Below are 55,227 nucleotides of genomic sequence, written 5' to 3' on the forward strand. Positions count from 1 at the left end.
CCCCTCGCGCTCGACACTGCGGATCAGGTTGGGCAGGTGGTCGCCGACCTTGTCCGCACCCATGCGCACGATCAGGTTGAGGCGACCCGGGTCGTTGGCCGGGTTGAGGATGTCGATCAGGCGAATCAGGTCCTCGGTGTTCATGCTCGGGCCGACCTTGACCCCTATCGGGTTGTTCACCCCGCGCAGGAACTCGACATGGGCGCCGTCCAGCTGACGGGTGCGATCACCGATCCAGAGCATGTGCGCCGAACAGTCGAACCAGTCGCCGGTGAGGCTGTCCTGGCGCACGAAGGCTTCCTCGTAGTTGAGCAGCAGGGCTTCGTGGGCGGTGAAGAAGCTGGTCTCGCGCAGTTGCGGCGCGGTATCCAGGCCGCAGGCACGCATGAAGGCCAGGGTTTCGTCGATGCGGTCGGCCAGTTGGCTGTATTTTTCGGCCAGGGCCGAGTTGGCGATAAAGTCCAGGTTCCACTTGTGCACCTGGTGCAGATCGGCGAAACCGCCCTGGGCGAAGGCGCGCAGCAGGTTGAGGGTGGCGGTGGCCTGGTGGTAGGACTGCAGCAGGCGCTCCGGGTCTGGCACCCGGCTCTTCTCGTCGAAGCCGATGCCATTGACGATATCGCCGCGGTAGGCGGGCAGGGTCACGCCGCCGATGGTTTCGTCACCGGACGAGCGCGGTTTGGCGAACTGGCCGGCCATGCGCCCGACCTTCACCACTGGGCAGCCGGCGGCGAATGTCATGACAATGGCCATCTGCAACAGGACCTTGAAGGTGTCGCGGATCTTCGCCGCGGAGAACTCGGCGAAGCTTTCCGCGCAATCGCCGCCCTGCAGGAGAAATGCACGGCCCTGGGTCACTTCGGCGAACTGCCGACGCAGCTCGCGGGCCTCGCCGGCGAAGACCAGCGGTGGATAACTGGCGAGGGTCTGTTCGACCTTCAGCAGGTGTGCGGCGTCGGGGTAGATCGGCTGTTGCTGGATCGGCAGGGCGCGCCAGCTAGCGGGACTCCAGGGTTGGCTCATTGTGGACTCGACAGGTCTGATTAGGACGAAAAGGCATGTCCGCCATGCTATCACCAGCCACATGCCTTGTTGCACTGCGCGCATTGACGGACAATGCCGCCTTTTGCTTGGGCAGAGAGGGTTATGACAGAGCGGGAAGAGCGGCTGCTGGCGCAGGTGCACGACCAGTTCGGCACGATCAGCGTGTACGAGGTCGAGGACTATCGCTTTCTCGAATTCGGTGAAGCGATCGAGCAGAGCTGCGTGTTCACCGCCGACCCGAGCTGGCTGGAGTACGACTACACCCGCGCCATGCTGGTCGGCGCGCTGTGCCACGAGCAGCCGGAGAGCGCGCTGTTCCTCGGCCTTGGTGCCGGTACCCTGACCCAGGCCTGCCTGAAGTTCCTGCCGCTGGAGGATGTCGAGGCTATCGAGCTGCGTCCGGACGTGCCGCGCCTGGCCATCGAGTACCTCGGCCTGGACGACGACCCGCGCCTGTATATTCGCGTCGGTGATGCCCTGGAACTGCTGCCCACGGCAGAGCCGGCGGACCTGATCTTCGTCGACCTGTACACCGATCATGGCCCTGGTGTCGGCCACCTGGCCTGGGGATTCCTGGAAAATTGCCAGAAGCGCCTCAATCCTGGCGGCTGGCTGGTGATCAACCAATGGGCCGGCGATGATGGCCGCCCCCTCGGTGCCGCGCTGTTGCGCGGGCTGTATTCGCGGCATTACTGGGAGCTGCCGGTGAAGGAGGGCAACGTCATCCTGCTGGTGCCCGCCGACCTCGACCAGACCCTCGACGAAGCCGGGCTGCGCGCCCGCGCCGAGGCTCTGGCGCCGCGCCTAGGCTACTCCCTGAACCCCTTGATCGAGGTGATCCGCCCGGCGTCCTGAGTAAATCGTTTCAGCCAGTCAGCCCCCGTGTCAGGCATCACAGGGGCCTTGGAGATCGACAAGGCTTGTCGTTCCAAGGCTTGCGGTCGTCGTTTTCCGAAAAAAAGCTCTCACCGGAACCGCGAATTCAGGTATGATGCGCGCCGGTCTTTTAACGGACCTCGTTTAGGTAGTGCAATTCCCCGAAGCCAGCTTCGGCTGCGCGTCCGCATCGCGGACTCTTCTTAGACGTTCTTTTTTATCTTCAATCGTTTTCGCAAATCCCCGCCGACAAAGCTGCCAGGGTGACCTTCGGGTCTTACAAGGCATGCGCAGCTTTGGAGCATGGGTCTTTGCGGATGCACTTAGAGGCAGACCCATGACCCAGGAAACCGGCGGCTTCGCCGCTCTCGATCTTCATCCAAGTATTGTTGCTGCCGTACTGGCTACTGGCTACGAAGAGCCATCCGCCATTCAACAACAATCGATTCCGATCATTCTCGCCGGTCATGACATGATCGGTCAGGCGCAGACCGGTACCGGTAAAACCGCCGCCTTCGCCCTGCCCATCCTGAATCGCATCGACCCGAGCAAGCGCGAGCCGCAAGCCCTGATCCTGGCGCCAACCCGTGAGTTGGCGCTGCAAGTAGCTACCGCATTCGAAACCTACGCCAAGCAGATGCCGGGCGTGACCGTGGTAGCCGTATACGGTGGTGCCCCGATGGGCCCACAACTGAAAGCCATCCGCAACGGCGCGCAAATCGTCGTCGCTACCCCTGGCCGTCTGTGCGACCACCTGCGTCGCGACGAGAAAGTCCTGGCTACCGTCAACCACCTGGTGCTCGACGAAGCCGACGAGATGCTCAAGCTGGGCTTCATGGATGACCTCGAAGTGATCTTCAAGGCCATGCCGGAAAGCCGTCAGACCGTACTGTTCTCGGCCACCCTGCCTGCATCGATCCGTGCCATCGCCGAGCGCCACCTGCGCGAGCCGAAGCATGTCAAGATCCAGAGCAAGACCCAGACCGTGACCGCCATCGAGCAGGCGCACCTGATGGTCCACGCCGACCAGAAGGTTTCCGCTGTCCTGCGTCTGCTGGAAGTCGAGGAATTCGACGCGCTGATCGCCTTCGTGCGTACCAAGCAGGCCACCCTGGACCTGGCCAGCGCCCTGGAAGCCAAAGGCTACAAGGCTGCTGCGCTGAACGGTGACATCGCCCAGAACCAGCGTGAGCGCGTGATCGACTCGCTCAAGGACGGTCGCCTGGATATCGTCGTCGCTACCGACGTCGCTGCCCGTGGTCTGGACGTGCCGCGCATCACCCACGTGTTCAACGTCGACATGCCGTACGATCCGGAGTCCTACGTCCACCGTATCGGCCGTACCGGCCGTGCCGGTCGCGAAGGCCGTGCGCTGCTGCTGGTCACTCCGCGCGAGCGCCGCATGCTGCAGGTGATCGAGCGTGTGACCGGTCAGAAAGTCGCCGAAGTCCGCCTGCCGAACGCCCAGGCTGTTCTCGATGCCCGCATCAAGAAGCTGACCAACAGCCTTGCGCCGCTGGTTGCCGACGCCGAAGCGAGCCACGGCGACCTGCTGGACCGCCTGACCGCCGACATCGGTTGCAGCCCGCGTGCCCTGGCCGCGGCCCTGCTGCGCAAAGCTACCAACGGTCAGGCTCTGACCCTGGAAGCCGTCGAAAAAGAACAGCCGCTGGTTCCGACCTACACCCCGCGCGAGCGTACCGGTGAGCGTTCCGAGCGCAGTGGTGGCGAGCGTGAGCGTCGTGCGCCGCTGCCGCTGGCCGAAGGTCGTGCCCGTTGCCGTACCGCGCTGGGCGCGCGTGACGGTATCGCGGCGAAGAACCTGCTGGGTGCCATCCTCAACGAAGGCGGCCTGGCCCGCGAAGCCATCGGCCGTATCCAGGTCCGTGACAGCTTCAGCCTGGTCGAGCTGCCGGAAGAAGGTCTGGAGCGCCTGCTGGCCAAGCTCAAGGACACCCGCGTTGCCGGCAAGCAGCTGAAGCTGCGTCGTTATCGCGAGGACTGATCCTCGAGCAATGAAAAATCCCCGACTGGTTCGGGGATTTTTTTTGCCTGTTCTACAGCCATGGCATGCACTGCGAACCTTGTGGGAGCGGGCGTTGCCCGCGATGAGTCCCTCAGGGGCTGCCTCAATCGAAGCGATAGATATCCATCCCCAAGGCCCCGAGGGTAAACCCCTGGTGCTCGATGCCGAACCGCTCCCCGGCACCCCGGGCGAAATACAGCGGCAACAGATGCTCATCACTCGGATGGTTGCGCACCGCGAACGGCGCCTCCCGACGATAGTCGAGCAGTGCGGCGCTGTCGTTGGCCGCCAGCTTCTCCACCACCCAGTCACGGAACGCCAGGGCCCAAGGTGCGGCGTCGTCGCCTTTTGCCCGCCAGTCCAGCTCGCCGAGGTTGTGGGTGATACTACCCGAGCCGATCAGCAGGATGCCTTCCCCGCGCAGCGCCGCCAGTGCCCTTCCGACCCGTTCCTGGAATGCAGGCCCGAGCAGGCTGGGCAGGGAAACCTGCACCACAGGGATATCCGCCTGTGGATACATCAGTGACAGCGGCACCCAGGCGCCATGGTCGAACGGTCGTTTCGGGTCCAGGCCGGTGCGCATACCCGCGTCGTTGAGCATGCCGGCGATCCGCTCGGCCAGCTCCGGCTCTCCGGGCGCCGGGTATTGCACGGCGAACAGTGCAGGTGGGAAGCCACCGAAATCATGCCAGGTGGCCGGGCGCGGCGAACTCGCCACCCACAGGTCATGACTTTCCCAATGTGCGGAAACCACGACTATGGCTTTGGGGCGTGGCAGGCTGGCGGCCAGGCGGGCGAGGGCGGGGCCACTTTCGCCCGGTTCCAGGGCCAGCATTGGCGATCCATGAGAGATGAACAGGCTGGGGAGCATCGCGAAAGTCCTGAAGGAGTATGATGGTCACCATCTTCAGGCAGATCATTGATCTAATTCCAATATAAGTTTTAGCAGTATTTGATCGAAATCTTCGAGGTCGGCATGCAGGCGGATTTTTGGCACAAGCGCTGGGAGCGCAATCAGATCGGTTTCCATCAGGACCAGGTGAATCCTTACTTGGTCCGTTACTGGCCGGAACTCGGGATCGCTCCCGGTAGTCGGGTGCTGGTGCCGTTGTGCGGCAAGAGTCTGGATCTGGCCTGGCTGGCGGGGCAGGGCTTGCGGGTGCTCGGCGTGGAGTTGTCGCAGCGCGCGGTGGAGGACTTCTTCACGGAGCAGCAGTTGCAGCCGGAGCGCTTCCAGCACGGTGCGTTCGATTGTTATCGCAGCGAAGGCGTGGAGATCTGGTGTGGTGATTTCTTTCAACTGAGTGCCGAGGACCTGGCAGATTGTGTGGGCTTGTATGATCGCGCCGCGCTGATTGCCCTGCCGCCGGAGATGCGCCAGCGCTACGCGGCGCAGCTCAATGCGTTGCTGCCGCAGGGCTGTCGGGGTGTGCTGGTGACCATGGACTACGATCAGTCGAAGCTGGACGGGCCGCCTTTCGCGGTGCCGGATGATGAAGCCCGGTTGCTGTTTGCCGGTCGCTGGCAGGTCAGCGGGGAAGATGAGCAGGACATTCTTGGCGAGAGCTGGAAGTTCGTGCAGGCGGGTGTTGATCGTCTGCTGGAGCGGGTCTACACCCTGCGAGGCTGAACAAGTAACGCGGTCCTCGTAGGAGCAGGCAGGTCAGCCCAGGGTTCGTGTCGTTTTGCAGATTTTCGTGAATGAAAAAGCCCGCCGAAGCGGGCTTTCTTGTTGCGGGTATCGATTAACCGCGGCGACGCAGCGCTTCAATGCGCTCTTCCAGCGGTGGGTGGCTCATCAGCAGGCCTGCCAGGCCCTGCTTGAGGCCGCCGTTGATGCCGAAGGCGCTCAGGGTGCTCGGCATCTGGACCGGCACGCCCTGTTCCGAACGCAGGCGCTGCAAGGCGCTGATCATCGCCCCGGTGCCGGCCAGGCGGGCGCCGGCGTCGTCGGCGCGGTACTCGCGTTTGCGCGAGAACCACATGACGATGATGCTGGCGAGGATGCCCAGGATCAGCTCGGCGACGATGGTCGCGACGTAGTAGGCGATGCCCTGGCCTTCCTCGTTCTTGAAGATCACCTTGTCGACGAAGTTGCCGATGATTCGTGCGAAGAACATCACGAAGGTGTTCACCACGCCCTGGATCAGTGCCATGGTGACCATGTCGCCGTTGGCAACGTGGCCGATTTCGTGAGCCAGCACGGCACGCACTTCATCGGGGGAAAACCGTTCGAGCAGGCCCTGGCTGACGGCGACCAGCGCATCGTTGCGATTCCAGCCGGTGGCGAAGGCGTTGGCCTCGTAGGCCGGGAAGATACCCACTTCCGGCATCTTGATGCCGGCTTCGCGGGACAGTTCCTCGACGGTCTGCAGCAGCCATTGCTCGTGACGGGTGCGCGGCTGGCTGATGATCTGGGTACCGGTGCTCATCTTCGCCATCCACTTGGAGATGAACAGCGAAATCAGCGAACCGGCGAAGCCGAAGACGGCACAGAACACCAGCAACGAGTCGAGCTTGAGGTCAACCCCGTTTGCCGCCATGAACCCGTTGAAGCCGAAAAGGCTCAGGGTGATGCTGGCAATCAGCACGACCGCAAGGTTGGTGGCCACAAACAGCAAAATGCGCATCATGGTTGTTACGTTCTCCTGACGGATAAATATGTAGCGTATGCGGGTATATAAGGTGCGCGCCTTGGTGATTCAACCAGGCGACTATTTCAAACTGTGTACGCGCCAAACAGACAGACACGCCAGTCCAACCCGCGGTTCAGAGCCGCGGGTAGGAAAATGCGAAAGGAGAGTGGTCGATACCTGCGACGTTTCAGACACAGGTATGACTGTAGGCTATTGCTTGTAGGTCTTCAGGAAATTTCCGATGCGGCCAATGGCCTGCTCCAGGTCGTCGACCCGTGGCAGGGTCACCACGCGGAAGTGGTCCGGGGTCGGCCAGTTGAAGGCGGTGCCCTGGACGATCAGCAGCTTTTCCGAGAGCAGCAGGTCAAGGACGAATTTCTCGTCGTTGAAGATCGGGCACACCTTCGGATCGATCTTCGGGAAGGCGTACAGCGCGCCCATCGGCTTGACGCAACTGACGCCGGGAATGTCGTTGAGCAGTTCCCAGGTGCGGTTGCGCTGTTCCAGCAGGCGACCCTGTGGCAGGACCAGGTCGTTGATGCTCTGGTAGCCGCCGAGGGCGGTCTGGATCGCGTGCTGCGACGGCACGTTGGCACACAGCCGCATGTTGGCCAGGATGTCGAGGCCTTCGATGTAGCTCTGGGCGTGCTGCTTGGGCCCGGAGATGATCAGCCAGCCGGAGCGGAAGCCGGCCACGCGATAGGACTTGGACAGGCCGTTGAAGGTCAGGCAGAGCAGGTCCGGGGCCAGCGAGGCGCTGCTGACGTGGATGGCGCCGTCGTAGAGGATCTTGTCGTAGATCTCGTCGGAGAACACCACCAGGTTGTGCTGGCGGGCGATTTCCAGCATGCCCAGCAGGACTTCGCGGGAGTACACCGAGCCGGTCGGATTGTTCGGGTTGATGATCACCATGGCCTTGGTGTTCGGGGTGATCTTGGCCTTGATGTCTTCCAGGTCGGGGAACCAGTCGGCTTGCTCGTCGCACAGGTAGTGCACGGCCTTGCCGCCGGCCAGGCTCACCGCGGCGGTCCACAGCGGGTAGTCGGGGGCCGGGATCAGCACTTCGTCGCTGTTGTTGAGCAGGGCCTGCATCGACATCACGATCAGCTCGGACACGCCGTTGCCGAGGTAGATATCCTCGATGCCGACGCCTTCGATCTGCTTCTGCTGGCAGTACTGCATTACCGCTTTGCGCGCGCTGAACAGGCCCTTGGAGTCACTGTAGCCCTGGGCGGTCGGCAGGTTGCGGATCACGTCCTGGAGGATTTCCTCCGGCGCCTCGAAACCGAAGGGTGCCGGGTTGCCGATGTTCAGCTTGAGGACGCGGTGGCCTTCCTCTTCCAGACGCTTGGCGTGCTTGAGCACCGGGCCGCGGATGTCGTAGCAGACATTGGCGAGCTTGTTCGATTTGCTGACCTGCATGATGTGATCCCGATAAGAAAAGATCGCCGCCTACTACGCGGTGAAAAGGTTTGATATGCGAGTAAGACGGGTGCCAGACTGATGTCTGAATTGAGGCGCAATAATACGTCTCGCCCGTGCCGACGAAAAGAAGCAGCACGGGCTTTTTGATTTGCCGAGGCCTGCCGATGGAAAAGCTAGAGAAAACCCTTGAAGAATGGCGCGAGATGCTCGATCCCGCGCAATATCAGGTGTGCCGCCTGAAGGGCACCGAGCGGCCGTTCAGCGGAAAGTACAATTCGACCAAGACCGACGGTGTCTATCACTGCATCTGTTGCGACGCGCCGCTGTTCGACTCCCGTGCCAAGTTCGACTCCGGCTGTGGCTGGCCGAGCTTCTACGAGCCGATCGAGGACAGCGCGATGATCGAGATCCGCGACACCTCCCACGGCATGATCCGTACCGAAGTCACCTGCGCCCGCTGCGACGCGCACCTGGGCCATGTATTTCCCGACGGGCCGCCGCCGACCGGCCTGCGTTACTGCATCAACTCGGTGTGTCTGGACCTGAAGGCGCGTTGACGCGCGTCCTTCATCACTACAAGGAGCGCGATCCATGGCAGGACCATTGCTGGACATCCCCTGCACCACCATCAAGGGCGAGCAGAAGACCCTCGCGGATTTCCCGGCCAAGGCCGTGCTGATCGTCAACACCGCCAGTCAGTGTGGCTTCACCCCGCAATACAAGGGACTTGAAGCGCTCTGGCAGCAATACCGCGAGCACGGCCTGGTTGTGCTTGGTTTCCCCTGCAACCAGTTCGGCAAGCAGGAGCCGGGCGACGAGGCGGCGATCTCCCAGTTCTGCGAGTTGAATTTCGGGGTCAGTTTCCCGCTGTTCCGCAAGATCGACGTCAATGGCCCGGCTGCCCATCCGCTGTTCGTCGAGTTGAAGAAGCGCGCTCCCGGCTTGCTCGGCTCCCAGGGAATCAAGTGGAACTTCACCAAGTTCCTCCTTGACCCGAAGACCGGCACGGTCAGCCGCTACGCTCCCACCACCAAGCCGGACGCCTTGAGCAGCGACATCGAGTCGCTGCTCAAGTGATCGCCGGCGGCGCCCAGTGGTCGATCAGCGCTTCCAGTTCCTCGCGGCGGAAGGGCTTGGCCAGGTAGTCGTTCATGCCCGCGGCGCGACAGCGCTCGCGTTCCTCGGGCATGGCATTGGCAGTCAGGGCGACGATCGGCAGATTCGGCCAGCGCCCGCTCTGGCGAATGCGCCGGCTGGCCTCGTAGCCATCCATCACCGGCATGTTGCAGTCCATCAGCACCAGGTCGAACGCACCTTCCTCCAGTAGCTCCAGTGCTTCGGCGCCATGGGCAGCGACACTCACCTCGCAGCCGAGCTTGCCCAGCATGCCCTTGGCCACGAGTTGGTTGACGGGGTTGTCCTCCACCAGCAGGATCCGCCCGCGGCGCAGGCTGGCGGGCTTATCGGCCAGTTCCACCGGCGCGCCTTCCTCGATCCGCGCGAGCACCCGGCGCAGAGCCTGGTACAACGCGCCGCGCGCCAATGGACGGGCCTGTTGCTGCAGAGGCGTGAGGTTGCTCGCCTGTTCGCCGGGCAGGAAGTTGCCGTAGGCGGTGATCAGCAGGATCGGAGCCTTGATCCCAGGGCGGGCGGCCAGTACGCAGTCCAGGTCGTCGGTGATCAGCAGGTCCGGGGTTTCGCCGGCGAGACCGTCGAGGTCGTCCAGCCGCCGATAATGAAGGCCCCAGCGCGGCAGCAAGGTCTGCAGCAGTTCGGCGAGGCCGCTTTTTGCGTTGCTGATGGCGATGACCTGGCCGCGCAAGAGGTCGGGCATTATCGCGGCGCTGTGGCTCGGTAAGGGCAATTCAGCACTGAACTGGCTGCCGAAGCCTGTTTCCGAGCTGATGCTCAGACGCCCCTGCATGGCCTCGCACAGGTTGTTGGTCAGGGTCAGGCCCAGGCCCGTGCCGCCATACTGCCGGGTAATGCCGGCGCCGGCCTGCGTGAACGGCTGGAAGATGCGCGTCTGGGCTTCCGGGTCGATCCCGATGCCGGTGTCGCATACGTCAATGCGCACGCCGCCTGCCTGGGTGCTCAGGCGCACGTCGACGCGGCCGAAGCGAGTGAACTTGAGCGCGTTGGACAGCAGGTTGCTCACGATCTGGCGGACCCGGGTCGGGTCACCGAGGACCATGGACGGGAATTTCGGATCGATCAGACAGGTCAGCTCGACGTTCGGCGCGGTGTTCTGCGACAGCAGGTTGGCGGTGTCCTCTACCAAGGCGCCAAGGTCGAAGGGGATGCGCTCCAGCTCCAGTTGGCCGGCATCGAACTTGGACAGGTCGAGGATATCGTTGAGCAGTTCCACCAGCACCTTGCCCGAGTCATGGGCGATCGACAGTTGCTGGCGCTGTTCGGCGTTCAGCGGGCTGTCCAGCGACAGCGCGATCATGCCCAGCAGTCCATTGAGCGGCGTGCGAATCTCATGGCTCATGTTGGCGAGAAAGGCGGCGCGGGCCTGGGCCATGTCCAGCGCGCGACGGCGCGCGTCCTCCAGCTCCAGGTTGGACTGACTGAGGCGGCTGTTGCTGGCTTTGAGTTCGTTGGTGCGTGCCGAGACGATGTTCTCCAACTCGTTCAGGTAGTCGGTCAAGCGGTTTTCTGCGGTGCGCCGCTGCTGGATTTCGGTGGCCATGGTGACGAATTGCTGGTTGGCGACTTTCACCAGTACCCCGATCTCGTCGTGTTCGTGGCCAACGGGGAAGGGCAGCTTGCCTTGGTTGGCATCCCGCGGATCGCTGCTGCTCAGGGCGCTGATCACCCGTACCAGCGGCTTGGTCAGCATCATGTAGAACAGCGCCAGGAGGATGCCGGTCAACACCAGGCTGCGCACGAAGCCGTTGAGCAGGGTGATTTCCGCACGCTTGAGGAAGCGACTGCCGAACGCGAAGGTATCCACGTCCAGGTACAGGGTGCCGAGGTATTCGTCGGGCATATGGTTGAGAAACAGGCGATTGCGAAATTCCCGGTTGTTGCCGAACAAGAAGTCGCTGAGCACCCGGTAGGTGCTTTCTTCGCGGGGGCGTTGCATGTCGGCGAGCACGGTGTCGTTGTTGTCGATCAGGCGTGCGCGGACGATGGCGGGGGATTGCAGCAGGCCGAGGGTCAGTTCCTGAGCCAGTTCCGAATCGATGTTGTAGGCAATGCGTGAGGCGGTGTTATGGCTGATATCCAGCAATGCCTGCATCTCGCGGTTGATGGACGCGTCTTCGCTGGCATAATCGATCCCTATCTGGATGAGACTGAGCAAGGTTCCCAGGATGAAGCCGACGAGGACGGTCAGCCGGGCTTGCTTGTACGACAGGCGATTGGTGAACTTGATATCCATGGTCCCGAGCCAGTTCCACATTCCATGCGCTGCGCAAGCATAGCCGATCAACCCCGGCTGCTGGCATGACTGTCACACATTCAGTTCGCTCCTTTATATACCTGGATCTGACTGAGGAAATTCCCGTGGACTCTCGTTTCAATGCTTTTCTCGACCGAGCCGAAAGTGTATTGGCCCGGCTCGAACCCCTGTTGCCGGCGCCGCGTCCGCAGATCGACTGGAGCGGTTGCCTGGCAGCGCGCTGGCAGCGTGACGGTCGCAGCGGTTTTCTGTTGCCGCTGGAGGTCAGTCTCGACATCCGCTTGTCCGACCTGATCGGTGTCGATCTGCAACGCGAGCAACTGGGCCGGAACACCCGTCAGTTCCTCGACGGCATGCCGGCCAACCACGCGTTGCTGTGGGGTTCGCGTGGCACTGGCAAGTCCTCGCTAGTGAGAGCGTTGCTGGCCGAGTACGCCGCCGTTGGGTTGCGTCTGATCGAGATCGAGCGCGATCACCTCGCTGACTTGCCGCGGGTGGTGGAGCAGTTGCACAAGCTGCCACAGCGCTTCGTACTGTTCTGCGACGACCTCTCGTTCGAAGCCGGGGAGGGTGACTACCGGGTGCTCAAGAGTGTCCTCGATGGCTCGCTGGAGCAGGCGCCGGACAACGTGCTGCTGTACGCCACGTCGAACCGCCGCCACCTGGTACCGGAGAAGCAGAGCGACAACGAAAACTGGAAGATGGTCGATGGCGAGCTGCATCCCAACGAGGCGGTGGAGGACAAGATCGCTCTGTCTGACCGCTTCGGCCTGTGGCTGTCGTTCTACCCCTTCACCCAGGAGCATTTCCTCAACGTCGTCGAGCACTGGATCGGCCAGTTGGCCAAGGGCCCGGGGCTGGTCTGGCAGCGTGACGACGAACTGGACAAGGCCGCGATCCGCTGGGCGACCGGCCGTGGCAACCGCAATGGCCGCTGTGCCTATCAGTTCGCCCGTTACTGGGTCGGACTCAAACTGTTGGAGCAACACACATGATCGATTTGAAAGCGGCGGGCTCCGGCCTCGACGGCTACGCCCTGCTGGCGGCGCAACTGGAGGCCTTGCTCTGCGGCGAGCGTGATTTCATTGCCAATGCCGCGCAGTTTTCCGCCTTCCTCTATAGCCAGGTCGAAGACCTGAACTGGGCAGGGTTTTATCTCAACCGCGACGGGGTGCTGGTGCTCGGCCCGTTCCAGGGCCAGGTGGCTTGCGTGCGTATTCCGTTCGGCCGTGGCGTCTGTGGCGCGGCGGCGGCCAGCCTGGAGACACAGCGGGTCGAGGACGTGCATGCGTTTCCCGGGCATATCGCCTGCGACAGTGCATCGAACAGCGAACTGGTGATTCCGTTGGTCAAGGAGGGGCGCCTGATCGGCGTGCTGGACCTGGACAGTCCGAAGCTGGCGCGTTTCGGGGTCGAGGACCAGGCGGGGCTGGAGCGGTTGGCGGGGATCTTCCTGGCTGCGACTGACTGCTAAGCATTTGGGGCCGCAAAGCGGCCCCATCTATTTGGAGAAGATCAGTCGTAGATGACCTTCTTCTTCCAGTTCTCTTCTTCGTCGGTCTTCAGCCCTTCGGTCAGGGCGTTGACGTCGTCCGCGGTCGGCTCGATGGTGTCCAGCACCATGGCATTGGCCCGGGCCAGCAGTTTCTCCATGTACTCCAACTGTTCGCGGTACTGGCCTGGCTCCGGTTGCTTGCGCAGATACTGCACGCCGCGCTCGAAGGCGAGGCGGGCATGGCCGGGCTGGTTCTGCTGCAGGGCGGCCTGGCCCAGGTTGTTGAAGAACTCGATGTGCAGGACCACGAGGATGTGGCGGATTTCCTTGACCCAGTACTTGGCTTCGTTGGTGGCCAGGAAACCTTCCTGGTTGGCGCGCACTACCTGGCTGTGCATGGCCTCCAGCAGGAAGCGCACATCCTTGGCCTTGGCCTCGGTCTGGATCGGGCTCGGCGGGTTGCCTACCGGCAGGGACTCGCCTTGGGCGATCAGGGTTTCCAGCTCGCCGATACGTCCGCGGATATCGCCGTTGTTCTTGTCCAGGGCCAACTGGCGTTGGTTGAGGTTGAGCTCGAGGCGTGTCAGCAGCAGCTTGAGGGCTGGAGTCATCAGCTGGCCGGGGAAAGTCTCGGTGATCTCGCCCACGCGTCGCAGGCGTTCGGCCAGTTCGACTTTCAGCCGCGCGCGCTCCAGCTTGCTGTTCTCGACTACGTTGTTGAGGTAGCCGATAACGATCAGTAAGGCGATCCCCGCGACTATAAGCAGGGTAATCATTAGTGGTGTCACCGTTCACGCCTCGTCAGTCTGTATACCGATTGAGTGTAGTGGCTTCCCATTTACCCGGATAGGGCTGTTTGGCAGAAGCATGAGGGGGATTGGTGGCAATTTGCCCTGGGTCACAGATGGACAATTCTCTCCCCGCTTTTTCCTTTGTCGGCTGGCGCTTGCGAAACAAGAGGGCAGCTACCCGTCGGGTGGGCCTGAAACGCAGCGAAGTCATTGATTTAAATAAATTTCTATTTGGGGGTTGACGCCCCCTCAAAGCATCCATAGAATGCGCGCCACTTGCAGCGTAAAGCACACAGCGAAACGCGGCAGGGAGTGAAAAGTTGTAGTGTGTCCCCTTCGTCTAGTGGCCTAGGACACCGCCCTTTCACGGCGGTAACAGGGGTTCGAGTCCCCTAGGGGACGCCAATGCGGGAATAGCTCAGTTGGTAGAGCACGACCTTGCCAAGGTCGGGGTCGCGAGTTCGAGTCTCGTTTCCCGCTCCAATTTACTTAGGTTTCGCTTCACGGCGAGGCTTGTAAAAAAATCCAGTATCAAAACCTCAGGTTTAGATACTGGTCACTAAAACGTGCAAAGCGCGTTTTGGGCAGAGTCCCCTTCGTCTAGTGGCCTAGGACACCGCCCTTTCACGGCGGTAACAGGGGTTCGAGTCCCCTAGGGGACGCCAATATGCGGGAATAGCTCAGTTGGTAGAGCACGACCTTGCCAAGGTCGGGGTCGCGAGTTCGAGTCTCGTTTCCCGCTCCAAATATGGCGCTACTGGATCCTCGGGTCGGGTAGTCAGAAAAAAGGACCTCCGGGTCCTTTTTTCGTTTCTGCAAGTTAATACCCGCACAAAAAACGCCGCTTGGATAAGCGGCGTTTTTCTTTCAGTGCCGACTGTCCCGGTCGGACATGCTCAGCAACTGCTTTTCCTGATTCCAGTCGAACGGTTCGTCATTTTGCTCGGCTTCGTAGCGGCGCTCTTCCAGGGCCTGGTACATATCCAATTCCTCGTCCGGCATGAAGTGCAGGCAATCGCCGCCGAAGAACCACAGCAGGTCGCGAGGGACCAAGTGGGCAATCTGTGGATAGCGCTGGATGACCTGGCACATCAGGTCCTGGCCCAGATACTGGCTTTCCAGTGGGTCTTGCGGCAGCTGTTCCAGCAGTTCGTCGAAGCGTTCGAGGAACAGCGCGTGGCTTTCTTCCGGGACCTGTTCGGCTTCGCCGAGGGCGGCGAGGATGCTGCGCAGGTGGTTGAGCAGGACGAGATGATAGTCCAGGTGTGCATTGGCCATGCGGCAATCCTCTGAAAGCAAAAAACGGGCGCGGGAGTATACGGCCCCTCGCGCCCGATGTCCCGGCTGGATTGAACTCAGCGCACCTTGCCGGCGCTGGGTAGCAGTTCCTCCTTGGTGAAAGCGTCGACGTCGATGACCTTGCGCCGCGCGGCCTCGGCATCTCGCAACTGTTGTGCCTCGGTACTATTGATGACCCCGACGCGCAGGGCCGCGTCGACCAGTGGTTCGCCGGCATCAGGCGTGAATTCGCTGTTTTTAAGGGCATGGCGCAGTTTTTTGTGCAGCTCGCTGCTTTCCGCCAGCAACTGGCTGGCGTGTTGCAGGGCACCGACCGGATCCTCCGGGTCAGTTGGGCGATAGCAACCGGTCAGCAAATCTTCCAGTGCCGGATCGCCGGCCCCCCTGCCGATCAGTGCGGCGATTTCTGCGTCCAGCTCGTCGCTCGGCCCGGTGTGTCGGCGGCCGAACGGAAATACCACCAGACGCAGCGCGCAGCCGAGGAAACGGTTGGGGAAGTTGTCGAGCAGCCGGTCCAGCGCCCGCTCCGCCTGACCCAGGCTCTCCTCCATGGCCCAGCGCAGCAGCGGTTGCAGGTGCGAGGGGGAGTTGAGGTCGTGATAGCGCTTGAGCGCTGCCGAACCTAGGTACAGGTAGCTGAGCACATCGCCAAGGCGCGCAGACAGGCGTTCGCGGCGCTTCAGCTCGCCGCCGAGGAGCATCATGCACAGGTCGGCGAGCAGGGCGAAGGCCGCGGCCTGGCGGTTCAGTGCACGGAAGTAACCCTGGCTCAGCGAATCTCCGGGGACTTTCTCGAAATGCCCCAGGCCCAGGCCAAGCACCAGGGTGCTGGCGGCGTTGCCCACAGCGAAGCCGACGTGTTGCAGCAGCAGGTTGTCGAACTCCCGCAGCGCCTGGTCATGGTCCTCGCGACCAGCCAGGGCCATTTCCTTGAGCACGAACGGATGGCAGCGGATTGCGCCCTGACCGAAGATCATCAGGTTGCGCGAGAGGATATTGGCGCCCTCGACGGTGATGAAGATCGGCGCCCCCTGCCAACTGCGTCCCAGGTAGTTGTTCGGGCCCATGATGATGCCCTTGCCGCCATGGATGTCCATGGCGTGCTGGATGCACTCGCGGCCGCGTTCGGTGAGGTGGTACTTGAGGATCGCGGAGAGCACCGAGGGTTTCTCACCGAGGTCGACGGCCTTGGCGGTCAGCAGGCGCGCGCTGTCCATCAGCCAGGCGTTGCCGCCGATGCGCGCGAGGGATTCCTGGATGCCCTCGAAGGCAGCCAGCGGCACGTTGAACTGCTCGCGCACCTGTGTGTACTGGCCGCTGACCAGGCTGGTGAACTTGGCGGCGCCGGTGCCCACCGCCGGCAGGGAAATCGAGCGCCCGACGGACAGGCAGTTCATCAGCATCATCCAGCCCTTGCCGAGCATGGCCTGCCCGCCGATGAGGAAGTCCAGCGGGACGAATACGTCCTTGCCCGAGTTGGGGCCGTTCATGAAGGCGGCGCCCAACGGATGGTGGCGCTTGCCGATCTCTACACCGGGGGTGTCGGTCGGAATCAGTGCCAGGCTGATGCCAAGGTCTTCCTGGTCGCCCAACAGGTGCTCGGGGTCATGGGCCTTGAAGGCCAGGCCGAGCAGGGTGGCGACCGGTCCTAGAGTGATGTAGCGCTTTTCCCAGGTCAGGCGTAGGCCAATGACTTCTTCACCATTCCACTGGCCTTTGCAGATGATCCCGGTGTCTGGCATCGCCCCGGCATCGGAGCCGGCTAACGGGCCGGTGAGGGCGAAGCAGGGGATTTCCTCGCCACGGGCCAGGCGTGGCAGGTAGTGGTTACGTTGTTCGTCGGTGCCGTAGTGCAGCAATAGCTCGGCGGGGCCGAGGGAGTTGGGCACCATCACGGTGGACGCCAGGTCGCCGCTGCGGGTCGCCAGCTTCATCGCCACCTGGGAGTGGGCGTAGGCGGAGAAGCCTTTGCCGCCGTATTCCTTGGGAATGATCAACGCAAAGAAGCCGTGATCCTTGATGTGTTGCCAGGCAGCGGGCGGCAGGTCCATGTCCTGGCCGATCTGCCAGTCGCTGACCATGGCGCAGAGTTCTTCGGTGGGGCCGTCGATGAACGCCTGTTCTTCGGCGCTCAGCTCGGATTTCGAATAGCCCAGCAGGGTGTTCCAGTCCGGGCGTCCGCTAAACAGCTCTCCGTCCCACCAGACGGTGCCGGCGTCGATGGCTTCGCGTTCGGTCGTCGACATCGGTGGCAAGGTGCGCTGGAACCAGGCGAACAGCGGCGCGCTGAACAGCCTGCGGCGCAGGTCGGGGAACAGCAGAGGGGCGGAGATGGCGGCGACCCCCAGCAACAGCAGGAAGGTCAGCCAGCCCGGAGCCTGGGAAAAGACACCCATGGCGATGACATACACCGCGACAAGTGCCAGGGCCGGCAAGGCCGGTGTCCGTCGATGCGCCAGCCAGGCCGCGCCCAGTACCAGCACCACTAACCACAACAGCAACATAGTGTTTCCTCCTGGAAGCCTTTTCACGTGTCAGTACGTCCAACAGAGCCTAGCCCGCTTCTGCAGAACGGCCTCGTCTGAACAGTGACAGGTCCTTGCTGATGGAGTTCGCCAACGATTGCCTGCGCGCCGTGCTGGAGTAGACTGGGCCTCCCTCGCAGGTAACAGGATGTAAAAATGCTCAAGATCTGGGGTCGGAAAAATTCCAGCAACGTACGCAAAGTGCTGTGGTGCGCGGAAGAGCTGGGACTGGCATATGAGGCCGTGGATGCCGGCGGTGCCTTCGGCGTGGTCAACGAGCCGCATTACCGGGCGCTCAATCCCAACGGCCTGGTGCCGATGATCGAGGATGATGGCCTGGTGCTGTGGGAATCCAACACTATCGTGCGCTACCTCGGTGGCAAGCATGCGCCGGGTACGGCCTGGTCCCCGCAGGATCCGGTCGAGCGGGCCAAGGCGGAAAAATGGATGGACTGGACCACCTCGTCCCTGGCCACGCCGTTCCGCCCCTTGTTCTGGGGCATCCTGCGTACCCCCGAGGAGCAACGGGACTGGGTCGCGATCAACGCGGCGCACAAGACCTGCGCGCAGCTGCTGTCCATCGCCGATGAAGCGCTGGCCTCACAACCCTTCCTCTCTGGCAAGGAAGTGGGCATGGGCGACATCCCCCTGGGCTGCTTCGTCTACGCCTGGTTCGAGATGCCCATCGAGCGTCCGGAGATGCGTCACCTGCGCGCCTGGTATGAGCGCTTGCGCGAGCGTCCGGCCTATCAGGCGGCGGTGATGACTGCGCTGACCTGATCGCTTCGCTCGATGTGATAGTTATTATCGATACACTTGACTGTACTTGTGTGGCCGGGGCTTGCACCATGGCCACACTTGTCGCGACCGTCCCGAGCGGTCACAGCCTGATTCACGAACAATTCGAACGGTGCACAGACCCGCTATGAGTTCAGCCCTGTCCATTCGGCAGCTAACCAAGACCTACGGCAACGGCTTCCAGGCCCTCAAAGGCATTGACCTGGACGTCGCCGAAGGTGACTTCTTCGCCTTGCTCGGCCCCAACGGCGCTGGCAAATCCACCACCATCGGCATTCTCTCGACCCTGGTGAACAAGACCAGCGGCAGTGTCAGCGTCTTCGGCCATGACCTGGACCGCAACCCTGCCGCGCTCAAGCGCAGCATCGGTGTGGTGCCGCAGGAATTCAACTTCAACCAGTTCGAGAAGACCTTCGACATCGTCGTCACCCAGGCCGGCTATTACGGCATCCCGGCCAAGGTCGCCAACGAGCGCGCCGAGCAGTACCTGACCCAGCTCGGCCTGTGGGACAAGCGCGACGTGCCGTCGCGTTCGCTGTCCGGCGGCATGAAGCGCCGACTGATGATCGCCCGGGCGCTGGTGCATCAACCGCGCCTGCTGATCCTCGACGAGCCGACCGCAGGGGTGGACATCGAGCTGCGTCGCTCGATGTGGACCTTCCTCACCGAGCTGAACCAGCAGGGCATCACCATCATCCTGACCACCCACTATCTCGAAGAAGCCGAGCAGCTGTGCCGCAACATCGGCATCATCGACCACGGCACCATCGTCGAGAACACCAGCATGCGCCAGTTGCTGGGCAAGCTGCACGTCGAGACCTTCGTCCTCGACCTCAAGCATGAACTGGCCCAGGCGCCGCTACTGGCCGGCTACCCGTGCCGGTTGATCAACCCGCACACCCTGGAAGTCCAGGTAGACAAGGAAGTGGGTATCACCGCGCTGTTCGGCCAACTGGCCTTGCAGAACATCGAGGTGACCAGCCTGCGCAACAAGACCAATCGTCTCGAGGAGCTGTTCGTGTCCCTGGTTGAAAAGAACCTGTCCAAGGTGGCGGTATGAGTTCGGAACTGCGCGCCAACCTGGTCGCCCTCAATACCATCGTCTACCGCGAAGTACGCCGCTTCACCCGGATCTGGCCGCAGACTCTGCTGCCCCCGGCGATCACCATGGTCCTGTACTTCGTCATCTTCGGTAACCTGATCGGCCGGCAGATCGGCGACATGGGCGGCTTCACCTACATGGAGTACATCGTCCCGGGCCTGATCATGATGGCGGTGATCACCAACTCCTACGGCAACGTGGTCTCCAGCTTCTTCGGCAGCAAGTTCCAGCGTTCCATCGAGGAGTTGATGGTCTCGCCGGTGTCGCCGCACACCATCCTCGTTGGTTATGTCCTGGGTGGCGTTCTGCGGGGGCTGGCGGTGGGGGTGATCGTGACCCTGCTGTCGCTGTTCTTCACCCACCTGCAGGTGCATCACCTGGGCGTGACCCTCCTCGTGGTGGTGCTGACTGCGACGATCTTCTCGCTGCTGGGCTTCATCAACGCGGTGTTCGCGCGCAACTTCGACGATATCTCGATCATCCCGACCTTCGTCCTGACGCCGCTGACCTACCTGGGCGGGGTGTTCTATTCGATCAACCTGCTGCCGCCGTTCTGGCAGACCGTGTCGCTGGCCAACCCGGTGCTGCACATGGTCAACTCGTTCCGCTATGGCATTCTCGGCGTGTCGGACATCAAGATCAGCATCGCCATCACCTTCATGCTGATCGCCACCGCCGCGCTGTACTTCGGCTGTGTGCGCCTACTGGTCAGCGGGCGCGGAATGCGCAGCTGATTTCGCCTTGCGCCGGCGCCATTGCCTGCCCACCCACCAGCGCCAGTAGAGCATGGTCAGGCAATAGGCGAGGGCGCCGAGCAGCACGCCACATACCACCGAGCCGAGCAGGAACGGTTGCCACAGGGTCGACAGTTGCTCGGTGATCCAGTCGAAGGTGATTTCCTCGGGCAGGGTGCGCGGCGGCACACCCATCAGCCAGGCACCCATCTGGTAGGTGCAATAGAACACCGGCGGCATGGTGATCGGGTTGGTCAGCCAGACCAGGCTCACCGCGATCGGCATGTTGCCCCGTACCAGGATCGCCAGGCTGGCGGCCAGGAGCATCTGCAGCGGTATCGGGATGAACGCGGCGAACAGGCCCACCGCCATGGCCCGCGCCACCGAATGGCGATTCAGGTGCCAGAGGTTGGCGTCATGCAGCAGCCGACCGAGAAATCGTAAGGACTTGTGTTCCCTGATGACCGTCGGATCGGGCATGTAGCGTTTGAAAAGTCGACGCGGCATGTGGGGTCTCGGCGTGCGGAAGGAGGCAAGTATGCACGCATTACAACCTGTGCCTATTCAGACTTTGTGACAATTAATAAGTGAACCAGGCCTCGCCATGGGCTAAGCCTGCGGTGTCGTTTTGTTTTATCCGGGGTTCAGATGACGCGCACAGGGATGTTGGCGCTCGCGATCGGACTGATCTGTCCGGTCTTTCTTCCAGTCTTGCCGTCCGTCAGTCTGTGGCTGTTGATCGCCACCCTCGGGCTGATTTGCCTGTGGCGGCGGCTTTTCCCGCTGGCGTTGTTCCTTTTCGGGGTGTGCTGGGCCGTGCAGTCGGCACAGCGTGCGCTGGATGACCGACTGGCGCCGACCCTTGATGGCCGCACCTTATGGGTCGAGGGACGGGTGGTCGGCTTGCCGACGCGCGACGCTGACCGGGTCCGCTTCGAACTGGAGGCGCCGCACTCTAGGCGCGCCGATCTGCCCTCGCGACTGCGCCTCACCTGGCGCGATGCGCCGCTGATCAACAGTGGCGAGCGCTGGCGCCTGGCCGTCACGCTCAAGCGTCCTCAGGGTTTGCTCAATCCTCATGCAGCCGACCCGGAAGCCGCCTTGCTGGCAAGGCGGATCGGCGGCCTGGGTTCTGTGAAGGATGGCGAACGCCTGTCCACTGCCAGCGGCGCCTGGCGCGACGGTATCCGGCAGCGCCTGCTCGCCGTGGATGCCCAAGGACAGGAAGCGGCTCTCGCGGCTTTGGTGCTCGGCGATGGTGGGGGACTGGCGCGCGAAGACTGGGGCATGCTCCAGGCGACAGGTACCGTGCACCTTTTGGTGATTTCCGGCCAGCACATTGGTCTGCTGGCAGGGTTGGTCTACGGGCTGGTAGCCGGCTTGTTCCGCCTCGGTTGGTGGCCGCCGAGCCGAGCCTGGTTGCCGTGGGCGTGCGGGCTGGCTTTCGCTGCGGCGCTTGGCTATGGCCTGCTGGCCGGTTTTCAGGTGCCGGTGCAGCGCGCCTGCGTGATGCTCGCGGTCGTGCTGTTGTGGCGCTTGCGCTTTCGTCACCTGGGTGTCGCCTGGCCGCTATTGATCGCGTTGAACGCCGTGCTGCTTTTCGAACCGCTGGCCGGCCTGCTACCCGGATTCTGGCTGTCCTTCGCTGCTGTCGGGGTGCTGGTGACGGTGTTCAGTGCGCGTCTGGGCGCCTGGCCGTTGTGGCGAGCCTGGGGGAGGGCGCAATGGTGTATCGCTATCGGCCTGTTTCCAGTGCTTCTGGCGCTGGGGTTGCCGGTCAGTCTCACTGCGCCGTTGGCGAATCTGGTCGCGGTGCCCTGGCTGAGTGCGCTGGTCCTGCCCTTGGCCTTGGCGGGCACGGTCCTGCTGCCGTTGCCATTCGTGGGGGAGGCGCTGCTCTGGCTGGCCGGTGGCTTGCTCGTCGTGCTCTTCGAGTTGCTGGGCTGGCTGGCCAGTTGGCGTCCTGCCTGGACTGCGCCTGCGCTGCCAATGGAGGTGTGGTTGCTGGTGTGCCTGGGCGCGTTCCTGCTTCTTTTGCCGGCGGGCCTGCCGATGCGGGCGTTCGGCTGGCCTCTGGTATTGCTGGCCGGTTTCGCACCCCGCGAACAGATTCCGCTGGGGCAGGTGGATGTCTGGCAGCTGGATGTGGGGCAGGGCCAGGCCTTCGTTCTACGGACCCGCGAGCACGCGCTGCTCTATGACGCCGGTCCTGCCCGGGAGGTGCTGGATCTTGGCGAGCGTGTGGTGCTGCCGAGCCTGCGCAAGCTGGGCGTAGAGGCATTGGACCTAATGCTGCTCAGCCATGCCCATGCCGATCACGCCGGAGGTGCTGCCGCAGTGTGGCAAGGCCTGCCGGTACAACGGGTGATCGCCGGCGAACCGACCTCCGGGCTACCGATGCAGCCCTGCACCAGCGGTGCGCACTGGGAGTGGGACGGCGTGCGCTTCTCCCTTTGGCAATGGTCGGGTGCCGACGATAGCAACCAGCATTCCTGCGTCCTGAAGGTCGACGCCTCGGGTGAGACCTTGCTGCTCGCTGGCGATATCGACCGTTTTGCCGAGGAGGCCTGGCTGCAAGGCCCGCAGGCTGGTCCGGTGGATTGGCTGCAGGCACCGCATCATGGCAGTCGCACCTCGTCCAGCGCACGTTTCCTCGATGCCTTGAAACCGCGCGCCGTGCTGATTTCCCGTGGCCGTCACAATGGCTTTGGCCATCCCTCGCCGCTGGTGATGGCCCGCTATGCGGCGCGGCAAATCACTACCTACGACAGCGCCTTGCTCGGCGCCGTGTACTTGCGTCTTGGGAGCTTCGGTGAGGCGCGAGGTCTGCGTGAACGGCCGCGATTCTGGCGTGAACCGACATGACAGCCTTCGGCAGCCACGGCCCCTATGGTAGAGTGCAGGACTTTTTCCGAGGGGGTCCTTACTGTGTGGGAATTGGTCAAGTCCGGTGGTTGGATGATGCTGCCGATCATTCTGAGTTCCATCGTTGCCGTGGCTATCGTCGCTGAACGCCTGTGGACCCTGCGCGCCAGCCGCGTGACACCGCCGCACCTGCTCGGTCAGGTCTGGCGCTGGATCAAGGACAAGCAACTCAACACCGAAAAACTCAAGGAACTGCGCGCCAATTCGCCGCTGGGCGAGATCCTCGCCGCCGGACTGGCCAACTCCCGTCATGGCCGCGAGATCATGAAGGAGTGCATCGAGGAAGCCGCTGCCCGGGTCATCCATGAGCTGGAGCGCTACGTCAACGCCCTCGGCACCATCGCCGCCATGGCGCCGCTGCTGGGCCTGCTCGGCACCGTGCTGGGCATGATCGACATCTTCAGCTCGTTCATGGGCTCGGGCATGACCGCCAACGCCGCAGTGCTCGCCGGTGGTATCTCCAAGGCGCTGATCACCACCGCCGCGGGCCTGATGGTCGGTATCCCGTCGGTGTTCTTCCACCGTTTCCTGCAGCGTCGCATCGATGAGCTGGTGGTGGGCATGGAGCAGGAGGCAATCAAGCTGGTCGAAGTGGTCCAGGGCGACCGTGAAGTCGACCTGTCCGAGGGCAAGGCGTGAAATTCCGGCGCAAGCAACGCGAGAACGTCGACATCAACCTGGCGTCCTTGATCGACGTGGTGTTCATCCTGCTGCTGTTCTTCGTAGTCACCACCACCTTCACCCGCGAGACCCAGCTGCGCGTCGAACTGCCGGAGTCCGCCAGCGGCACGCCGCCACCGGATAGCGAGCAGAAGCTGGTGGAGATCACCATCAGCGCCGAAGGCGTGTACTCGGTAAACAACCACCTGCTGCCCAAGAGCGACCTGGCGACCCTGACCGAGGCCCTGCAGAAGGAGTCCGGCGGTGACACCAAGCTGCCGCTGGCCATCAGCGCCGACGGCAAGACCCCGCACCAGGCCGTGGTCACCGCGATGGACGCGGCCGGCAAGCTCGGCTTCAGTCATTTGCGCATGACCACGGTCGAGGCCGCGCCGGGGACGCCCTGATGGCTTTCGCCGATCGCCTGCTGGAGGCCTGGTACAAGGGCCATCCGCTGCTTGTGCTGCTCTCGCCCCTCGAAGCCCTGTACCGCAAGGTGGTGCGCGGCAAGCGTCAGCGCTTCCTGGCCGGGGAGGGCAGCATCTATCGCGCGCCGGTGCCGGTGCTGGTGGTGGGCAACATCACCGTCGGCGGCACGGGCAAGACCCCGCTTATCCTGTTTCTTATCGAGCACTGTCGCCAGCGCGGCCTGCGCGTCGGCGTGGTCAGCCGTGGCTACGGGGCGAAGCCGTCGCAGTTGCCGTGGCGGGTGCGTGCCGACCAGTCGGCCGAACATGCCGGTGATGAACCCCTGCTGATCGTGCAGCGCAGCGGCGTGCCGCTGATGATCGACCCGGATCGCTCGCAGGCGGTGCGCGCCCTGCTCGACGCCGAGCCGCTGGACCTGATCCTGTGTGATGACGGCCTGCAGCATTACCGTCTGGCCCGCGACCTGGAACTGGTGCTGATCGACGCCGCTCGGGGCCTGGGCAACCGCCGCTGCCTGCCGGCCGGGCCGCTGCGCGAGCCGGTGGAACGACTGCAAGAGGTCGATGCGCTGCTGTACAACGGCGCCGTTGCCGATCGGGACGACGGGTTCGCCTTCAGCTTGCAACCCACCGCACTGGTCAACGTGCGTAGCGGCGAACGCCGCCCCGTGGACCATTTCCCCGCCGGCCAGGCCGTGCATGCGGTGGCCGGCATCGGTAACCCGCAGCGCTTCTTCAGCACCCTGCGCGGGCTAGACTGGAAACCAGTGGAGCATCCTTTCGCCGATCACGCCGTGTTCAGCGCCGAAGCCCTGGCGTTCAGCCCGTCGCTACCGCTGGTGATGACCGAGAAGGATGCCGTGAAATGTCGCAGCTTCGCTGCGGCAGACTGGTGGTATCTTGCCGTCGACGCGCAGCCGTCGCCGGCGTTCGTGCGCTGGCTCGACGAGCAACTGGCACGCCTGCTGCCGACTACCCGGCAGCCCTGATTCTTTTCTGTTTCCGGCCACAGGCCTGAGGAAAAACCCATGGACACCAAACTGCTCGATATCCTCGCTTGCCCGATCACCAAGGGCCCGCTCAAGCTCAGCGCCGACAAGACCGAGCTGATCAGCAAAGGCGCCGGCCTGGCCTACCCGATTCGCGACGGCATCCCGGTGATGCTGGAAAGCGAAGCGCGCACCCTGAGCGACGACGAGCGCCTGGACAAATGAGCCTGGCCTTCACCGTCGTGATTCCGGCCCGCCTACGCTCCACGCGCCTGCCGGGCAAACCGCTGCTGCCGATCGCCGGCAAGCCGATGATCCAGCATGTCTGGGAACAGGCGCGCAAGAGCGGCGCCGAGCGCGTGGTCATCGCCACCGATGACGCGAGCATCGTCGAGGCCTGCCAGGCCTTCGGTGCCGAGGTGCTGCTGACCCGCGACGACCACGAGTCCGGCACCGACCGCCTGGCCGAAGTGGCTGCCGCGCTGGGATTGCCCGCCGACGCCATCGTGGTCAACGTGCAGGGCGACGAGCCGCTGATTCCGCCGTCGATCATCGACCAGGTGGCCGCCAACCTGGCAGCCCACCCGGAAGCCGGCATCGCCACTCTGGGCGAGCCGATCGAGGATGTCGCGGCCCTTTTCAACCCCAATGTGGTCAAGGTGGTGGCCGACTGCAACGGTCTGGCCCTGACCTTCAGTCGCGCGCCGCTGCCCTGGGCTCGCGACGCCCTGGCCCAGAACCGAGAGCAATTGCCGGAAGGCGTGCCGTATCGCCGCCATATCGGCATGTACGCCTATCGCGCCGGGTTCCTCCAGGACTTCGTCGGCTGGGGCCCTTGCTGGCTGGAGAAGACCGAGGCGCTGGAGCAACTGCGGGCGCTCTGGCATGGCGTGCGGATCCACGTCGCCGATGCCCTGGAAGCACCGCCGGTGGGTGTCGACACCCCGGAAGACCTGGAGCGCGTGCGGCGCTTGCTGGAGGCCTGATGCGCGTCCTGTTCGTGTGCCTGGGCAATATCTGTCGATCGCCGACCGCCGAAGGCGTGTTGCGTCATCAACTGGCCGAGGCCGGGCTGGCCGAGGTCATCCAGGTTGCGTCGGCCGGGACCGGTGACTGGCATGTCGGCAATCCGCCGGACAGCCGCACCCGCCGCGCTGCGCAACTGCGTGGCTACGACCTGTCGGCGCAACGGGCGCAGCAGGTGAATGTCGCGGACTTCACCACTTACGACCTGATCCTGGCAATGGACGAGAGCAACCTGGCTCATCTGCGGGCTATGCGTCCGGGCCATGCCAGTGCCGAGCTGGACCTGTTCCTGCGCCGCTACGACGGCGCCGTGGACGAGGTGCCGGATCCCTACTACGGCGGCGAGCAGGGCTTCGAACAGGTCCTCGACCTGATCGAGGCGGCGTGCCGCAACCTGGTCATCGAACTGAAGGGACGGCTATGAGCGCCAAGGTCGAATCGCAGGTTTCCCTCAAGCCTTATAACAGCTTCGGTGTAGAGGTGATGGCCCGTCATTTCGCCCAGGCCACGAGCGATGACGAAGTCCGGCAATTGCTGGCCTATGCCGCGATCGAAGACCTGCCGGCGCTGGTGATCGGCGGTGGCAGCAATCTCCTGCTGACCCAGGACATCACGGCGCTGGTGATCCGCATGAACAGTAGCGGTATCCGCCTGCTGTCCGACGATGGCCAGCGCGTGGTGGTCGAGGCAGAGGCGGGCGAGGCTTGGCACCCGTTCGTCCAGTGGACCCTTGAGCAGGGCCTGGTAGGGCTGGAGAACCTCAGCCTGATCCCGGGCACTGTGGGCGCGGCACCGATGCAGAATATCGGCGCCTATGGTGTGGAGATCAAGGACGTCTTCGCCGGTCTGACCGCGCTGGACCGGCAGACCGGCGACCTGCGTGATTTCACGCTTGAAGACTGCGATTTCGCCTATCGCGACAGCTACTTCAAGCGTAATCCTGGGCGCTGGGTCATTCTACGGGTGCGTTTCGCCCTCAGTCGTACTGCAGCGCTGCACCTTGATTACGGACCGGTGCGCCAGCGCCTGGCGGGTATCGAGCAGCCGACTGCCCAGGATGTCAGCGATGCGATCTGCAGCATCCGCCGGGAAAAACTGCCGGATCCCGCCGAACTGGGCAACGCCGGCAGCTTCTTCAAGAACCCGGTGGTGAGTGCCGAGCTGGCCGGGCGCATTCGCGAGCAGCATCCGGGGCTGGTGGCTTATCCACAAGCTGATGGCGAGATGAAGCTGGCCGCGGGCTGGCTGATCGAGCAAGCAGGCTGGAAAGGCTATCGCGATGGCGATGCCGGTGTGCACAAGTTGCAGGCGCTGGTGCTGGTCAACTATGGCCAGGCGAGTGGCGAGCAGTTGCATGAGCTGGCGCAGAAGATCCAGGACGATGTGCTGGAGCGGTTTGGCGTCGAGCTGGAGATGGAGCCGAATCTGTACTGAGCAGCTGCAAGCTCCAAGCCGCAAGATGATAGTGGTGGCGACGCGGACGGCTTGTTCTTGCAGCTTGAAACTTGAGGCTTGTAGCTAAACAAAAAAGCCCCGCCAGTTTTCACTGGCGGGGCTTTTTAGTCAGCCTTTGAAAATCAGAAGTGCGGTTTGTTCTCTTCGGTGGTTTCCAGGGCCTTTGGTGCCTCTTCCACGGTTTCCTCGGCGGCTGGTGCCTCGGTTACCTGTGCTTCGGCGGCGGCCGCTGCGGCGGCTGCGGCAGCAGCGGCGGCTTCGGCTTCACGCTTGCGACGACGCACTTCACGCGGGTCGTTCGGTGCACGGCCATTCGATGGCGCAGTTGGCGCTTCGACCACAGGCTCGGCGGCTGGCGCCTCGACTACAGGGGCTGGCGCTTCCACGGCAACCGGAGCTTCCACCGGCGCAGGCTCGGCAGCGACCACTTCGGCTTGTGGCTGAATTTCCACCGCAGGCTCCTGCGCTTCAGGCTGCTCGGCAACGACCGGCTCGGCAGGTGCTTCAACGACCGGTACTGGCACTTCGGCAGGCTGCTCGACAGGCTGAGGAACGACTTCGACCACCGGCTCGACGCTCGCCTCGACCGCTTCGACGACGCTGGCAGGCTGCTCGACCACTGGCGCGATTTCCACCTGAGGGGCTTCCTCGGCAGGCTTCACGGCCTCGGCGACTTCGGCGATTTCAGCGGCTTGGGATTGCACGGGAGCAGGCTCTGCCTGCGGTGCGCTTTCCTCGACGGCAGCGGTGGCGCGCTCGGCCTGGGCATGGGCCTCGGCTTCGGCGTTGGCGCTGATAGCGCTGGTGGCGACAGCAGCGGTCACGGCCAGGCCGGCAGCCAGCTCGGCACCGCTTGGCTCCAGGCCTTCTTCGCCGGCATCATCGCTGCCTTCAGCGTCGACCAGGTTGCCGTTGGCATCGCGCTGACGCTCACGACGGTTGCTGCGACGACGCTGGCCACGGGAGCGACGACGTGGACGTTCGCCTTCGACGCCTTCCTGGTTGTCGTCCTGCAGCAGTTCTTCGTTCGGCAGTTGTTCCTCGGCAGCCTGCTCGGCAGGGCGCAGCTGACGCTCTTCACGTGGCGGACGCGGCTGGCGCTCTTCGCGTGGCAGGCGTTCCTCGCGCGGTGCGCGTTCTTCGCGTGGAGCACGTTCCTCGCGTGGTGCGCGCTCTTCACGCGGTGCGCGTTCTTCGCGTGGTTGACGCTCTTCACGCGGGACGCGCTCAGGACGTTCCTCGCGGACAGCTGGCGCTACCGGGGCAGCATCCAGCGGCTCGCGCAGTTCCCGGACCGGACGGTCTTCACGGGAGCGACGCTCTTCACGCGGTGCACGTGGTTGACGTTCTTCGCGCGGCTGGCGCGGTGCGCGTTCTTCGCGAGGCTGGGACTCCTCGCGTGGCTGGCGCTCTTCACGTGGGGCACGCTCTTCGCGCGGCTTGCGGTCTTCCTCGCGGCGACCGTTGCGGTTGCGGCTCTGCTGACGGCCGTTGCGACGCTCCTCGTTGCGTTGCGGGCGCTCGGTGGCGGCAGGCTTCTCGGCGGCGGCGGGGGCTACAGGTTCTTCCTTGCTGCCGGCAAACAGGCTCACCAGCGACTTGACCAGGCCCTTGAACAGGCTTGGCTCCGGCGCGACGTGAACCGGGGCGGCAGGGGCTGGCTTGGCTTCTTCAGCGGTCGGTACCGGAGCGTTGGCGCGGGCCGGGGCAGTCTTCACCGCAGCTTCCTGACGTACCAGGGTGCGGGTGGCGGCGGCTTGTGGCACTTCCTCGACTTCGGCTGCAGCGATTTCGTAGCTGGACTGGCCGCTCAGGGCTTCCGGATTGTCGTCACGCAGGCGCTGCACTTCGAAGTGCGGCGTTTCCAGGTGATCATTCGGCAGGATGACGATCCGTGCGCGAGTGCGCAGTTCGATCTTGGTGATCGAGTTGCGTTTCTCGTTGAGCAGGAACGCGGCGACCGGGATCGGTACCTGAGCGCGGACTTCGGCGGTGCGGTCCTTCAGGGCTTCTTCCTCGATCAGGCGCAGGATGGCCAGGGACAGCGACTCGACGTCACGGATGATGCCGGTGCCGCTGCAGCGCGGGCAGACGATGCCGCTGCTTTCGCCCAGAGACGGACGCAGGCGCTGACGGGACATTTCCAGCAGGCCGAAGCGCGAGATACGGCCGACCTGGACGCGGGCGCGGTCGGCTTCCAGGCATTCGCGGACTTTTTCTTCCACGGCGCGCTGGTTTTTGGCCGGGGTCATGTCGATGAAGTCAATCACGATCAGGCCGCCGATGTCGCGCAGACGCAGTTGGCGGGCGATTTCCTCGGCCGCTTCCAGGTTGGTCTGCAGGGCGGTTTCCTCGATGTCGCTACCCTTGGTGGCGCGCGCCGAGTTGATGTCGATGGAGACCAGGGCTTCAGTCGGGTCGATGACGATCGAACCGCCGGACGGCAGGTCGACCACGCGCTGGAAGGCGGTCTCGATCTGGCTTTCGATCTGGAAGCGGTTGAACAGGGGGACGCTGTCTTCATACAGCTTGATCTTGCTGGCGTACTGCGGCATCACCTGGCGGATGAAGGTCAGGGCTTCTTCCTGGGCATCGATGCTGTCGATCAGCACTTCGCCGATGTCCTGACGCAGGTAGTCGCGGATGGCGCGGATGATGACGTTGCTTTCCTGGTAGATCAGGAAAGGTGCGGAACGGTCCTGGGAGGCTTCCTTGATCGCGGTCCAGAGTTGCAGCAGGTAATCGAGGTCCCACTGCATTTCTTCGCTGCTGCGACCGAGGCCGGCAGTGCGCACGATCAGGCCCATGTCGGCAGGGGCGACCAGGCCGTTGAGGGCTTCGCGCAGTTCGTTGCGCTCTTCGCCTTCGATGCGGCGGGAGATGCCGCCGGCACGCGGGTTGTTCGGCATCAGGACCAGATAACGGCCGGCGAGGCTGATGAAGGTGGTCAGGGCGGCGCCCTTGTTGCCACGCTCTTCCTTCTCGACCTGGACGATGACTTCCTGGCCTTCGCTCAGTACTTCCTTGATGTTGACCCGACCTTCCGGGTTCTTCTTGAAGTATTCGCGGGAGATTTCCTTGAGGGGCAGGAAGCCATGGCGTTCGGAGCCGAAGTCGACGAAAGCGGCTTCGAGGCTGGGTTCGATGCGGGTAATCCGGCCTTTGTAGATGTTGGCCTTCTTCTGCTCGCGCGCACCGGACTCGATGTCCAGGTCGTAGAGGCGCTGGCCATCTACCAGAGCAACACGCAACTCTTCGGGTTGAGTCGCGTTAATCAGCATTCTTTTCATGTAATACCGTCGGTTTCCGGGCTGCCGGAAACGGCGTTCGGCACACACGACTTCTCACGGTCGGTGTCAGGGTGCGTCAGGGGTGGCGGGCCATCCCGTGTCCAGCGACATCCGGTTGACTGGTGACCAGTGCTGCCGAAGCCGCGACGACGCGTCCTGCTTGCTGTTGTGTCATATGCACGTCAGTCAGGAGGAGGAATCAGCCTTCGTCCGTGGATGCCCGATGGGTATCCTGTTCGAGACCGGGTCCGGCCATAAAGGCCTGGACGCAGTACTACACGGTCCGACGGTTGTGCATCTCCACCCTACACGTATCCCTGATAATCGGGTGCTGCCGCGCGCTGAATCCGCAACGGGTTGCATTTATCGCCGGCTCCATACGGGAGCCCGCGCAGTTTATGGCTAAGGCAGGTATTTCCGAAGTATCCGCCATGACTGCGTGAAAGCCTTGGCACTGGGAAGAGTGGCATCGAAAAAAAACGGTATGGGAGGGTCAAAAGCCGCTCTTGTTGTTTTTTATCGGTCTTCTCTCATCGGCGCTGGTGGCGATTCCAGGCATTTCTGTAAACTGGCGAAAACCCCGTCGGACGGCCTCGCGTCCTCTAGATTTGCGTAGGTCAGGGCCGGCTCGAAGCCATTGGTCCGCTGGCCAGCCGCTTTTGGCGGCGTTCGCGACTATAGCAGCAATGATTAAGTGCTTCAATTCCATAAAAAATTGTTATGATCCGCCAAATGACGACCACTACCCCTCCGACTTCCAGCGTCCAGCTGATCGAAGTCCCGCCGGAACTTGCCGGCCAGCGTATCGACAACTTCCTTGTCAATGTCCTCAAGGGCGTTCCCAAGACCTTGATTTACCGCATCTTGCGCAAAGGCGAAGTGCGGGTGAACAAGGGTCGTATCAAACCCGAGTACAAGATCCAGGCAGGCGACATCGTGCGCGTCCCGCCCGTTCGTCTGCCTGAGCGCGACGAGCCGGTGCCGGTGGCCCAGGGTCTGCTGCAGCGTCTAGAAGCGGCGATCGTCTACGAGGACAAGGCGCTGATCGTGCTCAACAAGCCGGCGGGCATCGCCGTGCATGGCGGCAGCGGCCTGAGTTTCGGTGTGATCGAGGCGTTCCGCCAGTTGCGTCCGGACGCCAAGGAGCTGGAATTGGTGCACCGCCTTGACCGTGACACCTCCGGCCTGCTGATGATCGCCAAGAAACGCAGCATGCTTCGCCACCTGCACACCGCCCTGCGTGGCGATGGCGTCGACAAGCGCTACATGGCGCTGGTCCGCGGTCACTGGGCAACCAGCAAGAAACAGGTCAACGCGCCGCTGCTCAAGAGCAATCTGCGCTCCGGTGAGCGGATGGTCGAGGTCAACGACGAAGGCAAGGAGGCGTTGACGGTTTTCCGCGTGCTGCGCCGTTTTGGTGACTTCGCCACCATGGTCGAGGCGCGTCCGATCACTGGTCGTACCCATCAGATTCGCGTGCATGCCCTGCACGCCGGCCACTCCATCGCCGGCGACAGCAAGTACGGCGATGAAGATTTCACCCGGGAAATTCGGGAGCTGGGCGGCAAGCGCCTGTTCCTGCACGCCTATGCCCTGACCGTGCCGCTGCCGGATGGCGGCGAACTGAAGCTGGAGGCCCCGGTGGACGAGATGTGGGCCCAGACCGTGGAGCGCCTGAGTGCAACGTGACTACGACCTGCTGATCTTCGACTGGGACGGCACCCTCGCCGATTCCATCGGCCGTATCGTCGAGGCCATGCATGGCGCTTCTGAGCGTGCCGGCTACCCGCTGTGCAGCGATGATGCGGTCAAGGGCATCATCGGCCTGGCCCTGCCGGAAGCGATCAGTGTGTTGTACCCGGCGCTGGACGAGGCCGAGGTCATGGCTTTCCGTCAGCACTACGCCGATATCTACATGGCCCTGGACGACCAGCCTTCGCCCCTGTTCCCGGGCGTGGTCGAGGCGCTCGATGCCTTCCGCGCCGAGGGCTACCGTCTGGCGGTGGCGACCGGCAAGGCGCGGCGCGGTCTGGACCGGGTGCTGCGGGCCAATGGCTGGGAAGGCTTCTTCGATATCACCCGGGCTGCCGACGAGACCCGCGGCAAGCCGCATCCGTTGATGCTGGAAGAGATCCTTGCGCACTGCCAGGTCCCGGCGTCGCGGGCGCTGATGGTCGGTGATTCGTCTTTCGACCTGATCATGGCGAGAAATGCCGGCATGCACGCGGTGGCGGTGGGTTATGGTGCGATGTCGCTGGAGACGTTGAGCGTTCACCAGCCGCAGTTGTCTATCGAACACTTTTCACAGTTGCCGGTCTGGCTTGCACGGGCCACGGCAACGGTAATTCCAGGGTAGGTAAAGCATGGTCGATGAGTGGAAGGCGCCTCGCGATGAGAAGGGCGAAGAGCAGAAAAGCTGGCAGTTGCTGGAAAAGACCCTGCTGGCCAGTGTCCAGGAGCAACGTCGGGCGCGGCGTTGGGGGATCTTCTTCAAGCTGCTGACGTTCTTCTACCTGTTCGGCCTGCTGTTCCTGTTCTCGCCGCTTGCGAAGATGGAGAAGAGCGCGGTCGGCGGCAACGGCCACACGGCCCTGATCGAGGTGCGCGGGGTGATCGCCGACAAGGAGGAGGCCAGCGCCGACAACATCATCGGCAGCCTGCGTGCAGCGTTCAAGGACCCGAAGACCAAGGGCGTGGTGCTACGCATCAACAGTCCGGGTGGTAGTCCGGTCCAGGCCGGCTATGTTTATGACGAGATCCGCCGGCTGCGTGGCGAGTACCCGGATATCAAGGTGTATGCGGTGATCACCGATCTCGGTGCGTCCGGTGCCTATTACATCGCCAGTGCGGCGGACCGGATCTATGCCGACAAGGCCAGCCTGGTCGGCTCCATCGGGGTGACGGCGGCGGGCTACGGTTTCGTGGGCGCCATGGAGAAGTTGGGTGTCGAGCGCCGCAGTTATACTGCTGGCGAGCACAAGTCGTTCCTCGATCCGTTCCAGCCCGAAAAACCGGAAGAAGCGAAATTCTGGCAGGGGGTGCTGGAGACCACTCACAAACAGTTCATTGCAAGCGTCAAGCAGGGGCGCGGCGAGCGCCTGAAGGACAAGGAGCATCCCGAGCTGTTCAGCGGGTTGATCTGGTCCGGCGAGCAGGCCGTCGGCCTGGGCTTGGTAGACGCCCTGGGTAGTGCTGGCTATGTGGCGCGGGAAGTGGTGGGGGAGAAGGATCTGGTGGACTTCACCATCGAGGAGTCTCCGTTCGATCGCTTCTCCAAGCGCCTCGGCGCAAGTGTCGCCGAGCACCTGGCGATGTGGATGGGGTTCCAGGGGCCAACCTTGCGCTGACTGCCATCCGGGATGAAAAAGCCGACCTCGCGGGTCGGCTTTTCATTGGGTTCAGGGAATGCTGACGCCTTCCTTTATTAGCATGTCCACCAGGCGGATCAGCGGCAGGCCGATCAGGCTGGTGGCATCGCAGCCATGGGTGCTCTGGAACAGGCTGACACCGAGACCTTCGCACTTGAAGCTGCCGGCGCAGTCGTAAGGCTGCTCGATGCGCAGATAGCGTTCGATCCGTGGCAAATCGAGTTCGCGCATGTGCACGCTGAACGGCACGCAATCCACCTGGCATGCGCCGGTGGCGCTGTTGAGCAGGGCGACGCCGGTGAGGAAGCTGACATGGTTGCCACTGGCGGCCAGCAACTGTTCACAGGCCTTGTCGAAGGTGTGCGGCTTGCCGAGGATCTGCTCGCCAAGCACGGCGACCTGATCGGAGCCGATGATCAGGTGGGCAGGGAAGCGGTCGGCCAGCGCCTGTGCCTTTTCTCGCGCCAGGCGCTTGACCAGATCCACCGCCGGCTCGTCGTCTATGCGCCGTTCGTCGATATCCGGGGCGGCCCAGTCGAAGGGGAGGTGCAGGCGCGCCAGCAATTCGCGCCGGTAGGGTGAGCTGGAAGCCAGTATCAGCGGTAGCATGAGGTACTCCAGTGCAGGTTCGGCGATTCTAACATGCTGGGCGGTACGGAATTTCCTTTGACAGGGGCGGGGGGCATCCCTAGAATGCTGCGCCTATGTTGAATGACCCGATTCCACCTCACGTTGACCCGCGCAAATTGGCCGATCGTGGCGTTTCCATCGAAGGAAGCGTACCGCTCGCCGATTTGGAGAGACTCTGCGACCCGCTTTCCGACAATGTCGGTACGGTGCAGGCCAAATTCGAGTTTGAGCGCGACGAGCAAGGCACGGTGGTTTTCCACACCGACCTGAACGTCGAGGTCAAGATGGTTTGCCAGCGTTGTCTTGAGCTGGTCACCCTGCCGATCCACAGCGAATGTACTTACGCTGTGGTGAAGGAGGGTGCGAATACCCAGTCGTTACCGAAAGGTTATGACGTGCTGGAACTGGGCGAGGATCCTTTGGATCTGCAGGCATTGGTCGAGGAAGAGCTGTTGCTCGCCTTGCCCATCGTGCCTGCTCATCATCCGGAAGAATGCCAGCAGCCGGCGGGCGCCGATGAGCCCGAACCGAGCGAGGACGAGGTAAAGCGGTCCAACCCGTTCAGTGTATTGGCGCAGTTAAAGCGTGACCCAAACGTTTAGGAGTTAATCAATTATGGCTGTTCAGCAGAACAAAAAATCCCGCTCTGCCCGTGACATGCGCCGTTCGCACGATGCCCTCGAAGCCAACGCCCTGTCCGTAGAGAAAACCACCGGTGAAGTTCACCTGCGTCACCACGTATCGCCAGAAGGCGTATACCGTGGTCGTAAAGTGATCGACAAGGGCGCTGACGAGTAATCCTTGTCCGCTCAGATCATTGCGATCGACGCAATGGGCGGGGACTTCGGTCCCCGCAGCATTGTCCAGGCAAGCCTTGCTTGTCTCTCGGCTACTCCCTCGCTACACCTGACCCTTGTCGGTCAACCCTCCCTCCTTGAAGACCTGATCGCTGGCCAGTCGGCTGCGGATCGCGCGCGCCTGCAGATCGTTGCGGCGAGCGAAGTGATCGGCATGGACGAGAGGCCGTCCCAGGCGTTGCGTGGCAAGCCCGATTCGTCGATGCGCGTTGCCCTCGAATTATTGCGTGACGGCAAGGTTCAGGCCTGTGTCAGCGCCGGCAATACCGGTGCGCTGATGGCCCTGTCGCGCTACGTACTGAAGACCCTGCCCGGTATCGATCGCCCGGCGATGGTCGCGGCGATCCCGACCCAGACCGGTTACTGCCAGTTGCTCGACCTTGGTGCCAATGTCGATTGCAGCGCCGAGCACCTGTACCAGTTCGCCGTGATGGGCTCGGTGGCGGCCCAGGCCCTGGGGATTTCCCGGCCGCGGGTGGCGCTGCTCAACGTCGGTACCGAGGACATCAAGGGCAACCAGCAGGTCAAGCTGGCGGCCAGCCTCCTGCAACAGGCCCGAGGACTTAACTACATCGGTTTCGTCGAGGGCGACGGTCTGTATCGCGGCGAGGCGGACGTGGTGGTGTGTGACGGTTTCGTCGGCAATATCCTGCTCAAGTCCAGCGAGGGTCTGGCAACCATGATCGGCGCGCGTATCGAAGCGCTGTTCCGTGGTGGCATGGCCTCGCGGGTGGTCGGTGCCATGGCCATGCCGCTGCTCAAGCGGTTACAGGCCGATCTGGCCCCGGCGCGGCATAATGGCGCGAGTTTCCTCGGCCTGCAGGGTATCGTCATAAAGAGTCATGGTTCAGCCGGGGTGCAGGGGTTCCAGAGCGCCATTCAGCGTGCTCTCATCGAGATTCAGGAGAACCTGCCCCAGCGCCTGCACGGGCGCCTGGAGGATCTGTTGCTTTAGGCATATTCGCCAGGAAGTGGTTAAATGTGACCGCTTGGTTCTCGTTACCATCCAACTTTCGGTTTTCTTGTGTCCAGCTACGGCTGGACACTCATTTTCGACGACAAGATCACTAGGGGCTTGTTCAATGTCTGCATCCCTCGCATTCGTCTTTCCTGGTCAAGGTTCGCAGTCGCTCGGCATGCTCGCCGAGCTCGGCGCCCAGCACCCGCTGGTCATCGACACCTTCCGTGAGGCCTCCGAGGCTCTGGGCTACGACCTCTGGGCGCTGGTCCAGAACGGTCCGGAAGAGCAACTCAACCAAACCGACAAAACCCAGCCGGCCATCCTGACCGCCTCGATCGCCCTGTGGCGCCTGTGGCTGGCCGAAGGTGGCGCGCATCCGGCCTTCGTCGCCGGGCATAGCCTGGGTGAATACAGCGCGCTGGTCGCCGCTGGTAGCCTGGAGCTGGCCGACGCGGTCAAGCTCGTCGAGCGCCGTGGCCAGCTGATGCAGGAAGCCGTGCCGGCCGGGCAGGGCGCGATGGCCGCCATCCTCGGCCTGGAAGACGCCGATGTCGTCGCCATCTGTGCCGAAGCGGCCCAGGGCGAGGTGGTCAGTGCGGTCAACTTCAACTCCCCTGGCCAGGTGGTCATCGCCGGCGCCAAGGCCGCGGTCGATCGCGCCATCGAAGGCTGCAAGGCCCGTGGTGCCAAGCGCGCCCTGCCGCTGCCGGTCAGCGTGCCGTCGCACTGCGAACTGATGCGTCCGGCGGCCGAGCGTTTTGCCGAGTCGGTCAATGCCATCGCCTGGAAGGCCCCGCAGATCCCGCTCGTGCAGAACGTCAGCGCGGCGGTACCAGCTGATCTGGAAACCCTCAAGCGCGACCTGCTGGAGCAGCTGTACAAGCCGGTGCGCTGGGTCGAGTGCGTGCAGACCCTGGCCGCCAAAGACGCGGTGCAGTTGGTCGAGTGCGGTCCAGGCAAGGTGCTCGCGGGCCTCAACAAGCGTTGCGCCGACGGCGTCACCACCTACAATCTCAACACCCCGGATGCCGTCGCCGCCACCCGTGCGGCGCTGGCCTAATTAGGAGAGCTTGCATGAGTCTGCAAGGTAAAGTTGCGCTGGTCACTGGCGCCAGTCGTGGCATCGGCCAGGCCATTGCCCTGGAACTGGGTCGCCAGGGTGCTACCGTGATCGGTACCGCCACGTCCGCTTCCGGCGCAGAGCGTATCGCGGCCACTCTCAAGGAGCACGGCATCACCGGTACCGGTCTGGAACTGAACGTCACCAGCGCCGATTCGGTCAATGCGGTCCTGGCGACCATCACCGAGCAGTTCGGTGCGCCGGCGATCCTGGTCAACAACGCCGGTATCACTCGTGACAACCTGATGATGCGCATGAAGGATGACGAGTGGTTCGATGTCATCGACACCAACCTGAACAGCCTCTACCGTCTGTCCAAGGGTGTGCTGCGCGGCATGACCAAGGCACGCTGGGGTCGTATCATCAGCATCGGTTCGGTGGTCGGGGCCATGGGCAACGCCGGTCAGGCCAACTATGCCGCCGCCAAGGCCGGCCTCGAAGGCTTCAGCCGTGCGCTGGCCCGCGAAGTGGGTTCCCGTTCCATCACCGTCAACTCGGTCACTCCGGGCTTTATCGACACCGATATGACCCGCGAACTGCCTGAGGCGCAGCGTGAAGCGCTGCAGACGCAAATTCCGCTGGGCCGTCTGGGCCAGGCCGATGAGATCGCGAAAGTGGTCGCATTCCTGGCTTCCGACGGTGCGGCTTACGTGACCGGCGCAACCATTCCGGTCAACGGCGGGATGTATATGTAGTCAAATGTGACGGATTGTTTTAAAAAAATGTCATACGAGCTGACTAAAATCCGTTATAAAGCTGCAATCAAATTTCGGGGGAGTCGGCGGGTGTGATGAGGAGGGGCGCGTTGAGCTTGAAAAGCAGACGCCTTTCTATAAACTTACACACCGGCCAGCTGCCTGACATATGTCCATTAGGAGTGAAAACAAGGTATGAGCACCATCGAAGAACGCGTCAAGAAAATCGTTGCCGAGCAACTGGGCGTCAAGGAAGAAGAAGTGAAGCCAGAGTCTTCCTTCGTTGACGATCTGGGTGCCGATTCCCTTGACACCGTTGAGCTGGTGATGGCTCTGGAAGAGGAATTCGAAACCGAGATTCCTGACGAAGAAGCCGAGAAGATCACTACTGTTCAAGCTGCTATCGACTACGTCAACGCCAACCAGGCGTAAGACTTCATAGTCGTCGCTTCTTGTCAGGGAAAAACCGCACTGCCTTTACCGGCGTGCGGTTTTTTCTTTGCCAGAAGATGTAGACATATAGAAAAAGGAGAGCGCTGTGTCGCGTAGACGCGTCGTGGTCACCGGTATGGGTATGCTGTCGCCACTGGGTACCGATGTACCGAGCAGTTGGCAGGGCATTCTGGCTGGCCGCAGTGGCATCGGTCTGATCGAGCATACGGACCTTTCTGCCTACTCCACCCGTTTTGGCGGCTCGGTAAAGGGCTTTGACGTCGAGCAGTACCTGTCGCTCAAGGAAGCCCGCAAGCTCGATCTGTTCATCCAGTACGGCCTGGCGGCCGGTTTCCAGGCGGTGCGCAACGCCGGTCTGGAAGTCACCGACGCCAACCGCGAGCGTATCGGCGTGGCCATGGGCTCGGGTATCGGCGGCCTGACCAACATCGAAGAGACCAGTCGTACCTTGCACGAACAAGGTCCGCGGCGCATTTCGCCGTTCTTCGTGCCGGGTTCGATCATCAACATGATTTCCGGCTTCCTGTCCATCCACCTGGGTGTGCAGGGTCCCAACTATGCCATCGCCACCGCCTGCACCACCGGTACCCACTGTATCGGCATGGCGGCGCGCAACATTGCCTATGGCGAAGCCGACGTGATGATTGCCGGTGGTGCCGAGATGGCCGCCTGCGGCCTGGGCATGGGCGGTTTCGGCGCGTCCCGTGCGCTGTCGACCCGCAATGACGATCCGACCCGCGCCAGCCGTCCATGGGACAAGGGCCGCGACGGCTTCGTCCTGTCCGACGGCTCCGGTGCCCTGGTCCTCGAAGAGCTCGAGCATGCCAAGGCCCGTGGCGCGACCATCTATGCCGAGCTGGTCGGCTTCGGCATGAGCGGTGACGCCTACCACATGACCTCGCCACCCGAGGATGGCGCCGGCGCCGCGCGTTGCATGAGCAATGCCCTGCGCGACGCGCAGATCGATCCGAGCCAGGTCAACTACATCAACGCCCATGGCACCTCGACCCCGGCGGGCGACCTCGCCGAAGTCGCTGCGGTCAAGTCGGTGTTCGGCGAGCACGCCTACAAGCTGGCGGTCAGTTCCACCAAGTCCATGACCGGTCACCTGCTGGGTGCGGCGGGCGCGGTGGAAGCGATCTTCAGCGTCCTGGCGATCAACAGCCAGGTGGCGCCGCCGACCATCAATCTCGACGAGCCGGACGTCGGTTGCGACCTCGACTTCGTGGCTCACGAAGCGCGCAACATGCCGATCGACGTGGTGCTGTCCAACTCGTTCGGTTTTGGCGGTACCAACGGCTCGCTGGTGTTCCGTCGGTTCGCCGGCTGATGCAGGCCTGGGTCGATGGGCACAGCGCCGATACCCTGGCGCTGCAAAGCCGCGGCCTGGCGTATGGTGATGGTCTTTTCGAGACCGTCGCCGTCAACGCAGGGAAGCCGTCCCTGCTTGACTACCACCTTGATCGCCTGGCTCTGGGTTGCCGGCGCCTGGCGATCGAGGCCGATTTCCTGTTGATCCGCGAAGAGACCTGCCGTTATGCCGCTTTGCTCGGCGACGGCGTGCTCAAGCTGATCCTTACCCGTGGCGACAGCCAGCGTGGCTATGCCGCTGCCGCTGAGGCAACGCCGCGGCGTATCCTGCAGGGCAATCCCGCCCCCGTTTATCCCGCCGAACATGCCGAGCAGGGCGTACGTCTGTTCCCTTGCCGCACGCGCCTGGCCGAGCAGCCCCTGTTGGCAGGGCTCAAGCACCTCAATCGCCTGGAGCAGGTACTGGCCCGCGCCGAATGGCAGGGCACCGAGTACGCTGAAGGATTGATGCTGGATATGTCCGGCCGCGTCATCGAAGGGGTGTACAGCAACCTGTTCCTGGTCCGTGATGGTCAGTTGCTCACCGCTGACCTCGGGCGCTGCGGCGTGGCCGGGGTCATGCGTGCGGCGCTGCTGGACGCAGCCGCCCGCGAGGGAATCCCGTCCAGTGTCCGTGATCTGTCATTGGGCGACCTCGAGCAGGCGGATGAATTGTTTCTCTGCAACAGTGTCTATGGTGTCTGGCCGGTGCGTTCATTTGCATCGCTGAACTGGCCGCCGGGGCCTCTCACCCGTAAACTGCAGGCCATTGCCCGTACGCTACTGGATGCCTGATTTCGTGAGACGTAAATTGCTGCTGTTGCTGGAGATCGGCCTGATCCTGGCCGGCCTGGTGCTTGGGTATTGCGCGTGGAAAGTCAGCACGTCGGTGGAGCAGTCGTTGCACCTGTCCGGTGAGGAGCTGCTGGATGTCCCGACCGGCACCAATCCCAATCGCATGTTCTATCGCATGGAGAGCGACGGCCTGATCAAGGACGCGTTCTGGCTGCGCCTCTACTGGCGTTTCAACATGGCCAATGTCGCCCTGCATACTGGCGAATACCGCATGATCCCGGGCATGACCGTGCGCGACCTGTTCGACGACTGGCGGCGCGGCAACGTGGTGCAGTACAACCTGACCCTGGTCGAAGGCTGGACCTTCCGTCAGGTACGTGGTGCCCTGGCCAGGCATGACAAGATCAAGCAGACCCTGGTCGGCCTCAGCGATGCCGAGGTCATGGACAAGCTCGGGCACCCTACGGTGTTCCCGGAAGGGCGCTTCTTCCCCGATACCTACAAGTTTGTCCGCGGCATGACTGACGTCGAGCTGCTGCAGCAAGCCTACGCCCGTCTCGAGGAAGTGTTGGCCAAGGAATGGGCTGACCGCCCCGCCGAACTGCCGTACCGCGATCCTTACCAGGCGCTGATCATGGCGTCGCTGGTGGAGAAGGAGACCGGCGTACCGCAGGAGCGTGGGCAGATCGCCGGGGTCTTCGTCCGACGCATGCAGATCGGCATGATGCTGCAGACCGACCCGACGGTCATCTACGGCATGGGTGAGCGCTACAACGGCAAGATCACCCGTGCCGACCTGCGCGAATCGACACCTTACAACACCTATGTGATCTCTGGCCTGCCGCCGACGCCGATCGCCATGGTCGGTCGCGAGGCGATTCATGCCGCGCTCAATCCGACCCCGGGCAGCAGCCTGTATTTTGTCGCCCGCGGCGATGGCAGCCATGTGTTCTCCGACGATCTCGATGCACACAATTCGGCGGTCCGCGAATACCAGTTGAAACGCCGCGCGGACTACCGGTCCAGCCCGGCGCCGACCAGTGGCGCTGCGCCGATATCCCCAGAGGTGCAGATGCGGCAGGAGACGCCGGCCACCGAGAAGGATGTAGCTCCGGCAGATGCGGCCGAAGCGCCGGCCAGCGACGAGTCCCCCACGCAATGAATTTTTTCGAGGATGCTGAGTGAGCGGTTTGTTTATCACCCTGGAAGGTCCGGAAGGCGCGGGCAAGAGCACCAACCGTGACTATCTGGCCGGGCTTCTGCGTGATCGCGGCCTTGATGTCCTGCTGACCCGCGAGCCTGGGGGCACGCCATTGGCAGAACGTATCCGTGAACTGTTGCTGGCACCCAGCGAGGAACGCATGGATGCTGACACCGAGCTACTGCTGGTCTTCGCCGCCCGTGCCCAGCACCTGGCCGAGGTGATCCGCCCGGCCCTGGCCCGTGGCGCGGTGGTGCTGTGTGATCGTTTCACCGATGCCACCTATGCCTATCAAGGCGGTGGCCGGGGCCTGAGCATCGAGCGCATCGCTACCCTGGAGCGTTTCGTTCAGGATGGCCTGCAGCCGGACCTGACCCTGCTGTTCGATCTGCCGGTGGAGGTCGGCCTTTCCCGTGCCGCCGCCCGCGGCCGTCTGGACCGCTTCGAGCAGGAAGGCCAGGCCTTCTTCGAGGCTGTGCGCCAGGCCTATCTACAGCGGGCCAAGGCTGATCCGCAACGCTATCGCCTACTCGATGCGGCGCAGACGCTGACCTCGGTCCAGCAGTCTCTGGACGGCCTGGTCGGGCAGATCGTGGAGCGTTGCCGTGGCTGAGGCTTACCCGTGGCAGGCGACGCTCTGGCAGCAACTGGCCGGGCGCGCTCGCCATGCACATGCCTACCTGCTCCATGGCCCGCAGGGCATCGGCAAGCGGGCGATGGCCGGACGCCTGATGGCCCTGTTGCTGTGCCAGCGTCCCGAGACCTTGCAGGCCTGTGGCCAGTGCAAGTCCTGCCTGCTGCTGGCCGCCGGTAGCCACCCGGACAACTACATCCTGGAGCCGGAAGAGGCAGACAAGCCGATCAAGGTCGACCAGGTGCGTGACCTGGTCGGTTTCGTCACCCAGACTGCCCAGCTCGGCGGACGCAAGGTGGTGTTGATAGAGCCCGTCGAGGCGATGAACGTAAACGCAGCCAACGCCTTGCTCAAGAGCCTCGAAGAGCCGTCCGGCGATACCGTGCTGCTGCTGGTCAGCCACCAGCCGAGTCGGTTGCTGCCGACCATCAAGAGCCGTTGCCAGCAGATTGCCTGCCCGCAGCCGCAGGAGGCGCAGAGCCTGGCCTGGCTAGTGTCAGCGTTGCCGGACTGCGACGAGCAGGAGCGTGCCGAGTTGCTGAGCCTGGCGGCCGGTTCGCCACTGATGGCGGTCAACCTGCAGGCGCAGGGCGTGCGCCAGCACCGTGCGCAGGTAGTCGACGGGGTCAAGAAGCTGCTCAAGCAGCAGCAATCCCCCAGTCAGCTCGCCGAGGCCTGGAAGGATGTTTCCCTGCTGCACCTGTTCGACTGGTTCTGCGACTGGTCGAACCTGATCCTGCGTTACCAGCTGACCCAGGATGAAGAGGGCCTCGGCCTGGCTGACATGCGCAAGGTAGTACAGTACCTCGCGCAGAAAACCCCGCAGGGCAAGGTCCTGGAAATCCAGGACTGGATCCTCGACCAGCGCCAGAAGGTGCTCGGCAAGGCCAATCTCAATCGCGCGTTGCTGATTGAAGCCTTGCTCGGCTCCTGGGCCTTGTTGCCGGGTCAGCGCTGAGGCGCTGGCCGTTTCATTTCTCACTCAGATCAAAATCCCGCCATGCTCGTAGATTCCCATTGCCACCTCGACCGTCTTGACCTCACCGCCCACGATGGCTCCCTCGATGCCGCGCTGAATGCGGCACGGGCTCGGGGGGTAGGGCATTTCCTGTGTATCGGCGTTAGCGCCGATAACGCGGCGCAGGTCAAGGCGCTGGCCGAACGCTACGCGGATGTCGACTGCTCGGTGGGCGTCCACCCCCTGGACCTCGCCCCGGGCGCCGAGCCGGCAATCGATTGGCTGCTGCAGGAACTGAACCATCCTAACGTGGTGGCCATTGGCGAGACCGGCCTGGACTACCATTACGAGCCGGAAGCTGCGGAATTGCAGCAGGCCTCGTTCCGTCTGCACCTGGAGGCCGCGAGGATCACTGGCAAGCCGGTGGTTATCCACACCCGTGCGGCACGGGCCGACACCCTGGCGCTGCTGCGTGATGCGGCCCTGCCACAGGCGGGCGTGCTGCATTGCTTCACCGAAGACTGGGACATGGCCAAGGCCGCGCTGGATCTCGGCTACTACATCTCGCTGTCGGGCATTGTCACCTTCCGCAATGCCGACGCCTTGCGCGACGTGGCGCGTCAGGTGCCGGCCGATCGCCTGCTGGTGGAAACCGACTCGCCGTACCTGGCGCCGATTCCCCACCGGGGTAAGCCGAACCTGCCGGAATACGTGCGGGATGTCGCCGAATTCATCGCCCTGGTGCGGGGCGAGCGCTACGAGCAACTGGCCGAGCGCACCACTGACAACTTCCGTCGCCTGTTCCCTCTGGCGCGGGTGCGTCAGGCCTGAGCCCGGCGTGCGGGCAAAAAAAACCCGGGTTCTGGGGGGGGAATCCGGGTTAAGACCATTAGGAGTAAAACAAAGGCGAACATTCCTTGATCACCTTTATTGGCGCGACACTTGGGGGGGTATGTCCCGCCAACAATTCAAGTATTAATCAGGATCGATCAGCTTCCAGCGCCCTTTGCTCGTTTTTTAAACAGATTTGGAATACGCCCGCGGCTGTTGAGCACTCATCGCTCTGCAATTTCCGTGACTAAGAAGAATATCTCGGCGATCAAGCGGCGTTCGGTGGCGATGTACGGGGAAAACCTCGCGCCGGAGCATTCTGGAATGAAAATCAGCCGCGCCTCGCCTTGCCGGCGGGGTGGTCGGTGCGAGGCAGGTCACAGGATGAAAGCGTCAGGAAGCTTCGACATGGTTGGATGATCCGTGCATTTTGCCGCAAGTTAGGCATAATACTTGGCTTCGATTTTGATCCAGACCTTCTTATGCAGAAAGAACCTCGCAAGGTCCGTGAATTTCGTCGCCGTGAGCAAGAGATTCTCGATACCGCACTCAAGCTGTTTCTCGAACAGGGTGAAGACAGCGTCACCGTCGAGATGATCGCTGATGCTGTGGGTATCGGCAAAGGCACGATCTACAAGCATTTCAAGTCCAAGGCGGAGATCTACCTGCGCTTGATGCTCGACTACGAGCGGGATTTGAACCAGCTCCTGCACTCCGCCGATGTCGATCGTGACAAGGAAGCCCTGTCACGCGCCTACTTCGAATTCCGCATGCGCGATCCACAGCGTTATCGGCTGTTTGATCGCCTGGAAGAAAAGGTGGTCAAAGGCCATCAGGTGCCGGACATGGTCGAGGAGTTGCACAAGATCCGTGCCTCGAACTTCGACCGCCTGACCTTGCTGATCAAGGGACGCATCAGCGAAGGCAAGCTCGAGGACGTGCCGCCGTACTTCCACTACTGCGCCGCCTGGGCCCTGGTGCACGGCGCCGTGGCGCTGTACCACTCGCCGTTCTGGAGCAATGTCCTGGAAGACCAGGAAGGCTTCTTCCAGTTCCTGATGGACATTGGCGTGCGCATGGGCAACAAGCGCAAGCGCGACCCGGAGCCATCCGCCAGCTGATATCCGCTGGCGACACCAGCGCTACTGGACGCGACGGCGCAGGAATATACTTTGGAGATGAGGCTTGCAAAAACCTGATTTTTGAGTCAGGTTTTGCCGGCCCGATTCATCCATGCCGGAGTTTTCCATGATCGTCGATCGTCAAGGCAGGCGTTTTCGCAATCTGCGTGTCAGCCTTACCGCCGCCTGCAACTATGCGTGCACCTACTGCGTGCCCGATGGCAAGCGGCTGGTCGCGGCTCAGGACGAACTCTCCGCCGAGGCCTTGGCCCGCGGCGTGGCCTATCTGATCGAGTCCGCCGGCATCGAGCGCCTGCGGGTTACCGGTGGCGAGCCGCTGGTCAGCCCCAAGCTGGAAACCTTCCTCAAGACCGTCGCCGGGCTCGGCCTTGATGACATCAGCTTGACCACTAATGGCCAGTTGCTCGCACGCAAGCTGCCGCTGCTGCGGGACGTCGGTATTCGTCGCCTCAATGTCTCCCTCGACACCCTTGATCCCCAGGCCTTCCGCAGCATTGCCCGTGGTGGCGACCTGGCTACCGTACTGGACGGCATGGCCCAGGCTGCGGCGGCGGGGATGAAGATCAAGGTCAACATGGTGCCTATGCGCGGGCAGAATCTCGACCAGGTCCTGCCGCTGCTGGGGTACTGCCTGGAGCATGGCTACGAGCTGCGCTTCATCGAGCTGATGCGCATGGGTCACCTGGCAAAAGACAACAACCAGTTCCTGCAGCAGTTCGTTGGTCTCGAACAACTGCTGCAGGTGATCGGCGAACGCTACGAATACGCCCAGGCCGAGGCGCCGATCGATGCCACCGCGCTGCGCTACCGGATTCCGGGCCAGGGTTGTTTCGGGGTGATTGCCAACGAGAGCGTGCCGTTCTGCCGCACTTGCTCGCGCCTGCGCCTGTCGTCCACCGGCTGGCTGCATGGTTGCCTGTCGTCGAGCAATCGCCATTACATCGGCGACCTGCTCGATCTCCCGCGCCATCAGGCGCTGCCAGCCCTTCAGGGTCTACTGGTCAAGGCCCTCGGTGACAAGCAGAGCGTGGCCTTCTCTGGTGGCGCCACGGTGATGAAGATCATCGGCGGCTGACCCGCGAAGCTGGCGCAGAACCTGCATCCAAGGGCTGTTCGCCGGTTTTCCGTCGCCGGCCTCTGGAGGAAAGATGCGTAGCCTGGTTCTGCTGCTGGCGTTCATAGCGCTGGGTGGCTGCATGAATGTCAGCGATATGGGCGAAGGTGCCCGCTATCACATGAGCGACGCCGGTCTGCTCGATCACAGCAGCACCCAGCGCTCGATGTCGCTGCGCCTGCAGCCTGACTCCTTCATATTCATCGCCCAGGGCGCCTTCGCGCCACCTGGCCGGGCCAATCCGCGGCCGAACGTGGTGGCCGAGGAGGCGTTCAAGGGCTTCGTCGAGTACTTCCCTCTGGTGCGCCGCGCCGAAGGTCCGATCGGCTTGGAAGAGGCGCTGGCGCAAGCCCGTTCCTATGGTGCTCACTACCTCTTGTACACTCGTTTCGCCAAGGCGGACGACCGCATCGGCAACGGCGATGAATGGTATGACGAGCAGGCCGTGGACCGCCTGGGGATCGACACCGGGACCATCCAGCTGATGCTGATCGAAACCAATACCCGCTACTTGATCGACACCGCACGCATCCACAGCCGCGGCGGATTGCTGACGTTCCATGACAACAAGCCGGAGGATTTGCTCGGTCCGCCCCTGGAGGACTACGCTCGTACGCTTCTGGGCATGAGTCGCTAAGGACGCAAGGCAATGGTTGATACGGGCAAGGCCAACGATCTGCTAGCGCAGATCCCCAGGGTGGAGAAGGGCTTGCCGCCCGTTCACCTGTGGAATCCGGATTTCTGTGGCGATATCGACATGCGTATCGCCCGCGATGGTACCTGGTACTACCTGGGCACGCCGATCGGGCGCAAGCCCATGGTGCGCCTGTTCTCCACCATCATTCGCCGCGATGGCGACGACTACTTCCTGGTCACGCCGGTGGAGAAGGTCGGGATCAAGGTGGATGACGCGCCGTTCGTGGCGGTGAGCGTGGAGGTGCAGGGGGAGGGCGAGCAGCAGGTGCTGGCGTTCACCAGCAATGTCGAGGACCGGGTCGAGGCCGGGCCCGAGCATCCGCTGCGTTTCGTGATCGATCCGCAGACCCAGGAGCCGTCGCCCTACGTGCACATGCGCGCCAACCTTGAGGCGCTGATTCACCGCAATGTGTTCTACCAGCTGGTGGACCTGGCGGTTTCGCGGGAGATCGATGGCGAGGAGTGGCTGGGGGTATGGAGCTCGGGAGAGTTCTACCCGATCGGGCGGCTTTGAGCTGCAAGCCGTAGGTTTCAAGCTGCAAGGAAAAGCGATTGCGCCACTGACTGCTTTTTCTTGCAGCTTGAAACTTGCAGCTTGTGGCTGAAATAAAAAACCTCCAGTGCTTGCGCATCTGGAGGTTTTCAATATTTGGCTCCGCGACCTGGACTCGAACCAGGGACCCAATGATTAACAGTCATTTGCTCTACCGACTGAGCTATCGCGGAATCTGGGGCGTATCTTACTGATTCCCAAGGGGAAGTCAAGCTTCCCCTTGGGAATTGTCGCTTACAGCACTTCGACGATGGCTTTGGTCACCACGTGAATGTTGCTCTGGTTCAGCGTGGCCACGCAGATGCGGCCAGTATCCAGGGCGTAGATGCCGTATTCGTTCTTCAGGCGGGCCACTTGCTCAACGCTCAGACCCGAGTAAGAGAACATGCCGCGCTGACGACCGACGAAGCTGAAATCACGCTTGGCGCCGTATTCGGCCAGCAGGTCGACCATCTGCTTGCGCATGCCGTGGATGCGGCCGCGCATCTCGCCCAGCTCGGTTTCCCACATCTGACGCAGCTCAGCGCTGTTCAGGACGGCAGCGACGATGCTGGCGCCATGGGTCGGCGGGTTGGAGTAGGTGGTGCGGATCACGCGCTTGACCTGGGACAGCACGCGGGCGCTTTCTTCCTTGGCACTGGTGACGATCGACAGGGCACCGACGCGTTCGCCGTACAGCGAGAACGACTTGGAGAACGAGCTGGACACGAAGAACTCCAGGCCCGACTCGGCGAACAGGCGTACGGCGAAGGCGTCTTCGGCGATACCGTCGCCGAAGCCCTGGTAGGCCATGTCGAGGAACGGCACGTGACCCTTGGCCTTGACCACCTCGAGGACGTTCTTCCAGTCCGCCAGGCTCAGGTCGACGCCGGTCGGGTTATGGCAGCAGGCGTGCAGGACGATGATCGAACCCGATGGCAGGTTGTTCAGGTCTTCCAGCATGCCGGCGCGGTTCACGTCGTTGCTTGGTGCGTCGTAGTAGCGGTAGTTCTGCACCGGGAAACCGGCGGTTTCGAACAGGGCGCGGTGGTTTTCCCAGCTCGGGTCGCTGATGGCGACAACGGCGTTCGGCGACAGCTGCTTGAGGAAATCGGCACCGATCTTCAGGGCGCCGGTACCACCGACCGCCTGCACGGTGACCACGCGGCCTTCGGCCAGCAGTGGCGACTCGGCACCGAACAGCAGTTTCTGTACGGCCTGGTCGTAGGCAGCGATGCCGTCGATCGGCAGGTAACCGCGGGAAGCGTGCTGGGCGGCACGTTGGGTTTCGGCTTCGATGACCGCACGCAGCAGTGGGATGCGTCCTTCTTCGTTGCAGTAAACGCCTACGCCGAGGTTGACTTTCTCGGTGCGGGTGTCGGCGTTGAATGCTTCGTTGAGGCCCAGAATGGGATCGCGTGGTGCCAGCTCGACAGCGGAAAACAGGCTCATTATTACCTTGGCTCTGAATGGAGGGTGAGTAGGGTTCGCACGCTCCAGCCGAATGCACTAGAGCGGTGCACAAACGGGGAGTCAGTATAGTGATACCGACCGGTCACGGCGACAGTCTGCCGCAGCTTTTCCCGCTGTTTGCGGGAATATTTTTCGACCGTTAGTCGAATCTTTCAGTCAACAGTAGGAAATCCGACGCGCGCTGGGTTGAAACTGGCGTAGGACGCCTTTAATTGGGTATAACTACTGTCTAAAAATACAGTTGCCCTGTATCCGCACTTCTCCAGAGGTCCGTCATGTCCGAGTTCCAGCTCGTCACCCGTTTCCAGCCTGCCGGCGACCAGCCGGAAGCCATCCGCCTGATGGTCGAAGGCATCGAGGCGGGGCTGGCGCACCAGACCCTGCTTGGCGTGACCGGTTCGGGCAAGACCTTCAGTATCGCCAACGTGATCGCCCAGGTGCAGCGCCCGACCCTGGTGCTGGCGCCGAACAAGACCCTGGCCGCGCAGCTGTACGGCGAGTTCAAGGCGTTCTTCCCCAACAACGCGGTGGAGTACTTCGTTTCCTACTACGACTACTACCAGCCGGAAGCCTACGTGCCATCGTCCGACACCTTCATCGAGAAGGATGCCTCGATCAACGACCATATCGAGCAGATGCGCCTGTCGGCGACCAAGGCGCTGCTGGAGCGGCGCGACGCGATCATCGTCACCACGGTGTCGTGCATCTATGGCCTGGGCAGCCCCGAGACCTACCTGAAGATGGTCCTGCACGTCGACCGCGGCGACAAGCTCGACCAGCGCGCCCTGCTGCGGCGTCTGGCCGACCTGCAGTACACCCGCAACGAGATGGATTTCGCCCGTGCCACCTTCCGCGTGCGCGGCGATGTGATCGACGTGTTCCCGGCAGAATCGGACCTGGAAGCGATCCGCATCGAGCTGTTCGACGACGAGGTGGAGAACATTGCCGCCTTCGACCCGCTCACCGGCGAGGTGATCCGCAAGCTGCCGCGGTTCACCTTCTATCCCAAGAGCCACTACGTCACCCCGCGGGAAACCCTGCTGGAGGCGGTGGACGGGATCAAGGACGAGCTCAAGGACCGCCTGGAGTACCTGCACAAGGCCAACAAGCTGGTGGAGGCACAGCGTCTGGAGCAGCGCACCCGTTTCGATCTGGAGATGATCCTCGAGTTGGGCTACTGCAACGGCATCGAGAACTACTCGCGCTACCTCTCTGGCCGCCCGGCGGGCGCGCCGCCGCCGACCCTCTACGACTACCTGCCGCCGGACGCGCTGCTGGTGATCGACGAATCCCATGTCAGCGTTCCGCAGGTGGGAGCGATGTACAAGGGGGACCGTTCGCGCAAGGAAACCCTGGTGGAATACGGTTTCCGCCTGCCGTCGGCGCTGGATAACCGGCCGATGCGCTTCGACGAATGGGAAAGCGTCAGCCCGCAGACCATCTTCGTTTCCGCCACGCCTGGGCCCTATGAAGGCGAGCACGCCGGCCGTGTGGTCGAGCAGGTGGTACGGCCAACCGGCCTTGTGGACCCGCAGGTGGAGATCCGTCCGGCGCTGACCCAGGTCGACGACCTGCTCTCGGAAATCCGCAAGCGCGTTGCGGTAGAGGAGCGGGTACTGGTCACCACCCTGACCAAGCGTATGGCCGAGGACCTCACCGATTACCTGGCCGACCACGATGTGCGGGTGCGCTACCTGCACTCGGACATCGACACGGTGGAGCGGGTCGAGATCATCCGCGACCTGCGCCTCGGCACCTTCGACGTTCTGGTGGGGATCAACCTGCTACGCGAGGGCCTGGACATGCCCGAAGTGTCGCTGGTGGCCATCCTCGATGCGGACAAGGAAGGTTTCCTGCGTTCCGAACGTTCGCTGATCCAGACCATCGGCCGGGCTGCGCGCAATCTCAATGGCCGGGCCATCCTGTATGCCGACCAGATGACCGGCTCGATGCAGCGGGCGATCGACGAGACCGAGCGGCGACGCGAGAAGCAGATCGCCTTCAACGCCGCCAACGGCATCGTGCCCAAGGGTGTGGTCAAGGACATCACCGACATCATGGAAGGCGCCAATGTGCCCGGCTCGCGCAGCAAGAAGCGCAAGGGTATGGCCAAGGCGGCGGAGGAGAGTGCCCGCTACGAGGCGGAACTGCGCTCGCCGGCGGAGATCACCAAGCGTATCAAGCAGTTGGAAGAGAAAATGTTCCAGCTGGCGCGGGACCTGGAGTTCGAGGCGGCGGCGCAGATGCGCGACGAGATCGCCAAGTTGCGCGAGAAGCTGATTACTGCCTGAAGTTCTTTATTGCTCTTGAGGGCCTCATCGCTGGCTTGCCAGCGATGAGGCCTTGAAGGTCAATGCGCCTCTCCAGCCTTGAGCCCCTGCGGCAGCTTCCGGGTCATCAACACTGCAATCATGCTGATCGCCAGCCCGATCCCGACAAAGTGAAAGGCGTCGTTGTACGCCATGATCAGTGCCTGCTGATGAGTGATCTCGCTCAATCGCCCCAGCGCCGCGCCATCACCGCCCAGCTTCTCCGCCAGTTGCCCCAGGCGTTCCGCCACCTGCGGATTGGTCGGCACCACCGCTTCGCGCAGATAGTCGAAATACACCTTGGTCCGCGCATCCAGCAGCGTGGCCAGCAAGGCGATACCAATGGCCCCGCCAAGGTTGCGCAGGATATTGAACAGGCTCGACGCCGACCCCGCATCCTGCGGCTGGATGTAGGCGGTGGCGATCAGCGAGATGGTTACCATGATCATCGGCTGCCCCAGGGCACGAATGATCTGGATGTTGTTGAACTGCGCCCCGGCAAAGTCCGGATTGAGTACCCCGGAGCTGAAGCTGGCGAAGCCGAACAGGCCAAAGCCCAGCGCACATAGCACCTTTGGCGGAATCACCTTCATCAGCTTGGGCACCAGCGGAATCAGGAACAGCTGCGGAATGCCCATCCACATGATCACCTCGCCGATCTGCAGGGCGTTGTAGTTCTGGATCTGCGCCAGGTACAGCGGTAGCAGGTAGATCGAGCCATACAGGCCGACGCCCATGCCCAGGCTGGCGATGCTCGACAGGCCGAAGTTGCGGTTGCTCAGGATGCGCAGGTTGATCAGCGGATTGGGCTTGGACAATTGCAGAATGACGAAGGTGATCAGGCTGACCAGGGCGATGCTGCCCAGGCCGACAATCAGGTTCGATTCCAGCCAGTCCTTGCGATGTCCTTCTTCGAGAAACACCTGCAAGCAGCCCAGGCCGATGCCGAGGGTGACGATACCGGCGTAGTCGGTGCTTTTCAGCAGTTCCCAGTGCGCTTCCTTCTTCTCCAGCCCGTAGAGCAGGCCGGCGATCATGATCAGGCCGGGCGGGATATTGATATAGAAGATGTACTCCCAGCCCCAGTTCTCCGTAAGCCAACCACCCAGGGCGGGGCCGATGGACGGGGCAAAGGTGGCGGTCATGGCGAACATCGCCATGCCCTTGGCGCGGTGGTGTTCCGGCAGCTTTATCAGGGTCAGGGTGAATGCCAGCGGAATCAGCGCGCCGCCGGTGAAGCCCTGCATGGCGCGGAAGGCGATCATGCTTTCCAGGTTCCAGGCCATGGAGCAGAGCAGAGAGGAGGCGAGGAAGCCCAGCGATACCCATACCGCCAGGCGTCGCGCCGAAAGCAACTGCACCAGCCAGGCGGTGAGGGGGATCATGATGATCTCGGCCACCAGGTACGAGGTGGAAATCCACGAGCCTTCCTCCAGGGTCGCCGACAGCGCGCCCTGGATGTCCTTGAGCGAGGAGTTGGTGATCTGGATGTCGAGCACGGCCATGAAGGCGCCGAGCATCGCGCTCATCACTGCGATCCAGTCGCGCCGGCTTGGTTCGCCGGCGGGACGGATCAGTTGGTCACCGGCCATCGCTGCGCAGATCGACGGTGGCGGTGACCGACATGCCCGGACGGATGCGACCATGCAGCGGGTTGTCGGCGCTGAAGGTCAGCTTTACCGGAATTCGCTGTACGACCTTGGTGAAGTTGCCGGTGGCATTGTCCGGTGGCAGCAGGCTGAACTGCGCACCGGAGGCGGCGAACAGGCTGTCGACGCGGCCTTCGATCGGCGTGTCGGGGTAGCTGTCGAACACCAGTTCGGCGCGCTGGCCGGGCTGCATCTTGCCGATCTGGGTTTCTTTGAAGTTGGCCTGGACCCAGATGTCCTCGTCCGGGACGATGGACATCAGGTAGGCGCCGTTCTGCACGTATTGGCCGTCGCGGGCGGCGCGCTGGCCGATCATGCCGCTGATCGGCGCGTGGATTTCGCTGCGGGTCAGGTTCAGCTCGGCCTGGGCCAGGTCGGTGCGGGCGGTGGCGATCTGCGCGTCGAGGCGCTTGAGTTCGGCTTCCAGTGCGCTGACCTGCTGGCGCTGGCCCTGCAGGTCGGCCTGGGCCTTGCTGACCTGGGAGCGGGCGACATTGTTTTCCGCGGACAGGGTGGTGACCCGTTCCTCGGAAACGAAGCCCGGCTTGCGCAGGGCCTGGGCACGATTGAGGTCGAGCTGGGCGCGACCGAGGGTGGCCTGGCTGGCGGACACCTCGGCCTGGCCGGCGGCGATCAGGCTGGATTGCTGGGTCAGGCGGCTTTCCGCCTGCAGGCGCTCGGCCTGGCGGGTATCCAGGGTGGCGCGGGCGCGTTCGACGGCGAAGCGGAAGTCGTCGCCTTCCAGGCGCACCAGCAGGTCGCCCTTGCTCACATGCTGGTTGTCCTGCACCAGGACGGCATCGATGCGCGCGCTCAGCTGGCTGGACACTCGGGTGATCTCGCCCTGCACGTAGGCATTGTCGGTGCTTTCATAGAAGCGACCCTTGAAGTACCAGTGGGCGAAGAAGCCAAGTGAAACCAGGACAACCAAAAGAAGAAAAATCAGCAGGCGGCGCTTGAGTTGGGCAGGCATAAGGACGATCGTTCCAGAAATGTAACCAAATTTAACAAATTTTGGATCCGCCGGCGCAAGTGACGATCGCGCCCATTACTGGAGCCCGGCGCCTGCTCCCTGTTAACATCCCGGCTTTGTTTCACCTCTTGTTCGAGACTCTCATGACCACCGTTCGCACGCGCATCGCGCCTTCGCCTACCGGCGATCCCCACGTCGGCACCGCCTACATCGCCCTGTTCAACTACTGCTTTGCCAAGCAGCACGGCGGTGAGTTCATCCTGCGTATCGAAGATACCGACCAGTTGCGTTCGACCCGCGAATCCGAACAACAGATCTTCGACGCCCTGCGCTGGCTCGGCATCGAATGGGCCGAAGGCCCGGATGTCGGCGGTCCGCACGGCCCGTACCGGCAGAGCGAGCGGGGTGAGATCTACAAGGAATACGCCCAGCAACTGGTCGACCTGGGTCATGCCTTCCCGTGCTTCTGCACCGCCGAAGAGCTGGACCAGATGCGTGCCGAGCAGATGGCCCGCGGCGAGACCCCGCGCTACGACGGTCGCGCGTTGCTGCT

Annotated in this window: 53 protein-coding genes and 5 tRNA genes (2 of these 58 cut by a window edge); 43 read left to right on the top strand and 15 right to left on the bottom strand. The window is 63.0% G+C overall.

What is annotated here, in order from left to right; translation table 11 throughout:
• On the bottom strand, positions 1-1,023 hold the 5' portion of the coding sequence (locus tag AC5QPF_RS08800) for a class II 3-deoxy-7-phosphoheptulonate synthase (protein WP_494962862.1). The gene continues 324 nt to the left of window position 1, outside the view; the window shows 1,023 of its 1,347 coding nt (coding positions 1-1,023); the start codon lies at positions 1,021-1,023; its stop codon lies beyond the left edge, outside the window.
• 123 nt (positions 1,024-1,146) lie between these two features.
• Between AC5QPF_RS08800 and AC5QPF_RS08805 the strand changes: the two genes are divergently transcribed.
• Both AC5QPF_RS08805 and AC5QPF_RS08810 read left to right on the top strand, forming a co-directional pair.
• Positions 1,147-1,899: a spermidine synthase gene (locus AC5QPF_RS08805; protein ID WP_458975789.1), complete on the top strand. Its 753-nt coding sequence runs from the start codon at positions 1,147-1,149 to the stop codon at positions 1,897-1,899.
• Positions 1,900-2,257: 358 nt separating this feature from the next.
• Positions 2,258-3,925 carry a DEAD/DEAH box helicase gene (locus AC5QPF_RS08810; RefSeq protein ID WP_494962863.1) on the top strand — a complete coding sequence of 556 codons (1,668 nt, stop codon included), beginning with the start codon at positions 2,258-2,260 and terminating at the stop codon, positions 3,923-3,925.
• A gap of 124 nt (positions 3,926-4,049) precedes the next feature.
• Here the strand turns inward: AC5QPF_RS08810 and AC5QPF_RS08815 are convergent, their stop codons facing one another.
• Positions 4,050-4,817, bottom strand: a complete 768-nt coding sequence (locus tag AC5QPF_RS08815; RefSeq protein WP_494962864.1) for a DODA-type extradiol aromatic ring-opening family dioxygenase — start codon at positions 4,815-4,817, stop codon at positions 4,050-4,052.
• A gap of 105 nt (positions 4,818-4,922) precedes the next feature.
• Here AC5QPF_RS08815 and AC5QPF_RS08820 point away from each other — a divergent pair, with 105 nt between their 5' ends.
• On the top strand, positions 4,923-5,576 hold the full coding sequence (locus AC5QPF_RS08820; RefSeq protein WP_494962865.1) for a thiopurine S-methyltransferase: 654 nt from the start codon (positions 4,923-4,925) through the stop codon (positions 5,574-5,576).
• Positions 5,577-5,691: 115 nt separating this feature from the next.
• Here the strand turns inward: AC5QPF_RS08820 and htpX are convergent, their stop codons facing one another.
• A complete protein-coding gene (gene htpX, locus AC5QPF_RS08825; protein ID WP_330076505.1) occupies positions 5,692-6,579 on the bottom strand; it encodes a protease HtpX in 888 nt (295 codons plus the stop codon).
• A gap of 213 nt (positions 6,580-6,792) precedes the next feature.
• Complete coding sequence (locus AC5QPF_RS08830; protein WP_494962866.1) at positions 6,793-8,004, bottom strand: aminotransferase class I/II-fold pyridoxal phosphate-dependent enzyme; 1,212 nt, start codon at positions 8,002-8,004, stop codon at positions 6,793-6,795.
• Positions 8,005-8,171: 167 nt separating this feature from the next.
• Between AC5QPF_RS08830 and msrB the strand changes: the two genes are divergently transcribed.
• Both msrB and AC5QPF_RS08840 read left to right on the top strand, forming a co-directional pair.
• Positions 8,172-8,564, top strand: coding sequence for a peptide-methionine (R)-S-oxide reductase MsrB (msrB, locus tag AC5QPF_RS08835; protein WP_458975793.1), 393 nt, complete (start codon positions 8,172-8,174; stop codon positions 8,562-8,564).
• Positions 8,565-8,598: 34 nt separating this feature from the next.
• Positions 8,599-9,084, top strand: coding sequence for a glutathione peroxidase (locus tag AC5QPF_RS08840; RefSeq protein WP_494962867.1), 486 nt, complete (start codon positions 8,599-8,601; stop codon positions 9,082-9,084).
• Here AC5QPF_RS08840 and AC5QPF_RS08845 read toward each other — a convergent pair.
• The gene (locus AC5QPF_RS08845; protein ID WP_494962868.1) at positions 9,077-11,395 is read right to left on the bottom strand and encodes a response regulator; all 2,319 of its coding nucleotides are present in this window, start codon (positions 11,393-11,395) and stop codon (positions 9,077-9,079) included. The genes AC5QPF_RS08840 and AC5QPF_RS08845 overlap by 8 nt on opposite strands.
• A 125-nt stretch (positions 11,396-11,520) precedes the next feature.
• Here AC5QPF_RS08845 and AC5QPF_RS08850 point away from each other — a divergent pair, with 125 nt between their 5' ends.
• The gene (locus AC5QPF_RS08850) at positions 11,521-12,411 is read left to right on the top strand and encodes a DUF815 domain-containing protein (RefSeq protein ID WP_494962869.1); all 891 of its coding nucleotides are present in this window, start codon (positions 11,521-11,523) and stop codon (positions 12,409-12,411) included.
• Positions 12,408-12,890: a free L-methionine (R)-S-oxide reductase MsrC gene (locus AC5QPF_RS08855; protein WP_494962870.1), complete on the top strand. Its 483-nt coding sequence runs from the start codon at positions 12,408-12,410 to the stop codon at positions 12,888-12,890. The genes AC5QPF_RS08850 and AC5QPF_RS08855 overlap by 4 nt, the downstream gene beginning before the upstream one ends.
• Before the next feature lie 41 nt (positions 12,891-12,931).
• Here the strand turns inward: AC5QPF_RS08855 and AC5QPF_RS08860 are convergent, their stop codons facing one another.
• Entirely contained in the window at positions 12,932-13,699 is a 768-nt protein-coding gene (locus AC5QPF_RS08860) for a hypothetical protein (RefSeq protein ID WP_494962871.1), read from the bottom strand.
• A 332-nt stretch (positions 13,700-14,031) separates the two neighbouring features.
• On the opposite strand from AC5QPF_RS08860, the gene AC5QPF_RS08865 reads away from it, so the two are divergent.
• The 4 genes from AC5QPF_RS08865 to AC5QPF_RS08880 all read left to right on the top strand — a co-directional run bounded on the left by AC5QPF_RS08865 (position 14,032) and on the right by AC5QPF_RS08880 (position 14,447).
• Positions 14,032-14,107: transfer RNA gene (locus AC5QPF_RS08865), tRNA-Glu, on the top strand.
• A 2-nt stretch (positions 14,108-14,109) separates the two neighbouring features.
• A tRNA-Gly gene (locus AC5QPF_RS08870) sits at positions 14,110-14,185 on the top strand.
• A 106-nt stretch (positions 14,186-14,291) separates the two neighbouring features.
• Positions 14,292-14,367 (top strand) — tRNA-Glu (locus AC5QPF_RS08875).
• Positions 14,368-14,371: 4 nt separating this feature from the next.
• Positions 14,372-14,447: transfer RNA gene (locus AC5QPF_RS08880), tRNA-Gly, on the top strand.
• A 122-nt stretch (positions 14,448-14,569) separates the two neighbouring features.
• Here the strand turns inward: AC5QPF_RS08880 and AC5QPF_RS08885 are convergent.
• Together AC5QPF_RS08885 and AC5QPF_RS08890 are read right to left on the bottom strand one after the other, a co-directional pair.
• Positions 14,570-14,980 (bottom strand): PA2817 family protein, encoded by a 411-nt coding sequence (locus tag AC5QPF_RS08885; protein ID WP_330077807.1) that lies wholly within the window; start codon positions 14,978-14,980, stop codon positions 14,570-14,572.
• Between the two features lie 77 nt (positions 14,981-15,057).
• On the bottom strand, positions 15,058-17,505 hold the full coding sequence (locus AC5QPF_RS08890) for an acyl-CoA dehydrogenase (protein ID WP_494962872.1): 2,448 nt from the start codon (positions 17,503-17,505) through the stop codon (positions 15,058-15,060).
• A gap of 177 nt (positions 17,506-17,682) precedes the next feature.
• Here AC5QPF_RS08890 and AC5QPF_RS08895 point away from each other — a divergent pair, with 177 nt between their 5' ends.
• From AC5QPF_RS08895 to AC5QPF_RS08905, 3 genes are all read left to right on the top strand, one after another.
• Positions 17,683-18,306: a glutathione S-transferase N-terminal domain-containing protein gene (locus tag AC5QPF_RS08895; protein ID WP_494962873.1), complete on the top strand. Its 624-nt coding sequence runs from the start codon at positions 17,683-17,685 to the stop codon at positions 18,304-18,306.
• A gap of 145 nt (positions 18,307-18,451) precedes the next feature.
• The gene (locus AC5QPF_RS08900; RefSeq protein WP_494962874.1) at positions 18,452-19,384 is read left to right on the top strand and encodes an ATP-binding cassette domain-containing protein; all 933 of its coding nucleotides are present in this window, start codon (positions 18,452-18,454) and stop codon (positions 19,382-19,384) included.
• Positions 19,381-20,160, top strand: coding sequence for an ABC transporter permease (locus AC5QPF_RS08905; protein ID WP_494962875.1), 780 nt, complete (start codon positions 19,381-19,383; stop codon positions 20,158-20,160). The genes AC5QPF_RS08900 and AC5QPF_RS08905 overlap by 4 nt, the downstream gene beginning before the upstream one ends.
• Here the strand turns inward: AC5QPF_RS08905 and AC5QPF_RS08910 are convergent.
• On the bottom strand, positions 20,128-20,667 hold the full coding sequence (locus tag AC5QPF_RS08910; RefSeq protein WP_494962876.1) for a DUF2062 domain-containing protein: 540 nt from the start codon (positions 20,665-20,667) through the stop codon (positions 20,128-20,130). The two genes, AC5QPF_RS08905 and AC5QPF_RS08910, sit on opposite strands and share 33 nt — an antisense overlap.
• A gap of 141 nt (positions 20,668-20,808) precedes the next feature.
• Between AC5QPF_RS08910 and AC5QPF_RS08915 the strand changes: the two genes are divergently transcribed.
• The 8 genes from AC5QPF_RS08915 (at position 20,809) to murB (ending at position 27,622) form a co-directional block, all read left to right on the top strand.
• Positions 20,809-23,025, top strand: a complete 2,217-nt coding sequence (locus AC5QPF_RS08915; protein WP_494962877.1) for a DNA internalization-related competence protein ComEC/Rec2 — start codon at positions 20,809-20,811, stop codon at positions 23,023-23,025.
• 63 nt (positions 23,026-23,088) lie between these two features.
• Complete coding sequence (gene pocA / locus AC5QPF_RS08920) at positions 23,089-23,724, top strand: flagellar polar localization protein PocA (RefSeq protein WP_494962878.1); 636 nt, start codon at positions 23,089-23,091, stop codon at positions 23,722-23,724.
• Complete coding sequence (pocB, locus tag AC5QPF_RS08925) at positions 23,721-24,152, top strand: flagellar polar localization protein PocB (protein ID WP_494962879.1); 432 nt, start codon at positions 23,721-23,723, stop codon at positions 24,150-24,152. Before pocA ends, pocB begins: the two co-directional genes overlap by 4 nt.
• Entirely contained in the window at positions 24,152-25,162 is a 1,011-nt protein-coding gene (gene lpxK, locus AC5QPF_RS08930; protein ID WP_494962880.1) for a tetraacyldisaccharide 4'-kinase, read from the top strand. Before pocB ends, lpxK begins: the two co-directional genes overlap by 1 nt.
• 39 nt (positions 25,163-25,201) lie before the next feature.
• On the top strand, positions 25,202-25,387 hold the full coding sequence (locus tag AC5QPF_RS08935) for a Trm112 family protein (RefSeq protein ID WP_045187141.1): 186 nt from the start codon (positions 25,202-25,204) through the stop codon (positions 25,385-25,387).
• Entirely contained in the window at positions 25,384-26,148 is a 765-nt protein-coding gene (gene kdsB / locus AC5QPF_RS08940; protein WP_494962881.1) for a 3-deoxy-manno-octulosonate cytidylyltransferase, read from the top strand. Before AC5QPF_RS08935 ends, kdsB begins: the two co-directional genes overlap by 4 nt.
• Positions 26,148-26,612 (top strand): arsenate reductase/protein-tyrosine-phosphatase family protein, encoded by a 465-nt coding sequence (locus AC5QPF_RS08945; protein WP_494962882.1) that lies wholly within the window; start codon positions 26,148-26,150, stop codon positions 26,610-26,612. Before kdsB ends, AC5QPF_RS08945 begins: the two co-directional genes overlap by 1 nt.
• Positions 26,609-27,622 (top strand): UDP-N-acetylmuramate dehydrogenase, encoded by a 1,014-nt coding sequence (murB, locus tag AC5QPF_RS08950; protein WP_494962883.1) that lies wholly within the window; start codon positions 26,609-26,611, stop codon positions 27,620-27,622. The genes AC5QPF_RS08945 and murB overlap by 4 nt, the downstream gene beginning before the upstream one ends.
• Before the next feature lie 143 nt (positions 27,623-27,765).
• Here the strand turns inward: murB and rne are convergent, their stop codons facing one another.
• The gene (rne, locus tag AC5QPF_RS08955; RefSeq protein ID WP_494962884.1) at positions 27,766-30,933 is read right to left on the bottom strand and encodes a ribonuclease E; all 3,168 of its coding nucleotides are present in this window, start codon (positions 30,931-30,933) and stop codon (positions 27,766-27,768) included.
• 732 nt (positions 30,934-31,665) lie between these two features.
• Between rne and rluC the strand changes: the two genes are divergently transcribed.
• From rluC to AC5QPF_RS08970, 3 genes are read left to right on the top strand one after another with little or no spacing between them, the layout of a single operon-like run.
• A complete protein-coding gene (gene rluC / locus AC5QPF_RS08960; protein WP_458975813.1) occupies positions 31,666-32,622 on the top strand; it encodes a 23S rRNA pseudouridine(955/2504/2580) synthase RluC in 957 nt (318 codons plus the stop codon).
• Positions 32,612-33,289 (top strand): HAD-IA family hydrolase, encoded by a 678-nt coding sequence (locus AC5QPF_RS08965; RefSeq protein WP_494962885.1) that lies wholly within the window; start codon positions 32,612-32,614, stop codon positions 33,287-33,289. Before rluC ends, AC5QPF_RS08965 begins: the two co-directional genes overlap by 11 nt.
• 7 nt (positions 33,290-33,296) lie before the next feature.
• The gene (locus AC5QPF_RS08970; protein ID WP_494962886.1) at positions 33,297-34,280 is read left to right on the top strand and encodes a S49 family peptidase; all 984 of its coding nucleotides are present in this window, start codon (positions 33,297-33,299) and stop codon (positions 34,278-34,280) included.
• A gap of 51 nt (positions 34,281-34,331) precedes the next feature.
• On the opposite strand, the gene AC5QPF_RS08975 is transcribed toward AC5QPF_RS08970, so the two are convergent.
• A complete protein-coding gene (locus AC5QPF_RS08975) occupies positions 34,332-34,910 on the bottom strand; it encodes a Maf family nucleotide pyrophosphatase (protein ID WP_494962887.1) in 579 nt (192 codons plus the stop codon).
• 95 nt (positions 34,911-35,005) lie between these two features.
• Here AC5QPF_RS08975 and AC5QPF_RS08980 point away from each other — a divergent pair, with 95 nt between their 5' ends.
• The 16 genes from AC5QPF_RS08980 (at position 35,006) to AC5QPF_RS09055 (ending at position 48,252) form a co-directional block, all read left to right on the top strand.
• Positions 35,006-35,533, top strand: a complete 528-nt coding sequence (locus AC5QPF_RS08980) for a YceD family protein (protein ID WP_494962888.1) — start codon at positions 35,006-35,008, stop codon at positions 35,531-35,533.
• A gap of 13 nt (positions 35,534-35,546) precedes the next feature.
• Positions 35,547-35,729 (top strand): 50S ribosomal protein L32, encoded by a 183-nt coding sequence (rpmF, locus tag AC5QPF_RS08985; protein ID WP_009406838.1) that lies wholly within the window; start codon positions 35,547-35,549, stop codon positions 35,727-35,729.
• 3 nt (positions 35,730-35,732) lie between these two features.
• Positions 35,733-36,743 carry a phosphate acyltransferase PlsX gene (gene plsX / locus AC5QPF_RS08990; protein ID WP_494962889.1) on the top strand — a complete coding sequence of 337 codons (1,011 nt, stop codon included), beginning with the start codon at positions 35,733-35,735 and terminating at the stop codon, positions 36,741-36,743.
• Between the two features lie 127 nt (positions 36,744-36,870).
• Entirely contained in the window at positions 36,871-37,809 is a 939-nt protein-coding gene (gene fabD, locus AC5QPF_RS08995; RefSeq protein WP_494962890.1) for an ACP S-malonyltransferase, read from the top strand.
• A gap of 14 nt (positions 37,810-37,823) precedes the next feature.
• Positions 37,824-38,564: a 3-oxoacyl-ACP reductase FabG gene (fabG, locus tag AC5QPF_RS09000; protein WP_494962891.1), complete on the top strand. Its 741-nt coding sequence runs from the start codon at positions 37,824-37,826 to the stop codon at positions 38,562-38,564.
• 195 nt (positions 38,565-38,759) lie between these two features.
• Positions 38,760-38,996 carry an acyl carrier protein gene (gene acpP / locus AC5QPF_RS09005; protein WP_330077829.1) on the top strand — a complete coding sequence of 79 codons (237 nt, stop codon included), beginning with the start codon at positions 38,760-38,762 and terminating at the stop codon, positions 38,994-38,996.
• Between the two features lie 106 nt (positions 38,997-39,102).
• Positions 39,103-40,347: a beta-ketoacyl-ACP synthase II gene (gene fabF / locus AC5QPF_RS09010; RefSeq protein WP_494962892.1), complete on the top strand. Its 1,245-nt coding sequence runs from the start codon at positions 39,103-39,105 to the stop codon at positions 40,345-40,347.
• A complete protein-coding gene (gene pabC / locus AC5QPF_RS09015) occupies positions 40,347-41,162 on the top strand; it encodes an aminodeoxychorismate lyase (RefSeq protein ID WP_494962893.1) in 816 nt (271 codons plus the stop codon). The genes fabF and pabC overlap by 1 nt, the downstream gene beginning before the upstream one ends.
• Before the next feature lie 4 nt (positions 41,163-41,166).
• Positions 41,167-42,324, top strand: coding sequence for an endolytic transglycosylase MltG (gene mltG, locus AC5QPF_RS09020; protein ID WP_494962894.1), 1,158 nt, complete (start codon positions 41,167-41,169; stop codon positions 42,322-42,324).
• Between the two features lie 19 nt (positions 42,325-42,343).
• Positions 42,344-42,976, top strand: coding sequence for a dTMP kinase (gene tmk, locus AC5QPF_RS09025; RefSeq protein ID WP_494962895.1), 633 nt, complete (start codon positions 42,344-42,346; stop codon positions 42,974-42,976).
• Positions 42,969-43,955, top strand: coding sequence for a DNA polymerase III subunit delta' (locus AC5QPF_RS09030; RefSeq protein WP_494962896.1), 987 nt, complete (start codon positions 42,969-42,971; stop codon positions 43,953-43,955). Before tmk ends, AC5QPF_RS09030 begins: the two co-directional genes overlap by 8 nt.
• Positions 43,956-43,997: 42 nt before the next feature.
• On the top strand, positions 43,998-44,786 hold the full coding sequence (locus AC5QPF_RS09035) for a TatD family hydrolase (RefSeq protein WP_494962897.1): 789 nt from the start codon (positions 43,998-44,000) through the stop codon (positions 44,784-44,786).
• 482 nt (positions 44,787-45,268) lie between these two features.
• A complete protein-coding gene (locus tag AC5QPF_RS09040) occupies positions 45,269-45,907 on the top strand; it encodes a TetR/AcrR family transcriptional regulator (RefSeq protein WP_042122274.1) in 639 nt (212 codons plus the stop codon).
• A 127-nt stretch (positions 45,908-46,034) separates the two neighbouring features.
• Positions 46,035-47,003 carry a radical SAM protein gene (locus tag AC5QPF_RS09045; protein ID WP_494962898.1) on the top strand — a complete coding sequence of 323 codons (969 nt, stop codon included), beginning with the start codon at positions 46,035-46,037 and terminating at the stop codon, positions 47,001-47,003.
• A 73-nt stretch (positions 47,004-47,076) separates the two neighbouring features.
• Complete coding sequence (locus AC5QPF_RS09050; protein ID WP_494962899.1) at positions 47,077-47,679, top strand: DUF4823 domain-containing protein; 603 nt, start codon at positions 47,077-47,079, stop codon at positions 47,677-47,679.
• A 12-nt stretch (positions 47,680-47,691) separates the two neighbouring features.
• Positions 47,692-48,252: a DUF1285 domain-containing protein gene (locus AC5QPF_RS09055; RefSeq protein WP_494962900.1), complete on the top strand. Its 561-nt coding sequence runs from the start codon at positions 47,692-47,694 to the stop codon at positions 48,250-48,252.
• A 136-nt stretch (positions 48,253-48,388) separates the two neighbouring features.
• Here the strand turns inward: AC5QPF_RS09055 and AC5QPF_RS09060 are convergent.
• Both AC5QPF_RS09060 and AC5QPF_RS09065 read right to left on the bottom strand, forming a co-directional pair.
• Positions 48,389-48,464 (bottom strand) — tRNA-Asn (locus AC5QPF_RS09060).
• Between the two features lie 61 nt (positions 48,465-48,525).
• Positions 48,526-49,722: an amino acid aminotransferase gene (locus tag AC5QPF_RS09065; RefSeq protein ID WP_458975830.1), complete on the bottom strand. Its 1,197-nt coding sequence runs from the start codon at positions 49,720-49,722 to the stop codon at positions 48,526-48,528.
• Positions 49,723-50,018: 296 nt separating this feature from the next.
• Here AC5QPF_RS09065 and uvrB point away from each other — a divergent pair, with 296 nt between their 5' ends.
• Positions 50,019-52,034 (top strand): excinuclease ABC subunit UvrB, encoded by a 2,016-nt coding sequence (gene uvrB, locus AC5QPF_RS09070; protein WP_494962901.1) that lies wholly within the window; start codon positions 50,019-50,021, stop codon positions 52,032-52,034.
• 59 nt (positions 52,035-52,093) lie between these two features.
• Here uvrB and AC5QPF_RS09075 read toward each other — a convergent pair whose 3' ends face one another.
• A complete protein-coding gene (locus AC5QPF_RS09075) occupies positions 52,094-53,644 on the bottom strand; it encodes a DHA2 family efflux MFS transporter permease subunit (protein ID WP_494962902.1) in 1,551 nt (516 codons plus the stop codon).
• Positions 53,634-54,674, bottom strand: a complete 1,041-nt coding sequence (locus tag AC5QPF_RS09080) for an HlyD family secretion protein (protein ID WP_494962903.1) — start codon at positions 54,672-54,674, stop codon at positions 53,634-53,636. The genes AC5QPF_RS09075 and AC5QPF_RS09080 overlap by 11 nt, the downstream gene beginning before the upstream one ends.
• 143 nt (positions 54,675-54,817) lie before the next feature.
• On the opposite strand from AC5QPF_RS09080, the gene gltX reads away from it, so the two are divergent.
• On the top strand, positions 54,818-55,227 hold the start of the coding sequence (gene gltX, locus AC5QPF_RS09085; protein WP_494962904.1) for a glutamate--tRNA ligase. The gene runs 1,072 nt beyond the window's last position; only the first 410 of its 1,482 coding nucleotides appear in the window; its start codon is at positions 54,818-54,820; its stop codon lies off the right edge, out of view.

This window comes from Pseudomonas sp. Con_6 (assembly GCF_059379395.1).

Coding starts and splice junctions, on each gene's coding strand:
- AC5QPF_RS08805 (WP_458975789.1), top strand. CDS start 1,147: ATGACAGAGCGGGAAGAGCGGCTGCTGGCGCAGGTGCACGACCAGTTC.
- AC5QPF_RS08810 (WP_494962863.1), top strand. CDS start 2,258: ATGACCCAGGAAACCGGCGGCTTCGCCGCTCTCGATCTTCATCCAAGT.
- AC5QPF_RS08815 (WP_494962864.1), bottom strand. CDS start 4,817: ATGCTCCCCAGCCTGTTCATCTCTCATGGATCGCCAATGCTGGCCCTG.
- AC5QPF_RS08820 (WP_494962865.1), top strand. CDS start 4,923: ATGCAGGCGGATTTTTGGCACAAGCGCTGGGAGCGCAATCAGATCGGT.
- htpX (WP_330076505.1), bottom strand. CDS start 6,579: ATGATGCGCATTTTGCTGTTTGTGGCCACCAACCTTGCGGTCGTGCTG.
- AC5QPF_RS08830 (WP_494962866.1), bottom strand. CDS start 8,004: ATGCAGGTCAGCAAATCGAACAAGCTCGCCAATGTCTGCTACGACATC.
- msrB (WP_458975793.1), top strand. CDS start 8,172: ATGGAAAAGCTAGAGAAAACCCTTGAAGAATGGCGCGAGATGCTCGAT.
- AC5QPF_RS08840 (WP_494962867.1), top strand. CDS start 8,599: ATGGCAGGACCATTGCTGGACATCCCCTGCACCACCATCAAGGGCGAG.
- AC5QPF_RS08845 (WP_494962868.1), bottom strand. CDS start 11,395: ATGGATATCAAGTTCACCAATCGCCTGTCGTACAAGCAAGCCCGGCTG.
- AC5QPF_RS08855 (WP_494962870.1), top strand. CDS start 12,408: ATGATCGATTTGAAAGCGGCGGGCTCCGGCCTCGACGGCTACGCCCTG.
- AC5QPF_RS08885 (WP_330077807.1), bottom strand. CDS start 14,980: ATGGCCAATGCACACCTGGACTATCATCTCGTCCTGCTCAACCACCTG.
- AC5QPF_RS08890 (WP_494962872.1), bottom strand. CDS start 17,505: ATGTTGCTGTTGTGGTTAGTGGTGCTGGTACTGGGCGCGGCCTGGCTG.
- AC5QPF_RS08895 (WP_494962873.1), top strand. CDS start 17,683: ATGCTCAAGATCTGGGGTCGGAAAAATTCCAGCAACGTACGCAAAGTG.
- AC5QPF_RS08900 (WP_494962874.1), top strand. CDS start 18,452: ATGAGTTCAGCCCTGTCCATTCGGCAGCTAACCAAGACCTACGGCAAC.
- AC5QPF_RS08905 (WP_494962875.1), top strand. CDS start 19,381: ATGAGTTCGGAACTGCGCGCCAACCTGGTCGCCCTCAATACCATCGTC.
- AC5QPF_RS08910 (WP_494962876.1), bottom strand. CDS start 20,667: ATGCCGCGTCGACTTTTCAAACGCTACATGCCCGATCCGACGGTCATC.
- AC5QPF_RS08915 (WP_494962877.1), top strand. CDS start 20,809: ATGACGCGCACAGGGATGTTGGCGCTCGCGATCGGACTGATCTGTCCG.
- lpxK (WP_494962880.1), top strand. CDS start 24,152: ATGGCTTTCGCCGATCGCCTGCTGGAGGCCTGGTACAAGGGCCATCCG.
- AC5QPF_RS08935 (WP_045187141.1), top strand. CDS start 25,202: ATGGACACCAAACTGCTCGATATCCTCGCTTGCCCGATCACCAAGGGC.
- kdsB (WP_494962881.1), top strand. CDS start 25,384: ATGAGCCTGGCCTTCACCGTCGTGATTCCGGCCCGCCTACGCTCCACG.
- AC5QPF_RS08945 (WP_494962882.1), top strand. CDS start 26,148: ATGCGCGTCCTGTTCGTGTGCCTGGGCAATATCTGTCGATCGCCGACC.
- murB (WP_494962883.1), top strand. CDS start 26,609: ATGAGCGCCAAGGTCGAATCGCAGGTTTCCCTCAAGCCTTATAACAGC.
- rne (WP_494962884.1), bottom strand. CDS start 30,933: ATGAAAAGAATGCTGATTAACGCGACTCAACCCGAAGAGTTGCGTGTT.
- rluC (WP_458975813.1), top strand. CDS start 31,666: ATGACGACCACTACCCCTCCGACTTCCAGCGTCCAGCTGATCGAAGTC.
- AC5QPF_RS08970 (WP_494962886.1), top strand. CDS start 33,297: ATGGTCGATGAGTGGAAGGCGCCTCGCGATGAGAAGGGCGAAGAGCAG.
- AC5QPF_RS08975 (WP_494962887.1), bottom strand. CDS start 34,910: ATGCTACCGCTGATACTGGCTTCCAGCTCACCCTACCGGCGCGAATTG.
- AC5QPF_RS08980 (WP_494962888.1), top strand. CDS start 35,006: ATGTTGAATGACCCGATTCCACCTCACGTTGACCCGCGCAAATTGGCC.
- rpmF (WP_009406838.1), top strand. CDS start 35,547: ATGGCTGTTCAGCAGAACAAAAAATCCCGCTCTGCCCGTGACATGCGC.
- fabD (WP_494962890.1), top strand. CDS start 36,871: ATGTCTGCATCCCTCGCATTCGTCTTTCCTGGTCAAGGTTCGCAGTCG.
- fabG (WP_494962891.1), top strand. CDS start 37,824: ATGAGTCTGCAAGGTAAAGTTGCGCTGGTCACTGGCGCCAGTCGTGGC.
- acpP (WP_330077829.1), top strand. CDS start 38,760: ATGAGCACCATCGAAGAACGCGTCAAGAAAATCGTTGCCGAGCAACTG.
- pabC (WP_494962893.1), top strand. CDS start 40,347: ATGCAGGCCTGGGTCGATGGGCACAGCGCCGATACCCTGGCGCTGCAA.
- AC5QPF_RS09035 (WP_494962897.1), top strand. CDS start 43,998: ATGCTCGTAGATTCCCATTGCCACCTCGACCGTCTTGACCTCACCGCC.
- AC5QPF_RS09040 (WP_042122274.1), top strand. CDS start 45,269: ATGCAGAAAGAACCTCGCAAGGTCCGTGAATTTCGTCGCCGTGAGCAA.
- AC5QPF_RS09045 (WP_494962898.1), top strand. CDS start 46,035: ATGATCGTCGATCGTCAAGGCAGGCGTTTTCGCAATCTGCGTGTCAGC.
- AC5QPF_RS09050 (WP_494962899.1), top strand. CDS start 47,077: ATGCGTAGCCTGGTTCTGCTGCTGGCGTTCATAGCGCTGGGTGGCTGC.
- AC5QPF_RS09055 (WP_494962900.1), top strand. CDS start 47,692: ATGGTTGATACGGGCAAGGCCAACGATCTGCTAGCGCAGATCCCCAGG.
- AC5QPF_RS09065 (WP_458975830.1), bottom strand. CDS start 49,722: ATGAGCCTGTTTTCCGCTGTCGAGCTGGCACCACGCGATCCCATTCTG.
- uvrB (WP_494962901.1), top strand. CDS start 50,019: ATGTCCGAGTTCCAGCTCGTCACCCGTTTCCAGCCTGCCGGCGACCAG.
- AC5QPF_RS09075 (WP_494962902.1), bottom strand. CDS start 53,644: ATGGCCGGTGACCAACTGATCCGTCCCGCCGGCGAACCAAGCCGGCGC.
- AC5QPF_RS09080 (WP_494962903.1), bottom strand. CDS start 54,674: ATGCCTGCCCAACTCAAGCGCCGCCTGCTGATTTTTCTTCTTTTGGTT.